Genomic DNA, 57671 nt, shown 5'->3' on the forward strand with positions numbered 1-57671 from the left:
GTGATTGAGTTGTCTTCGTCGACGCTGTACGCCAAGTTACCCGATACTGGTGCATCATTGATTGGTAAGACATCGACTGTGATGTAAGTATCGACCTCTGCACCATCTTCATCGCGAATGGTCACATCCAACTGCACTTGGCCATTGAAGTTTTCATTCGGTGCAAAGCTACAAGTACCATCCCCGTTTACTGAGAAGATGCCATCTGGACCGTCGTAGCTGATGCCTACTAGCTCAACATCTCCTTCAACATCCGAAGCATTCAGTAGCACTTGAGATTCACTGAAGGTTAGAACTTGGTCTTCATCGATAGTGTATGCGGTAGGACCTGCGATTGGTGGGTCATTTACCTCAATCACAGTAATACCAGCAGTGGTAGAGTCCGTTGCACCTTCTTCATCGACAACGACAACATCTAGGCTCACCTCGCCGCTGAAGTTCTCGTTTGGTGAGAAGGTGTAAGTACCATCACCATTGATTTCCAGCACACCATCGTTACCGCTGTAGCTCACGCTATCAATCAACACATCGCCTTCAATATCCGATGAGTTCGCTAATAGCTGTTCGTCACTGATGGTAATCGAATTGTCTTCATGAACGGTGTAAGCCGTGCTGCCCGCAACTGGCGGATCGTTCTCTGGCGTCACACTCACATCAATGCTGGCAGAGGTTGTATCCGTACCGTCTGATACATCAAACGTGAAGTTCACATCGCCATTGAAGTTCTCGTTCGGTGCGAAGCTGTACGTGCCATCACCATTGTCGGTTAGGACACCGTCTGCACCTGTGTAAGTCACGCCTTCAACTGTTAGGTTGTCACCTTCTACATCCGTCGCGCCTGTTAACAAGTCAGCATCGGTGAAGGTAAGAAGACCGTCCTCACCCACGGTGAACGCTTGATCTTGTGGTTCAGGCGCATCGTTAACTGGTGACACCAATAACTCAAGGTTGGTAGAGACAACATCATCGCCGTCAGACACATCGAACGTAAAGGTGATATCACCATTAAAGTCCGCATCTGGCGTTAAGGTGTAAGTACCGTCACCATTGTCTGTGATGGTGATGTTTTCATCATCCGTTGCCAGATTCAGCGCTGTCAGTTGGTCTCCATCCAAGTCACGCGCATTAGCAAGCAAATCTTCTTGCGTAATTAGGATTGAACCATCTTCTTCAACCATCGCTGAAACAGGCAATGCTTCAGGCGCATGTTCAATGTGGGCACCTGTTGCATTGACGTAGATGGTTTGAGAAACGGTTTCAGAATCATTATTTGATAGCTCTGTTGCCGTTGCCGTTACATTGATTTCTAGCTGTTGGTTAAAGTCTTCTGGCAATTGAATCTGTAGCTCTTGTTCAATTGCTGTGGTTGGAAGCGTTACAGAACCATCTGGACCGACTGTCACTTCACCGCTGTAGATCTGGCTGTTCACTTCACCGACATCAATGGTGAAGTTGAAGTCGGTGTAATCGGCATCGCCGCCACCGTAGAGATCTTCAAAGCCGTAAACCAGTTCACCGTCTTCGTTCACAGTAGTTCGGGTATGTTCAATACCATCTTGGTTCAGCTCTGAGCTTGAACCACCATGGAAGACAGCATCACCGAATTGGCTTTGAATCACGGTTTCAGAACCATCAGCGCCAACAAACACGAGTTGTGGGTCAACTGTATCCATGTTCGCAGGAGAGCCATCTGCTGCACGGAACTCGTACTGACCATCTTGCATGGATGCAAAGTCATTGAAGTTATGACCGTTAGGAATCAAGAATAGGTTGAAGCTTTCCCCTTCCGAGATTTGGAAGCTGAACTGATCTTGTCCCGGAACGAGGTCACCGCCTCCGCCAACTTGAGAGGCATTCTCGTACACCACTTCAACGCCAGTGATGTTGCCATCTTCATCGACTTTGTAGTAACCCGCTGTGTTTTGGTAACCAGCGGTTTCACCTTCAAACGTAACCGTGATTTCAGTATCGTTGAAACTGGTGATACCGTTGTCTTGATCGTTAAGTACCCCTTCGTTGTCGTAACTGATCACCGAACCTTCTGGAACACCATCAACGGTCACAGTCAGCGTTTCTGACAAGTCTTGGTCAACCAATGCCGCGGCGATGTTCACTTCAACAATACCGCCTGGCTCAACCAAGATCGCTTGGTCATCCACGTTTCGACCATCGCCATCAGTGATGACTAGGTCTGGCGCATCTGCTACGGCTTCGATGTGAACATTAATGTCTTGCTCAACTTCATCAGTGCCGTCAGAAACCGTAAAGCTGAATTGCAAGTCTCCACTGAAGTGCTCTTCTGGTACGAAGCTAAACGTACCGTCACCATTGTCCGTTACAGTACCTTCATCCCCCGAGTAGTTAATGCTCGTAACAGTGAGGTCATCACCATCAATATCAATCGCACCGCTCAGAAGATCTTCTTGCGTGAACAGGATGCTGCCATCCTCTTCAATGTGGTACATGCCAGGCGCAACAATTGGAATGTCATTGACTGGGTTCACCGTCAATGTCATTTCATTGGCAACACTCAATTCACCGTCGCTCACTTCATAAGTAAACTCGATGTCTCCATTGAAATGTTGTGAAGGCGTAACGGTAAAGGTGCCGTCACCGTTATCCACGATAGAGGCATTCGGATCATTGGTTTCTAGTGCCGTTGCGTATAGGTCATCACCATCTTGATCGCTGGCGTTTTCAAGCAGCATTTCTTGTGTCACGAGGATAGAGCCATCCTCGTCCACGTCTGCCACGATTGGTGCTGCTTCTGGTGCATCGTTGACGAACTCAACTTTCAAGTCGATGTTTGCCGCCACCACATCGGTGCCATCGCTCACATCAAACGTAAGGTCAACATTACCAAAGAAGCCCTGCTCTGGCGTTAACGTGTAAGTGCCATCGCCATTATCTGTCACTTGAACCGTGTCGCTTAAACTCGTCACGTTCACAACAGATAAATCATCGCCTTCGATGTCCGTCGCTTGAGCCAGCAGCTCTGCTTCAGTAATAGTGATGGCTTCGCCGTCTTCTGTGGTGAAGGACAAATCAGGCACATCTGGCAGATCGTTCACTGGGTTAACGGTGAGGTTTAGATCCGCAGCGACGGTTTCAATCGCGTCAGTTACGTCATAAGTAAATTCGATTTCACCAAAGAAGTTTTCGCTCGGTGTAATCGTGAAGCTACCATCAGCGTTCTCAACGATGGTTGCATTCGGATCTTTTGTCGATAGGTTCACCGCTTCAAGGTTGTCACCATCCACGTCCGTCGCGTTCGCTAACAAGTCTTCTTGAGTAATGGTAATTGAGCCATCTTCATCAACGACCGCATCAACAGGACCGCTGACCTCTGGACCTTCGTTGACGATCTCAACATCGATCTTCGCTGTGCTTGGTGCACTTGCTTGACCATCGCTGATGTCAAAGGTCAGGTTCACTTCACCGTAGAAGTTCGAAGTTGGTTCGAAGGTAAAGGTGTTGTCGCCGTTATCTGTCAACGTACCTTGTGACTGGTCGACAAGCAGTAGATTCTCGATATGCAGAATGTCGCCATCCACATCGGTCGCACCTGATAACAGGTCTTTTGCTTCGATGATGATGGTGCCGTTTTCTAGCATTTGAGTATGCAGCGGTGCACCAGGGACTGGCACATCGTTGACCGGAATAACGGTCAGATCTAGATGAGTATCGACTTCATCGGTGCCATCGAAGACTTTGTAATCGATATCGACTTCACCATTGAAGTTTTCATTCGGCATAAAGGTGTAAGTGCCGTCGCCATTATCGACAAGCTCACCGTTATCACCGCTGTAAGAGATATCAGAGATAGACAGCGCATCGCCTTCCACATCACTTGCATTCGCAAGCAGATCGTCCGCGCTAAACGTAATGCCCACATCCTCATCAGTCGACAACACAATCGGACCAGAAACGATTGGCGCATCGTTTACTGCTTCGAAGTTGATGTTGATGATGTTGTCGTCGGTTAGCTCACCATCCGTGACTTGGTAGCCAAGCTCAATCTCACCGTAGAAGTTCTCATCTGGTGTGACTGTCCATGTACCATCGCCGTTGTCGGTTAACGTAGCGTGCTCCGCGTTATCCCCCACCAGCTCTAGATTTTGAATATCAAGAACGTCACTATCGATATCACTCGCTTGTGCGAGAAGCTGTTCTTCTGTGATAACCACAGAGGCAAACTGCGTAGAACCTTCGGTATCGATGGTCACATTTGGCAGATCAGCAGTCAGTTCGATTTCACTGTCACCTTCTCGGATATTCAGTTCTACCGTTTCCGTGATTTCCGTGCCGTCCACGCCAATAGATGTGAACACCGCTTCATCATGACAAGTTTGCGAAACCGTCATGTTTTGAACCACGTATGTACCGTTACCTTGAATCGTACCTAGCTCAAAGTAAGACACCGGCTCGTTCACCGTTAGGGTGTAATCCGTCTCATAGCTACCACGATCTTCTTTGTGGTAAGTCATCGAGTCGATCAAGTCACCATCAGAGTTGAATGCGCGAATTTCGACTTCGGTAAAGTGGCGAGACTCCTCCATAAACCAGCCGCCTAGACCATCTAGGTGGAAGCTGATTTCGTTGATGTCTTGACCTTCAACGCTCACAGTCAGTTTTTCATCACCGCTCAAGCCTTGGCGGTCAGTATCGCCAATACCGTGACCGATGTGTGTTTTACCATTCCACGCACCGAGTGGGTCATCATTACTTTGAACGGTAACTTTCAAATCACCATCAACAAACTCACGTGTGTAAGGGTCAACAGCAGTACCCCAATCATCAAGGCTCGCATTGTCATCAAAGGTACCAATTTGACTCGTATGCGTACCGTTTGCCAATGCATCATCGTTTGGAATGAAGCGCACTTCCGTGTCTGCAGGCACCTCCTGCCCGACTTCTAGCTGTACCCATTCGTCATTTAGATTGGCTTCAATGATGCCGTTTTCAGGGGCTTGGTCGAGACGTAACGCAGGCTCTTCACGCAGAGAAACACCCACTGTTTGGTCTTCTTCCGCTTGAATAAAGATCTCGTCGCCCGCTTCTGGCGCATCGTTGACAGGATTAACGGTCAGATCCAACGTGGTCAGAACATCATTTTCGCCATCGCTGATGTTGTAAGTGAAGTCCAACTCACCGTTAAAGTTTTCGGTGTGCGTAATGGTGAAAGAACCATCGTCGTTGGCTACGATCGTCGCATCTGGGTCATTGGTTTGTAGATTGCTGGCAACAAGGTCATCACCTTCAATGTCTGTCGCATTCGCAAGCAACTGTTCTTGCGTGATGGTGATGGCGTTATCTTCATCCACCTCAGCTTGAATGCCTGACGTTTCTGGTGCGTCGTTCACCGCGATAACATCGATGCCTGCGGTTGTCGTATCCGTTGCACCATCTTGGTCGATAACCGTAACGTCGAGCGAAATGTTACCGTCAAAGTTCTCATTTGGCGTAAAGGTATATGTGCCGTCGCCATTGTCCACGAAGCTACCATCGTTCCCAGAGTAGCTAACATTCGCCAAGGCTACATCGCCTTCCACATCAGAAGAGTTGGCTAACAGCTGCTCATCACTAATGGTGATTTGACCGTCTTCTTGAACCGTGTAAGACGTAGAACCTGCCACCGGTGGATCGTTCACTGGAGTCACGCTGACATCAATGAATGCTGGTGTTGAACCTGTGCCGTCAGACACATCGAATGTGAACTGAACATCACCGTTGAAGTTCTCATTCGGCGCAAAGCTGTAAGTGCCATCACCATTATCGGTAAGCACGCCGTCCGCACCTGTGTAGAGAACGTTTTCGATAGACAGATCATCGCCATCAATATCCGATGCGCCTTCCAATAGGTCTGCATCCGTGAACAGCAAGGTGCCGTCTTCTTCTACCGTGAACTGTTGATCTTGCGCTTGTGGCAAGTCATTCACAGGATTAACCGTAATATCCAGACCAACTTGTACCGAGCCACCATCGTTATCAATGATATCGAAGGTCAGATCTAGGTCGCCGTTGTAGTTTTCATCCGGTGTGATGGTGTAACTGCCATCATCGTTGTATTGAATTGTCGCGTTGTCATCTGTCGATAGATTGATGGCTTCAAGGTTCTCGCTATCAATATCGCCCGCTTTGGCAAGCAACTGCTCTTGGCTTAACGTGATTGAGCTGTCTTCGTTGATGGTGTAAGCCAAATCGCCCGATACTGGTGGATCGTTGATTGGTAAGACATCGACATTGATGTGCGTATCAACGGTTGCCCCATTCTCATCTTGAATGGTCACATCCAACTGAACTTGACCATTGAAGTTCTCGTTTGGCGCAAAGCTACAAGTACCATCGCCATTGACGGTAAAGATACCATCCGAGCCTTCATAGCTGATGCCAACAAGCTCTACATCGCCCTCGATATCAGATGCGTTGGCAAGAATTTGTGACTCACTGAATGTCAGTACTGAATCTTCGTCAATCGTGTAAGACGTTGGACCGGCAACTGGAGGATCATTCACTTCAATGACCGTAATGCCTGCTGTCGTTTCGTCAATCGCACCTTGCTCATCCGCCACAATCACATCAAGGCTAATATCACCGCTGAAGTTCTCATTCGGCATAAAGGTGTAAGTACCGTCACCGTTGTCTTGGAATACGCCATCGCTGCCTGAATAGGTCACGCTATCGATGGACACTGCGCCTTCCACATCCGAAGAGTTAGCCAGAAGCTGCTCGTCGGAAATGGTAATCGCATTATCTTCATCAACCGTGTAAGACGTAGAACCCGCAACCGGAGGATCGTTCACTGGAGTGACGCTCACGTCCACATTGGCAGGTACGGTTTCAGTACCGTCAGAAACACCAAAGCTAAAGCTGACATCACCGTTGAAGTTTTCATTTGGTGCAAAGGTGTAAGTACCATCACCGTGGTCAGTCAGCACACCATCGCTGCCTGTGTAGCTAATGCCGTCAACCGTTAAGTTATCGCCATCGATGTCGGTCGCGCCAGCAAGCAAGTCTGCATCGGTAAACTGAAGCGTGCCGTCTTCTTCAACGCTGAACTGCTGGTCTTGAGGAACAGGAAGATCGTTAACTGGATTAACCGTTAGATCCGCCGTTGCTTGGATAGTGTCTGTGCCATCTGTAATGTTGAATTGGATATCAATGTCACCATTAAAGTCCGCATCTGGTGTAATCGTGAAGCTGCCATCATCGTTCGCAACAACGGTCGCATTGCCGTCAACAGTCAGTTTGGATGCAGTTAGGTCATCACCATCCACGTCGCCAGCTTGAGCAAGAAGCTGCTCTTGGCTGAGAGTGATAGAACCATCTTCATCGACACTGTAAGCCAAGTTGCCCGATACTGGCGCATCGTTGATTGGCAATACATCGATGTTCGCATTGGTTGCTACCGTTGCACCGTCTTCATCAGTCACGACCACATCAAGGCTGACATCACCGTAGAAGTTTTCGTTTGGTGCGAAGCTGAATGTACCGTCACCGTTATCGGTAAAGATACCGTCGGAGCCGCTATAGCTCACGCTATCAATCGCCACCTCGCCTTCAACGTCAGAAGCATTCGCCAATAGCTGCGCAGAACTAATGATGATGACTTCGTCTTCGTTAACTGAGTAGCTGGTCGCGCCTGCAATTGGCGGGTCGTTCACCTCAAGAACAGTAATGCCAGCGGTAGTGGAATCCGTCGCACCTTCTTCATCGACAACGACAACATCTAGGCTCACCTCGCCACTGAAGTTTTCATTTGGAGAGAAGGTGTACGTACCGTCACCATTGATTTGCAACACACCATCGCTGCCAGAGTAGCTCACGCTATCAATCGAGACATCCCCTTCTAAATCCGAAGAATTTGCCAACAGTTGCGCGTCAGAAATGGTAATAGAGTTGTCTTCGTGAACCGTGTAAGACGTTGAACCAGCCACCGGAGGATCATTCACCGGCGTGACGCTCACATCTACATTCGCTGAAACCGTATCTGTGCCATCAGATACATCAAAGCTGAAGTTTACATCACCATTGAAGTTTTCATTTGGCGCAAAAGTGTAAGTCCCATTGCCGTTGTCGGTCAGGATGCCGTCGCCACCGTCGTAGCTTACGCCCTCAACCGTTAGGTTATCGCCTTCAATATCCGTTGCGCCAGCAAGCAGGTCAGCATCAGTGAAGATCAGCGTGCCGTCTTCTTCCACACTGAATTGTTGGTCTTGAGGAACCGGCAGATCGTTGATTGGATTAACCGTTAGGTCAGCGGTTGCTTGAACGGTATTCGTGCCATCTGAGATGTCGAAGCTGATGTCGATATCACCATTGAAATCTGCGTCTGGCGTGATGGTGAAGCTACCATCGTCGTTTTGAGTCACCGTCGCATTGCCATCTACCGAAAGGTTAGACGCCGTCAGTGCATCGCCGTCCACATCGGAAGCTTGCGACAACAACTGTTCTTGGCTCAAACGAATCGAGCCATCTTCGTCCACCGAGTAAGCAAGATTGCCAGATACTGGCGCATCATCGACTGGCGTAACACTGACATCAATGTTGGCAGAAACCGTATCTGTGCCGTCGGACACATCAAAGCTGAAGTTTACATCACCATTGAAGTTTTCATTTGGCGCAAAAGTGTAAGTCCCATTGCCGTTGTCGGTCAGGATGCCGTCGCCACCGTCGTAGCTTACGCCCTCAACCGTTAGGTTATCGCCTTCAATATCCGTTGCGCCAGCAAGCAGGTCAGCATCAGTGAAGATCAGCGTGCCGTCTTCTTCCACCTCAAAGGCTTTATCTTCTGGCACTGGTGCGTCATTGATTGGACGAACAGTTAAATCAATCGAGCTAGAAATGGTTTCTTGACCATCACTGATATCAAACGTTAAGTCGAGTTCACCATTAAAATCAGCTTCAGGTGTGACGGTATAAGTGCCATCACCATTATCCACAACCGATGCATTAGCCCTAGCCCCCACTTGCACGTTGAATGCGGCAAGATCATCGCCATCAACATCACTCGCGTACCCAAGAAGTTGTTCTTGAGTGAAGGTAATAGTGCCATCTTCATCCATGATGTATGCCAGATCTTGCCCTACTTCTGGCGCGTCATTTTCACCTTCGACTTTAATTTGGAACGTTTCGCTCGTAGTTTCGGAGTCGAAATCGTCTTCTACTTGCGTCGTGGTTTCTTCACTGGTGTCTTGTACATCCACCGCGAAGCTCTCTTCAGTGGTTTCTGAATCTAGCTCGTCACCACCTTGAGAACCTTCAGAGTCTGAAGAAGCACTTGGCGCAGATGAAGTTTGTACCGCTTGTCCTTGCGCTTCATTGCCTTCTGCGTCCGAACCACCTTCAGAGCCAGAGGCATCACCACCACCGACCGCTTGGGCACCCGCCCCAGAATCCGAACCACCGCTGCCCAGAGCCTCGTCACCTGATTCTCCGCTAGAAGCTACACTATCAACAACATTGGATTGTGCTGCGTCAGAGTCGCTGCTACTTTCAGTATCCTCTTCTTGAACTGCGCCACCCGAGCTCACTGCTTCTTCTTCCGTACCCGCGCCACTAGGATTTTCTTCCATCGCACGATTGGCTTCATCAACAGCATCTGCACTTTCAGCACCGGTCGCTACAGTCGAAGAGACGGTCGACTGCTGTTTTTCTTCTTTTGTCCCCGTATCCTTCGTTTCTGTTTGCTCTACCGCATCGTTAAGCTTTTCATTGTCTTTTTCTTGATTAGTGTCGCCTGCCATTACAGCCTCCGTTGCTTTTAGCTAACTGATCGTATTTAGAGGCAGTAAAGGACACCATTTTTAGAAACCAACTTTTTATACAACTTTTTTCATATCTTTCAAGTTCCATAAAAACAAAAAAATTTGAAAACCCAGTATAAAGATCCTTACTTGTTGTCATTAAAGCAATTAGTGCGGTGGGATAATGATAAATATGACAAATCTGTTGCGCTCAGTCGACAACAGCCATAAGGGGCTGCAATTGCTATTAGGCGATTTTTACCAAGATTTCAGTGATGCAGGGATTGATATTGAGATGCTGCATAAGCAAAACCGTTTTGAAGCACTCAGATGTTATTCAAAAAGACTAAAGACCATTCTCGTCTTGTTATGTGATGACGACTTACCACCAAAATTGGCAAAGCTTGAACACTTAAACAAACACCATTTCCCTGCTCCTAATGAATTGATTGAGGACGTTAAAACCGAGCTTAACAACGTAAACAAACAAATTAGCCAGCTGTTAAAAATCGAAAATTCAATCGATAGCCGCACAGGTAGTGAATCGTAGAGGTTGCTCATGAGTAATAAGCAAATAGAACATCACCTCAAAAAGGCGCTCGTTTCGAACAACGAAGCTTCGAAGATAACAGCAGACGATACAATCGTGCTAGCCAGTGCAATGACCAGCGTACACAAAACCTTGCTGGTTATCTTTTTGCTTTCCATGGTGGCTATCGCCGTGGCATCTCAGGCTCATATCGACATTGTGGTGTCGGTGCGCGGTGAGCTATTGCTCGAATCTGACATCGAAAAAGTGCAACACCTTGAAGGCGGTATTCTAGAAGAAATGCTAGTGCGCAAAGGCGAAGTGGTTTATGAAGGTCAGCCTATTGCACGCCTTCGCTCTCTGGATAGAAACACTCAACTTGATACGGTAAACACAGAGATCATTCAGCTTGAGCTAGACAAGATTCGTTACGAAAGCCTGCGCGATATGGTGGAACCCGATTTTTCTGCCTACATCGAAAAGTACCCAGAATTAGTGCAAGTCAACATGAATACCTGGCAGCAAGAATTTTCTAAAAACCGTTCCAATGAAGAGTTGATCACTCACGATATCCAACATAAGAATTCGCTTATTGATTCAATGCTCAAGCGCCGTAAAAGCTCCGAGAACCAGCTCTCCTTGATACGCAAGCAGCTCAATATTAAGAACACCTTGTACAAAGAGGAAATGGCGTCTTACGTCGATGTTCTGAATATGCAGGTTCAAGAGTCAAACATGGTGCGTGAGATTGAAAACCTTGATGAGTCGGTCATGAATGAGCGCTTCCAACTCGACAAACTAGAGAAGCAGTACCGAGACTTGGTGGAGAATCGTAATGCCGAGTATCAAGCGCAAATCATTCAAGCAAACAAGGATTTAAAGTTGAAACGTATATTACGTCCTCAACACTCAGATAAAGTAGATCGCCTAGTAGTTTACGCCCCTATTGACGGTGTAGTGGATAAAGTGCATTTCAACTTCCGTTCTGCGGTGATACCGCCGGGGGAAAGCATCGCGGACATTGCACCGATCAATAACGCCCTTCACGGAGAGGCGAAGATCCCGCGCAAAGACATGGGCTTTGTAGAAATCGGGCAAGCGGTCAAAGTGAAGATGGATACCTACAACTTTGCCAAATACGGATTTTTGGAAGGTCGAATTGCGTCGATCAGCCGTTCTTCTTATGAAGAAGAAGACGCTGAATTCTACCTCGCCGAGATCCAAATCAGTCAAAACTATCTAGAGCGCGGAGGCACACAATACAAGCTATCCCCTTATATGGAGTTTACCGCAGACGTGAAAACAGGCTCACGCCGGGTTATCGAATACGCAGCGAAGCCGGTTATGTCGGCTATCGAAGACGCGTTCGATGAGAGGTAATGGGTGAGTAGCAAACCTTCTTACAATATTTCCGTTCCTGTTATGCGCCTAAGCATTGCTTTCAGCTTGATGCTGGCTGCCCTCGCCTTTTATTTGTATGTCTCTTGGGAAAGAGTGGATTCAGTCGAGAAAGTGCAAAACGCGCCTCTGTTGGTTCAAGCTCAACAACTCAACCACACTATCGAGTTTGATATTCAAACGCTTCAACGCTGTTTAACCTCACGTTATTGCAGTACAACAGAGCTTGATTTTGAGGTTCTGAAAGACGAAATTGACCAGTTTAAGTCGCTCGCGTCACTCAACAAAACCGAGTTTAGCTTGGTGGGTGCGACCGAATACACGCAGCTTGAACTGGCAATCAATCGCTTCTCAGACAGCCCAAAAACACGCGACGATGTGTTGGCACTGTACCTCTCGCTCACCAATAACTACCTACAAATGGACGACAACTACCGGACCATATTTAACAACCATGCGAGCGACCTAATGATGGAGAAAAACGAGTTCTTCATTTGGTTGTTTGTGGTCGTTGTCGCACTGGTTGGTATCGCTGTGCTATCGAATTTGGTGGCAATCCTTAAACTGAAAAAATCCAGCTCGAATGAGCGCGACATTGACCAAGAATTCGATGGGCTTTATCAAGAGCTCAAACAACTGGATTTACAAAGGTTGGAAGAATTGCTGAATGAAGTGAGCATCAATCCGAAGCAGCGTCAGATCTACTCTCACCTAAAACTGATTTTCAGCAAACTCGAAGAGCAAAAACGCAATAACGATCTGTACAAACAGCTCTATGCTCTGATTGGTTACGAGATTCGTGGCATCACCAACACCATTAACGGCGGCGTGCAATATCTTGTTCAAGAGACCGATGAGAGCGGCGTGTTGATGGCGCAAGATATAACCTCGGCTGCCAATACCCTGTCTGAATTGGCAGAGAACTACAACCGACTCATTTCACAAGGAACTGAGAGCAAATCGAAAGAGTTTTCACTGCTTAATGTGCTGTCTGAATTGATGATTCACATCAGTTCCAAAGTGCAGCGAAATGAAGGTGAGCTAGACTGCTTTATCTCGGATAACCTACCAAACCGTGTTGAAGGGCAATCCACCAGCTTATTCTGGGTGTTGTTCCTACAGCTATCGAATGCCATCCAACTCAAAGCCGATAAGAAACTGTTTGTCACCATTGAGTCAGGCGCAGCGTCAGACATTGAAAACACCCGCTTGACCATCAATCTAAACTTCTTAACCACACTGGATGTGCCGTTTGCCAAGCTCAATACACTACACTGGAGCGACCATAAACAGCACACCGCAACCAAAGACGATTTGGCGAAAAGCGTACTGAAAGATTATGGCTATTACGAGAGCCATTGGTATCAATCGGGCAATCAGGAACGTTTTCAAATTCAGCTCGATTTAAAAGCCAAGAGCTTCCACACCGAGAAAACTCGCTTCGACAATAAACGTTTGTTGCTGTGTGCCAACTCTCAGCTGCGCATTGATGTGATGAACAAAATGTTAGTCAACTTGGGCTTAGAGATCACGCCAATTCGTACGCCGAACGAGCTCTTCTCTGCTGCAAAAACCTTTGGCGAATACGATGCCATCATGTTGACCGACACGTTCGAGCCAAACAAGCTGCCCTCACTGAGCAAAACGGTGAAGTCGCAACTGCGCAATCACCCGAACACCAAGTTGTTGCTTTCAGTTACTAGCACTCAGCAAGCACAAGAGAGCCATACCTTTGTCGACAAGATTCTGAACTCTCCTGCGATTCCGTATGAGTTCATCCCTAACCTATTGGCAATCATGGAAGCGGAAGCCTCAGAAGATCAGATGGAGAACAGCTCATTCCTGATTGTGGAAGATGACCGTGTTCAACAGATTCTACTCAAACGTATTTTGAGCAAGCAAGAGTACGAAGCTGATACCGTTGGCGATGGCGCAGACGCTGTTCAGCACTTCATGAACCAGCGCTCGGACATCATCTTTATGGACTGCATCATGCCGGGCATGGGCGGGATTGAAGCAACCAAACGCATTCGACAATACGAACAAGAGAGCGGACAACACCCTTGCACCATTATAGGTGCGACAGCATTGACCAGCAGTAATGAACACCAAGCTTGTATCGAAGCTGGAATGGATTACGTGATCAGCAAACCTTATAAAAACGACGAAATCATCAAGGTGATCAACAAGTATGTGGCGGTACAGAAACTTAACTAGCTGCGTATTGGCAGCGCTTACATTGAGCAATGCTCCTTCGGCAATGGCGACTACCTTGCTTGAGGCGGTCAAGCTCGGCTTGGAAAACAATTTATCTCTGCGCGCTAGTGATAAAGGCGTGGAAGAAAACGAATACAACATCGACATTAGCCGTTCTAAGTTTCTGCCCTCTTTAAACGGTGCCGCTGATACCACATGGAATGAAAACGAGACCATATTAACGGGAACACCGAATACGCGTTCAAGCTACAACTCGAACAGCTACAGCGTGTCTTTATCCCAATCGGTGTTTAACCTTGGCGACCTCTTCAAATATGGCACCACGAAGCTTGATTTCAACATTGAAGAAATCAAACATGAGAACAAAATCCAGAGCACCATTTCTGAAATCGCGACGCAATATTTCGAGTACCTCAAAAACAACGCGCAAATCAAAGCCACAAAAGTCGAGCTTAAATCGTCTGAAACACGTGAGCGCCAAATGCGTCGCAACGTGGAACTTGGCAACACTGCGGCGAGCGAGTTGTATGAGGTAATTGCCCAGAAAGAAGGCATTGCCAATCGCTTAAGAACCTTAGAGAAAGACCGACGCGTAATTTTGAACGGTTTAGAGATTCAAGTTCAATACCCAGTCACCCCATCACAGGACATCTACGAAAGCGTGCCCTTAGCAGAAATCAGCGAATCCGAACAACGCGCAATTCTTGAACAAGCGTTGAAGCTCAATAACGACTTATTGGTTGCGAAGAAAACCGTAGAACGCAGCCGAAGAGGCTTGAAAGAAAGCGGTTCAAACTTTGTGCCGACCGTATCGCTCTCTGCCAGTTACCGTTACGACGATGCGAACAACTATGACCGAACCGACCCAACCGCAACAGGAGACAGTAATTCCACCAACGTCGGTTTGAACTTGAATGTGCCGATTTTCTCCGGCGGTTCGGATTACTACGGTTATCAAAAATCGTCGACAGCCATCGAGCGAACCGAGCTACTGTACCAAGATTCGTTGTTCACGACGCGCAATAGCGTTAACACCTCGGTGCTCAACATTAATGACTTCTCCCGCGCTATTAGCAGTTACGAGAACATCATCCGAGCCAACTACGCTTCCTACAAAGGCATTCAACGCGCCTACCAACTTGGTACGCGAACCATTACCGACTTACTGGCAGCGGAAAGTAAACTGTTTAGCGCGCTACGTGATTACGAGAGCGCGCGCTATGACTACATCATTGAATCGATCAATCTTGAGCAAATCAAAGGCATGCTGTCGGTGCAATCCATCGAAAACATTATGCAGTTGATGAGCGATATCGAAGGCAGAAGCAATCAGGACTTAGTTCCGAAACACCTTCTCTCCAAACCATCGATTAAGAAAGGAGGTCGTAATGCAAACTGAGCATTTTTCCCAGAAGATTAACTTTGCTGACAAGTGTTACCTGACTTTCTCCACGGTGATCTCAACGCTGTTTGGTTTGGTGCTGCCCTTTTCGATTCTGATTATCTTTGACCGTGTTTTACCTAACCAAGCCAAAGACACGCTATTTCTTCTGTTTGCCATTATCTTGATCACCATCTTCCTCGACTATCACTTAAAGAATCAGGAAGAGAAGATTTCGTCGGTGATCATGAAGCAGTTCGAAACCAACTTAACCAACAAGGTGTTTCAATCCATCTGTTTGGCTGAGATATCGAAGTTTCGTCGCCTAGAACCCGGTGAATACCTAGAGCGTATTGCCACCATTCCAGAGATTAAATCCTTCTTTGGCGGAGAATCTGTACGGGCATTGATCAACCTTACCGTCAGCATACTGACCATTCTGATTATCGGTCTGATCAACATCTGGGCAGGGGTGACCATCTTGCTCGCCTCCATCATTTTGGCGGTGTTCGCACTCAGCCTTTCCAAGCAAAAAATCAACAGCCTAGAAAACAAATCCGACATCGAAGGCTTAACTACTTCGAAAATCATCGAGATCATCTCTAGCCCACTCGATATCAAAGCGCGCAATATGGAATATCGCGTTGAGAGCTTGATGACACAAATGGTGGAAGAGCGTGAAGTCGAAAACATCAAATACGAGCAGATCGAATCGAACTTCAGCCTTATCCTTTCGCTCATACAACAGCTCTCCATTGCTTGTGTGGTGGTGGTTTTGGCAACGGCAGTTATCAACATGCAATCGAGCCAAGGCATCATGGCAGCCATCATCATGCTTACCAACCGCTACTTCGCGCCATACCAGCAAGTGATGCGCACAGTGAGCCGCTGGGAGTTGAACAAGCTTCATATTCAACGTATCGCCGAGCTGCTTGAGCTTGCTGCATCTGTAGAACAACAAAATGACACGACAGAAGTCGAGCGCATCTCGGTGAAGTATTCGGAAAAGCAACGCATCGAGTTTGAACACGGTCAGGCTTACTTGCTGACGGGGAAAAGCGGCGCAGGCAAAACCCATCTCGCCAATTGCATTACGCGGCAAAACACCGACAGCAAGCTCGATATTCAAATCAACGAGACACCGCTCGATGATGTCAACTACAACGTCTGGCGAAATAGCGTGCTCATGGTCGACAAAACCAGCTCGTTCGTCGAAGGCACCATCATCGACAACTTGACTTGTTTCCGCCCGAGCTTAAACAACACCGCATTTGCGCTTTGCGAAACCATGAACATCAAAGCACAAATCGATTCCCTTCCCGCTGGTTTTTACACCGAGCTAAAAGGACATTTACGCAACCCATTCTCTCGCCAAGTCGCTTATGCCTTGTTGTTGGTGCGAGCCTTACTTGCGAACAAAAGTGTGTTGATCTTCGACGACATCGACTGTGTTTATGATGACGACTTTGCTCGATTGGTTTTGACCAGTACCGCCTATCGCGCCAACGACAAAATCCTCATCATCGTCAGTAATAAGATGGACAAACTCAACCATCGCCTCAAACGCGTCAAACTTACCGGAGGTGACCAATGAGTATTTTGGTTGATTTCAATAATGTCCCTCAGCGCTTGTTAGACTTTGAGGCTCGCAGTTATGACGAGCGATACAATCAGTCACCTTTGATTCGTGGTTTAGCTTACACCCTCATAGCGCTTGAATGGGAAGGCACACCTTCTATCCTCAGCGACGCTTTTATCCCTAAACCAAAAGACAGCGACAGTTTTATTGCCACGATTGAACGCCTTGGTTACCGTTGCGACGTCACCAAACTAAAAACACTGGAGCACATCGAGGGGCACCCTCATCCTTGTTTTATTGAGATAGAAAACCTCACTGCGATTTTCTTGGGCACTAAAGACGGCAAACTGATCCTGTTTGATTACACCAATAACAACACCATTGAATACCCGCTCTGCAAGAAGCCATGTTTGTTGGTCTCGATCAGCGAATACTCCCGCTTGTTCCGAGAGCCACCACCAGAATCTCAAGACCGCAGTAACTGGATTAAATACGCGTTTTATCGCTACAACAATGAACTCAAGAGCCTGATTATCCTCAGCTTCGTGGTCAGTATTCTCGGCGCACTCCAGCCCTTTTTTATTATGAGTGTGTACAACTTCGCCTTGACGTCTAGCTCGCAAGCCACACTTTATTGGCTCACTTTATTTGCTGTTATTGTTGGGTTTTCGGAATACTTTTTCAAGAAAATGCGGGTCAACATCATCGCCACATCAGGGAAGGATTTGGCGGTGCATATTTCTCAAAACGTAATATCCAAACTGTTGTGGCTTCCTTATTCGATGACATCCACCGCAGGTGTCTCTTCTCAGTTAGCGCGTTTGAAAGACATCGACACTTTCCGCCGCTTGGTAACCGCAGAGTCAACATTAAGCTACTTCGACATGCCGTTTGTTATCGTATTCATTATTGCCATTGCTCTTATGTCTGGTACCGCGGCGCTAGTCGTTATGGCTGGGTTGATTCTAATGTTGGTGTTCTGTGTTTATTCTCGTTACATCTACTCGCAAGCCACGTCCAAGAGCTCTCGCGCCAACGCCATGGTTTCTTACCAATGGAATGAGATTCTTCGTGGTATAAAAACCATCCAAGGCTTGCCATTGTTGCGTGTTATCCAGTCCCGCTTTAGCGCATCGCATTTACAAAGCACCAACGATGCAGAACATGTTTCAGTGACTAATAGCAGGGTTCAGGCAGCAGGCGGGAGTTTGATTCAGGTTATTGGTACCGCAAGTATCGTCGCGGCCGTTATCGGCGTGATGGACGGCACCTCCGATGCAGGTGCAATGCTTGCTACCGTAATTTTAGTCTGGAAGGCGTTGGGGCCTATTATGGGCATCTACAACTCTATTTCTAAGTTCCAATCCATTAAGGCGTCTTCTGCGCAAATCAACAACCTTATGGCGATGAATGACGATAAGCTAACGTTAGAGAAAAGCCCCCCTATTCGCCTCTTTCAAGGTAGTATCGTCGGCTCTGGTGTGAGCCATCGTTATAGTGGTGCAGCGACAGGTTTAACTAATCTTGGTTTTAAAATTCCACCGGGCGCAAAAGTCGTGATTTGTGGACCAACAGGTTGCGGTAAAACGACGCTCATTTCTATTATCGCTGGGCTAGAGGAACGCTATCAAGGCTCAGTGTCGGTGGACGGTTATAACATCAAACAGTTCAACAGCTATCGCTACCGAACCTCGATTAACTACATCCCGTTTAACCTGCATATTTTTGAAGGCTCCTTGGAGACTAACTTCATCTTGCATAATGGGTTAATCCCAACAGAAAAAATGCGTGAAATGGTGAGTTTCTTTGAGCTCGATACATGGTTGCCACAAGGCCTGGACACTCAATTGAGCGTTGATATCTGTAAAAGTTTACCAAATGGTATTCAACAAAGACTGCGGCTCGCATTAGGGCTAGGCAACTGCGAACAATCTTTGATTATCATTGACGAGCCATTTAATGGTGCAGAGCAAGAAAACTCCCACTACTTCAAGCGGTTATTCAGCGACAAACTACTCAATAAGACCGTTATTTTCTCAACGAATGATCCGGGTATGATCTCTACATCCAATATGAGCTTAGTCTTGGAGCCAGATGGCAACTTGAAGTATTTCGGGTTAACCGATAAGTACTTAAAAAGTCTAAGTTAAGTTCGGAATGTGGTGTGGTTCATCATTCATAATTGAGCACGGTCATTGACAAAAATGTAAACGATGAGACTATTTACTCTGTAAGCGCGTACACTAAGGAATCCGATGTATACATTTGTTGCAGACAAATTGGATGTGGTTTATTTATCAACAATACCAGAAAACTACCATTTACAAGACTTCGACGTGCCTGAAGAAGAACTCGAAATTCGTGAAATTGTAGAGGTATGGTATGAGTGTGCGTTTCTTCCTGACTTTAACCTTCAACACATCGACATCGAAAACAAAACCGCATTGGTCGAGACACAAGCGCGAGTCGTAAACAACTACACTAGTACGCTCGCTTTTTTACTCAAAAGTCGTGCTTATCGCGCAGCGCTTAACCGATTATTGAGTGTATGGAGATTGGAAGCAGCAGCTAAAGCACAGCTTGAGCTGCTGTTACTTACGGAAGAACAGAGTAGCAAGCCAGTAAATTAATCGGCTAGGATAAGAGGCTAAAAATCTTAAACCCAACCATCGAATCGGAGACGTTTCTGCACGCGTTCAACCGCCTCTATCTGCATCTGACGAACACGCTCGTTAGACACGTTTAATAACAGGCCTATTTCCGACAAGGTTTTCACTCTCTGGTCAAATAATCCGAATCGATGGATCAAGACTTTCTGCAACTTAGCTGGCAAGGTTTTAATAATATTTTCAATAGCTTGAGTAAAGCACTGGTTTTCACAGTCTTGTTGTGGATCTGGCGTATACTCACTTTCACACAGTTCAAGAACAAATGGAACACGATGTAGATCCGCAGTGGTCGATACATCAATAAAACCACTAAGAGCAACAAGTTCATCTATGCGCTCTGCTTTCACCCCTGAGCAGCGTGAGAGTTCAGAAATAGACAACTCCTTGCTCTCACTTTTTGACGCATCGAGCTTTTTTAAAGCCAGGCTATTTATCTCTTTGCACACATGAGCAGGTAAACGTACCGTGCGGCCATTGTTCATTAATGCCGCTTCTATATTCTCGCGAATCCACCATACCGCATAAGTAGAAAAACGGTAGCCTGGCTCAGGATCGAACTTATCGACCGCTTTTATCAAACCAATATTACCTTCTTCTATTAAATCGAGCAGAGTAAAGTTATTGCCTGGCCGTTTGAGGTAGCCTTTTGCGATTTTCACAACAAGTCGAAGATTAGACTCAATCAACATTTCGCGCGCTTCTTCATCACCAGCTCGATTAAGTTTGGCGTAATGCAACTCCTCTTCACGAGACAACAAATCAATCCCCACAATATCTTTGAGATAGTGAGCATAAGGGTCTTTCCCAACTGACAACGATTCTTTCATTGACAGTTCATCCGTGACAGCTCGGAACCTAGCAAAGCATTCGTTGTTCATTCCCCGTCCTTCTCAAGCCAACTTATTTCTTATCTTCTTTAATTATTTTTGTACAACACCGTATGCATCATGCTTTATATGCATTACTTTACACTGAGTGTAGACAGGGGTTCTGATCTTTACCAAGAAATCACTTATCACTTTAAAACAATTACTGCTTCTATGATAAAAACGTGAGCAGGTGGGGGGTTATATATATGAAAGTGCAAGTATTTGTACGCAAATTGGCCTCAAAGAAAACAACGCAACGTGATCGTTAACGCTTACCACGTTACTCTGACTAAAACTTTGAGGCTTGAGGATGATTTGAAGTATAAGTTGAATTAGCGAGACCTAATTCACTTGACGAAGCTCAGGTTGAACCTGGCTGTCTGTTATGACTTGAAACACCGCGCGATTTTTACCTTCAGACTTACCTTGATACATCAGTTGATCAGCGTCTTGTAAATTCACGATGTGAGTAAATTCAGGGTAGTATGCGCAGCCTAAGCTAATGCTCAAATGAATCGCTTGCCCACCAAGGATAATAGGTTGTTCGTACACGGCTTTGCAGAGCATTTGAGCAAAGTTGCGCGCTTCTCGCTCAGAGAGCGATGCCGTCACGAGTGCGAACTCTTCTCCGCCAATTCTCGCCAATGTCATACGTTCATCAGTCATTGATTTTGCTGTTTCAGCCACGGCCACTATCGCTCTATCTCCGACAAGATGACCGTATTGGTCATTAATTGATTTAAAATCATCAATATCAAATACCATTACCGTCAAGCTTCGCTGCAAGTGATTCAAGAGCGCCAATTGTTCAATCAAGTGTCTACGGTTGTAGAGTTTTGTTAGGGAATCCGTTAACGTCATCTCCAGCAATTGCTGGTTAGCAATCGTCAATTGTCTTGTGCGCAGCGCAACCATGCGTTTGAGTGCGAAGATATGATACAGCGTCGCGACCGCCATAACGAAAATCGCAATAGGTAGGAGATAAAGAGGATAGACCGTTTTCACCACACTCCACCGATTGAGGATCCTTTCTCGATCTGTATCGATAACTTTTTCAAACGCTCGAGAGACATCTAAAATGGAAGCAGAACTATGCAACCCTGCTGCAATCCGAAGGTCTTTACTATATAAATTTATTACAGGAACAAACATGCCTGCTCCCGGCATAGTTGCCATATAAAAGTTAGCCACTTGAAGGTCCGCGACAAAATACAGCACCTTCTTATCGACAGCGGCCCGTATCATCGTGTCGTTATTAATGTACTCTGCAATAGGCGCATTAGGATAATTCGTCTTAATAAACTCAGACTCGTAACTTCCTTTAACGACACCAATTGGCAACGTCATTTCACCAGCTAAAACACTTTTGACATCAATCGAAAGCACGTCTTGATTGACATATAATTTAGTTTGAATGGGCATGATAACTGCGCCAAAATCCAAGTAATCAGCTCTTTCCGATGAGTAAACCAATCCCGCGTGAAAGTCAGCACGCCCCTCTTTTACGGCCTGTAAAGAAGCCTCCCAATCAAGAAGCAGAAACTGAACATCAATTTGGTTGTCCGCCGCATACGCTTTCCAGAAGTCGATCAAAATGCCTTTGGGTTCACCGTCTGGGCTAAGGTAAGAGAATGGCTTCCAAGCTTTGGAGTTAGCAACAATTAAAGAATGAGACTCTGACTTGTGCGCATACGTCATCGGGCAAATAGACAGCCATAGTAGTAACAAAGAAGCACACGCTTTTGTACACTTGCAACCATAAGTACCATAACTCGTCGATGACATACCTACTTCTCACCAGTCTTTTTAAACCATAATCTCGGCTGTTTTGTCTGATCTAAAGATATAGCAGAGCGGTGTCGGACAGGAAGTGGCTCCTATTGATATGAATCTAACTTAGTAGGTTTTAGTACTTATTTGGTACTTTTCAGCGTCTAGTTTTAAGAAGAAAGCTAGCCAGTATAAGGTGAGATAAGGGTGATTTAACTAACACTAACCCATTGAATTTGAATAGTTTGATAAAAACCAGCTTCAATAAAAAAAGCCCTATTCAAAATCCACATCGGGGAGAACTTTGAATAGGGCTCTTTGCCTCTATGCTTCATTTTCCGACTGAAGCTGCCTTTACCTTTTTTCGCTTTTACGACTCGTGTTCTGAACAATTGACTGGTGACAACCGCTTTTAACGCATTGTCCTTGATTTCACCTCTGCCGAAGTCGGTCTCATGTTGTGAGCCACTCGGTTGAGGACTGATTTTACGCTTTGCCATAAATCCTCCTTAATGGTCGAACCAGATTGGACAATAATTATATAAATAAGTCAAATTTATAGATTTAGTTGAATTTTATGCTAAAAAACTTCACATCACCGTCATTTATTTGAAATTTAATCAAAAACATGCTGGTTAAATAGTGACTAAATACAAATATTTGTCCATAAAGCACTAATATATGTTGACTCTTCGTGGAATTAACCTAGACTCAAACACGGCTAGAAAGAAAGTTCTTTGTTTTCACATTTCGTTGGATTACTTGTAACCCGTCGTCCTGTGGTACGCAATAGCAATTTATTTTTCCACGCTATAAGCGCCGTTGAGGCGAAAGATTACATTATTTAGATATTTAGGAAATAGACATGTCTAACACAGCTACTGGCACAGTTAAGTGGTTCAACGAAACTAAAGGCTTCGGTTTCATTCAACAAGAAAACGGTCCTGACGTATTTGCTCACTTCTCTGCAATCACTGGTGACGGCTTCCGTACTCTAGTTGAAGGCCAGAAAGTAGAATTTGTTATCTCTCAAGGTCAAAAAGGCCCTCAAGCAGAGCAAATCAAAGTACTTTAATTCTTAAAGAATTTGATACGATAGCCAGCTTTTAAAGCTGGCTATTTTTTTGCCTAAAACTTATTTTGCCAACAAAACGATATAAATCTATGGCTCTTAAACCAACCATTTACAAATTTCGTATCGCCATTTCCGATATGAATAATGACTATTACGATTCTAAAAATCTAACTATCGCCCTTCATCCTTCTGAAAAGCCGCAACGAATGTTGGCTCGCATTCTAGCTTACTGTTTAAATGCTCAAAGCAATCTGGAGTTTACAAAAGGACTCTCTACGATTGAAGAGCCTGATTTATGGCATGTTGGCGATGATCAAAGCATTACTCACTGGATTGAAATTGGCGAACCAGAACCAGACAGAATTAAGAAAGCTTCTCGCCTCGCAAAGCATGTAAAAGTTTACACTTATAACACCAAAGCGGCTGTCTGGTGGGACAAAATGTCAGGAAAGTTCTCAATGCTTCCCGTCAACGTAGAGAGCTTTGACTATGACGCTATCGACTTGATTTGTCAGCATCTTGACCGAGGTACTAGCCTTTCTGTTATGATTACTGGCAGCTCAATTTTTGTTGATATCAATGATCAACATATCGAAGTAACGGTGAAGGAACTAAAAAACCATGACGTCTCTTAGTGAACTGAGTCAAGAGATGGGATTTGAAGGAATCCCCTTTGTTAAAGAACATAAAGCAGCAAAGCGGCGTTGGTTAAAAGAACAGTCACAACTATTTACAAAAGTTTGTGAGAACAAACCCACAACAGCACCTACTCTTCACCTGCTTGGCCTTTTGACCAAATCACATATTGAAGCCAGCGCTAACTATGAGCAACATGCTCACTCTACCCAGCGTATGCAGCAAGTTCTGACTGACTCCTTGGGTAATGAGCTCGCGGATAAGTTTACTAACCAATCTGCTGAAGACCTAATCTTAGTCACCCACCTTTGGTTATACACGCAAGGCTATTTAAATATGGATTTCAGCTTGGCGCACGATCATGCCGAGCAGACTCAAAATACATTGCAGCATGAGCTTGTCATAAAACGCATGGACGTTGATGCATTCAGAACCGAACTCATGCAAAGTTTTTATCAAGGTAAAGAAGCCCGTCCGGCTTCAGCAAGTGGCTTTTGGGGTTGGTTTAAACGTCTATTTTCCGTATAAAATACATGGTTTTATCCATTTCAAACAACTGATAGACTTCACGCTCAGTGCAACAAGCATCATGATTGCATTCTTAAAGGACAGTTACCCAATGAACGTCAAGGGATCATTATGAAGTTTATCCGTTGGATTTTAGGCAAGGTTATCTTATTGCTGAACGCGGTGTTCTCACCTCGTGGTATTAAGCGCACCGCAGAAGAACAGCAACGTATTGATGAAAAAGCGAAACAATACGCACTTTACCAATTTGAAGCCTGCCCTTTTTGCGTAAAGGTCCGCCGTGCAATGAAGCGTCAATCGGTGAACATTGAGCTACGTGATGCAAAAAATAATCCTACTCATCGAGCTGAACTAGAGCAAGGTGGTGGGCGAGTTAAAGTCCCTTGCCTTCGTATCGAAAAAGATGGCGAAACACAGTGGTTATACGAGTCATCTGACATCGTCGCTTACGTTGAAAAAGAATTTGCCTAAGTTCCCCCTATGAACATTGGCGGATGTAAAAGAGGCACCTAACGGTGCCTCTTTTCTATTTTTTCTAGCTAAATGTTGCCGTGCGAGCTTTCCTTATTCAGTCTTCTTGCTCAACTCCGAACTTAAACTCCACTAAGCAAATAACGGGTATGCAAGAACAACACAACGAAGATTACCACCCAACGTCTGCGTTATTCATCCACGATCAATGTTAGCTCTACGCGCCGATTGCAAGCTTTACCACTCGCTGTCGCATTGCTGCACTTCGGTACATACTCTCCGAAGCCTCTAGAAAACACTCGTTGACGTGGAATACTCGTCGCCAATAATTGTTTTTCTACTTCACGAGCTCGCTTTTCAGATAGCGTGTCGTTGAAACTTTCAGCTCCCGTACTATCCGCATGACCATCAATCACGACATCAACATCAGTTCTTCCCGCCAGATAGTGACCAATGTTTCGAATCCAGTCTTGAGATTGAGCAGATAACCGTGCAGAGCCAGTTTGAAAATGCACTTGCTCTTTCAAACGTATCATTAAGTGACCGCCACTGAGTGTCTCATGAGGAATATTGTGCCTGTTCAGAAACATTTCTAGAGAGGTCACATTTTGCGACTTTTTTACTGATGCCCTCTCAGTCTGATACGTACGAGGTGAAGAAGCCACACTGGAGGCGCTCGGATAGCCCCACTCAGGATGTCTCAGCTCGGTGTTTGTTCTAGGAGCTGTATCTAAAATGTTCCCGCCAGGAACCATGTCTTGATCAAGGCTACTGCACCCAGTCAGAATGCCGCAAACAATTAAAAACCACTGCTTCATACCATTACCAACGTAGAAAAACTCTTGTCCATTGTGTCGACAAAACACGCCAAATCTTTAGCGCTTTTATCCACCGATTGGTTTGTATATGCAGCGTTCATGCCACTGGAATCAATATCAAGTATCTCTCAAATAAAAAGCGATGCCAAAATACCTCCCTGCAGCCTACACATCAGGAAAAGTCTGTTACCAATCGTCTCACTTTATTGTTATTTAATGGTTTTAGTCACTATCGTTAACCGATAAACTAACGCAAATTTCTTACTTAGAGCATTATTATGTTAAAAAACATATCGAAAGGCTTTGCTGTGATTGCCGCCATGATGGCCTTGTCGGCATGCGATAGCGGCAACACTCAGCCTCAGCAAGGCAAACAATACGAAGTTTTGCCTGTATCTCTTCAAGAATATGATTTGGCGCCATTGACAGAAGCTTTTGCCCTAACTTGCGGCCACTGCCGTTCAATGGAAGATTTTGTCCCTCAAATCGAATCGCTAACTGAGCAAAGCGTTGAAAAAATGCATGTAACTTTCAATGAGAGTGCACAAGTAAGCGCCATCATCTTCTACACTGCAGTCATGCAACTAGAGTCGACACCTGACAAAGCATTTATGGCGGATCTTTTTGCTGCCGTACAAATGGGTCCTGATGCGACTGCTGAGGAACGTCAAATCGCCGTAGAGAAAGCCTTTGAGTCTCGCAACCTTATCAGCCCTTACCATTTAGATGAAGCACAGCAAAAAACGCTGTTTGAGTACATCACTAAGGCAGAAGCGATCACGACTCGCGGCCAAATTAACTCCGTTCCAGCCTTTATCGTTAATGGAAAATACCAAGTCATTACTGGTGGTCATGACAGCGTCGAAGCCATGGCAGAAACCATTAACTATTTGCTAAAACAACCTAAATAGACAAGGAGCTTACGTGTCTAAATTTTTGTTTCCTCTCATTATTTTCATTCTGGCGGGCTTTTTCATTTACCGTACTTGGACAAACCATAAAGTAGCGGATGAAAACTTTGCGAAAGGCCAAGCATTCTTGCTCGAGAATGCGAAGAAAGAAGGCGTCATTACAACAGAAAGTGGTCTTCAATATATTGTTCTTGAAAAAGGCGAAGGTGAGGTTCACCCAACCGCGACAAGCAAAGTCAAAGTGCACTACCACGGCACGTTGATTGATGGCACTGTGTTTGATAGCTCCGTTAATCGCGGTGAGCCAATTTCGTTTGGTCTTAACCAAGTCATTAAAGGCTGGCAAGAAGGCCTACAATACATGGTCGAAGGTGAAAAAATCCGCCTTTTCGTACCAAGCACGCTCGGTTATGGCAAAAGTGGCTCAGGCCCAATTCCACCAGCAAGTGTTTTGATCTTTGATGTTGAATTGTTAGAGATTCAATAACTCTAGAAACTTTGCATTAAAGCCCAACTATCAAAACCAAAAACGCCGCGAACCACGCGGCGTTTTCTGTTTAAAGAGAGGCTACAAACCAATATAGTGATCCGAAAGCAATGCAATGAACAACGCAAAAAGGTGATAGATAGAAAATTTAAACGTCTCCATCGCGGTATTGGGCTCTGGCGCGTATTTTAGCTTCCATGCATGGTACATAAAGCCAGCGTTAAGTAGTAACGAGGCAAAAAGATAAACTACGCCGACCATTCCAACCAACACCGGCAGCACACAAACCAACGTCAACAACACCGTATACAACAGAATAGAAGTTTTGGTGTACTCGATACCATGTGTCACTGGCAACATTGGAATATCCACCTTACGATAGTCCTCTACGCGATGAATTGCGAGTGCCCAAAAGTGTGGTGGCGTCCAGATAAAAATGATCATCACAAGCAGCCAAGCATTCGCATGCAAGTGCCCTGTTACGGCAGTCCAACCGAGAAGAGGCGGCATCGCCCCCGCAATACCTGCAATTACGATATTTTGCGGAGTAGCGCGTTTGAGGTACATGGTGTACACCATCGCATAGCCGAGTAAACTCATCAAAGTCAGCCATGCCGTCAGTGGGTTGACCAGCGCATATAAAAGAACAAATCCTATGACGCCTAAAGCCGTCGAAAAGGTTATCACCGATAACGGCTTAGCTTCACCCGATGGCAACGGACGTTTGTGTGTGCGAGCCATTCTCGCGTCAATGCGGCGGTCAATCAGGTGATTAAACGCTGCCGCGGAGCCTGCCATCAAACCAATGCCTGTTAGGCCAACCGCCGCCTGCAACCAAGGAAACTCAGTAACAGGCGCTAAACTCATCCCGACAACGGCCGTCACCAGCATTAATGCGACTACTTTAGGCTTCGTTAACTTCAAATAAACGGAACTTAGTCGCTTTCGCTCATTTAACGACAGTGCGATTTCTTTACTCATAGCGAACTCCTTTCGCGGTGTAACTCCAAGCTTTTTTGCCCTGCCACAAATAAAACTGACTCACACAAACAAGACTTAACATAATGGCGGCACCCAAGTTATGTGCCACGGCGACATAAATAGGAAGTTGGAATACGACATTGCTCACGCCCAACATAATTTGACACGCTAAAGTGAGTAGTAACCATCCTCCAATGCGCTGTGAATGATGGGAATCTTGCCTCATGAGCATAATGCTATAAGCCAATACGACTGTGGCGGTGACCATCGCACCGAGGCGATGCGTAACATGTATGGTCATTCTTGCCGGATACTCCAATACACCAAACTCGTAATTCTCGAATCCGGTTTGCCAGAAAGAAAACGCCTCTTTCCATGAGAGATGACTCATCCAATCTCCCTCACAAATCGGCAGTGAGGTGCACATGAGCGCGGCATAGTTTGACGAAGTCCACCCTCCTATCAGCACCTGCATAAAAACAACCAGAAAAACCAATAATGAGAAGCCTCGTAGCGAGCTGGAAGATGGAGAAAAATAGAGATTATTTTGCGCTTTTAACTGGCAGTAAAAAATCGCCTGCAGAACCAGTAAAGTAAATCCACCAAGCAGATGAAGCATTACGATGACTGGCATTAATTTGAGCGTCACGGTCCACATCCCCAAAAGTGCTTGCCCGACCACCAGTACACTGAGAAGCATCGGAATAGTAGGATTCACGCGCTCAGATCTCGTTGATATCACTGTCATAGCAAAAATGACCAAACCCAACGTTCCTGCAAAATAGCGATGAATCATTTCAAGCCATGCTTTCTCATGCTCGACTGCCCGTTCAGGGAAATTAAGATTGGCACGTATTACGTCTTCTTCTTGATGAGGCACACCAAAGTGCCCATAGCAGCCGGGCCAATCAGGGCAACCTAACCCTGCATCAGAAAGGCGAGTATACGCGCCTAACATGATCACCACGAAAGTTAGGAGCAAACTGAATTTAACCAACTGAATTAACTTCATATACGCCCCTTTCTAACCAACTCGTGACAATTTTAAGAGCTTGCGTAAATCCGCCAACATACCTTTGTTGAACGAGACTAAATCTTCATTCGGTTTTGGCGAGTAAGACATCACCAATTGCCCCAGAGGATCAACGATTAACATTTGTCCGGGTTTCACTTTGGCGGTAACCGATTGATTCATTTGCATTGTCGTCATCGATACATCTACGGTATCCGACAACTCTGTCTGCCAAAGCACCGGCACCACACGCTCTTGATATTTTCCTAAAGCGACATAGCTTTGCTGAAGCAGGTAAAGCTGCTGCCTGCATTGTTCTGTGCACTCATTAGGTAAAACATAAGCGAGTTGCCACCTGTGCTCCTTGAGTGGGGACTCTTGACCAAGTAGCTCTAACGTTGTGTATGGTTCAACTAACACACCTCTATTGGTCACACCGCTTTGATACCACCCTTGGGTGAGAATGACCTTAGCGATGACGGCAGGAAGCGCAAACGTACACACCAACGCAATCAACATTAGCCGCCCTTTGGTTACTTTAGATGTCATGCTTCACCTCCATGTGACGCAACTTTCTTTGCCAACGAACAAAAACAATTAAGGTCAATAATAAGAAAACGCCCGCCATCGAAAACCACTGAATCGAATAACCGAAATGCTTGGCGCTGTTGAGCGGCAATGGGTTCCAAGGAAAGTCGTAAGGCCAATTTTTTAGATTGTCTGGCTGCAAGACTGCGGGCATAAGTTCAATATTAAGTAGCTGATTCAGTTGCGCGATATTCAGGTTCTGCACACGAATGGCATCGCCAACTTCTGGCATTAATTCAGAGCTCAGCGGGTTAGCAGATTTTCGGTACAGACGTCCCGAGATAAAGGTCGACACTTCGAGTGTTGTGACGGTTGGTAATATTGAACGATCTGCTATTCCCTCCACAAAACCAAGCTCTAATAATGCATAGGTTCCTGATTCATCACTCATAGAGACAATCTGAAATGCTAAATAGCCCACATTGCCCTGATGCGTTTGGTTATCCAGTAAAATCACGGGAAACGCCTGAGGAACAACATTAGCTTCCACTTTTTTCCCGAGAATGCTGCCTTCTCTCCAATCGTTTTCTTCAAGAACTTCGTCTAATGCTTGGTACGCACTATCCGCTCGCGCAAGAATGGCTTGTTCCAAAGCCTGTTTCTCTTGCCCTCTTTCAAGCTGCCAAAAACCCAGTTTGACCAAAAGAGAAAACACAACCACAGTTAAACCAACTGCAACCCAAAACCGTTTCGATAGCCATAATTGTCTTGATAACAACAACGATGAAACCGGAGGTGCTATGTCCACCGTATTTCTATTCAAACTGACGCTTGTCCTTTTGCTGCTTTTCATTATCTTCAACCTCGCAAAAGCGCTTATCGAAATGGTTCGTGAAGACCCAGATAATCCCGAAAAAAGAGACAAACCTATGAGTCATTACTTAGGCCGTCGAGTCATGTTCTCCGCTTTAGTAGTTATCCTTCTACTTATTGCGCTCAGTTCAGGCTGGCTGGCTCCGAATCCCCGTCCTTACTAATCGCCCAATGCACCTACAGCACGTACACAAACACAAACAGACATAACCAAACTACATCCACAAAGTGCCAATACCAACTACCTGCTTGGAAGGCAAAATGGTTCTTAGACGAAAAATGATCTTTAGCGATTCGGAGCAATAATACGATTAAGAAAATCGTCCCAAGACAAACGTGCAAACCGTGAAAACCCGTCAGCATAAAAAAGGTGTTTCCGTAGATACCAGATTGCAACGTGAGCCCCATTTCTTGATAAGCATGAGCATACTCGACCGCTTGGTAATATAGGAAAAAGCCCGCAAGCACGATGGTGATTTCCAACCAAACAATCAGTGCCGTTCTTTTGTCTTTTTCAAGGTTGATGTGCGCCATATGTAGCGTAATCGACGACAATAGCAGCAAAATAGTATTAGTAAGGGGAATGCCCTGCCACGGCATAGCTTGCGTTGTTTCTCCACCCGGAGTCAGTGTGAGTGGCCACATAGCTTCGAAGGTTGGCCACAACACCTCGTTGGTCATGAAGTTGTTATCTGCCCCACCTAGCCAAGGCACAGAAATCATCCTGGCGTAAAATAACGCACCAAAAAAGGCACCAAAAAACATCACTTCAGAGAAGATGAACCAGCTCATCCCTTGGCGAAAAGAACGAGTAATTTGCGAGCTGTACTTTCCACTCAGTGACTCAGTAATCACATTACTAAACCAGCCCGCCAACATGTAAAGCAAGAACAGAAAACCTACCGCTAGCACAATGCTACCAATGGTTCCCACAGCCCCTTCACTTTGTGTCCCCTGAACGGTCATTCCTGCACCAACGGCAACTAAAAATAGAGCAAACGCACCGATGATCGGCCAGCTACTTTGAGCGGGAACATAATATGTTCCTGGCTTGTTACTCATAATTTCTCTCCTTACTGACCAGCCTTGGTCTGTATCTCTCTCCTTGAGTGGCTAAGAACCTGTAGGAGGGGGAAGTTTATAGAGTGTGTAAGACAGCGTTAACGTGTGTATCGACTCCGGTAAGTCCGGTTCGATATAAAAAATCAACGGCATTTGAGCTTGTTGTTTGCCATCCAAAGGCTGTTGGTTAAAACAAAAACACTCAATCTTATTGAAATAAGCGGCACCATTCCCGGGAGAAACAGAGGGAACGGCTTGCCCTACCAACTTCTGCCCGCTTTCATTAAATGCAAGGTATTCGGTTTGCACGACTTCACCGGGATGAACGTCCATCGAAATCACTTTGGGTTTAAACTCCCAAGGCATATCGGGGCTTACATGCGCCATAAACTCCACGCGAATGGTTCGGCTCATATCTGGCTGCATACCAGTTGGTTGAATGGCGGCCACTTCACTTGTTTTTCCATTGATACCCAGTGCGTCGCACATTACGTCATACAATGGGACAAGTGCGTAGCCAAACCCGAACATCAAAAGGGTCGCTAAAAGCAACTTCACTGTGAGCTTTTTGTTTGATGGATTCGGTTTCATCTCACTCACCCTATTCGTTTCTAATCGACTTTAGGCGGCGTAGTAAACGTATGATGGGGTGCCGGGCTTGGCACTGTCCATTCTAAGCCCTCCGCACGTTCCCACGGTTTTGCAGCGGCCTTTTCACCGCCACGAATACACTTGATCACCACCCATAAAAAGATCAATTGTGACAACCCAAACGCAAATCCACCAATGGAGACGATTTGATTGACATCAGCAAACTGAATAGCGTAGTCCGGGATACGTCTTGGCATACCCGCTAAACCTAGAAAGTGCATCGGGAAAAACAAAACATTAACTGAAATAATCGAGCACCAGAAATGCCACAAACTCAGCTTGTGGTCGTACATATTGCCTGTCCACTTAGGTAGCCAATAGTACGCAGCCGCCATAATCGAGAATACAGCACCAGATACCAACACATAGTGGAAATGCGCAACCACGAAGTAAGTGTCATGATATTGGAAATCCGCCGGCACAATCGCCAGCATCAACCCTGAGAAACCGCCAATCGTAAAGAGCACAATAAAGGCAATGGCAAACAACATTGGCGTTTCAAATGTCAGAGCTCCACGCCACATGGTGGCGACCCAGTTAAAGACTTTCACCCCTGTTGGTACCGCAATCAGCATGGTGCAATACATAAAGAAAAGCTCTGCAAAAACTGGCATCCCCGTTGTAAACATGTGATGCGCCCACACAAGAAAAGACAGCAACGCAATGCTGCACGTCGCGTAAACCATCGAATGATAACCAAACAGCTTCTTGCCACTGAAAGCAGGAAGGATGGCAGAAATGATGCCAAACGACGGTAAAATCATGATGTACACTTCTGGGTGACCAAAGAACCAAAAGATGTGTTGGAACATCACCGGGTCACCGCCACCAGCAGCATCAAAGAAGCTAGTCCCGAAATATTTGTCAGTAAGAACCATCGTCACCGCACCTGCTAATACCGGCATAACCGCGATCAACAAGAAAGCGGTGATTAACCAAGTCCAAACAAACATTGGTAACTTGAACCAAGTCATTCCCGGAGCTCGCATATTTACTATCGTCACGATAACGTTGATCGCGCCCATAATGGAGCTGATCCCCATGATGTGAACAGAGAATACAAACAGCGCGGTGCTATCTGGGCCATAAGTCGTGGACAGCGGAGCATAGAACGTCCAGCCAAAATCGGGGCCGCCGCCAGGTAAAAACAACGAGCTCAATAAAATAAGAAATGCAAAAGGTAGAATCCAAAAGCTCAAGTTGTTCATACGAGGTAGCGCCATATCTGGAGCACCGATCATCATTGGAATCATCCAGTTAGCAAGGCCCGTAAATGCTGGCATCACAGCACCAAACACCATCACCAAACCGTGTACCGTAGTCATTTGATTAAAAAACTGTGGATCAACCAGCTGAAGTCCAGGCTGGAATAGTTCGGCACGGATGACCATCGCCATCGCACCACCAGTCAGAAACATCGCGAAACTAAACCAAAGGTACAGGGTGCCAATGTCTTTATGGTTTGTGGAATACAGCCAACGAGCAATACCTTGGGGAGCATGATGATCATGGCCATCATCAATCGCAATGGTACTGTTTGCACTGGCTTCCGCTGGAGCAGACTTCACTGCCTTATCTATTGGCTTACTCATATTTCCTCCTTAGCACTGCCTTGTGCCTTAAAGGCATTCACATCGGATGCTTGCACCGTATCGCCAGTGTCGTTGCCCCATGCATTTCGCTGATATGTAATGACAGCGGCAATTTCTTTGTCACTTAACTGGTTCGAAAAAGACTGCATTGCAGTGCCCGGACGGCCATTCACAATCACATCAATGTGCTCTGAAATTGGGCCTGTTGCGATGGGGCTGCCCTTAATCGCGGGAAATGCCCCCGGAATCCCCTCACCATTAGCCTGATGGCACACAGCACAACGCGCCGTGTATATAGATTCGCCCTGCGACATCAACTCATCCATGGATAAGTCTTGAGAGAGCGCCTCTTGTGCCGCCGCTTTTTGAAGTGCGATTTCTTCCTTCTTACTCGCTAACCATTCATCAAACTTTTCTTCTTCCATCGCATGCACCACCACCGGCATGAACCCGTGTGCACGACCACATAGCTCCGCACATTGACCGCGATATACGCCTGGCTCATCAATTCTTGTCCATGCTTCATTAATAAAACCAGGGATGGTGTCTTTCTTGACAGCAAAATCCGGCACCCACCATGAGTGAATGACATCATCAGAAGTCATCAAAAAACGTACTTTACGATTCACAGGCAACACCAAAGGGTTGTCTACCTCCAACAGATAATGCGCGCCTTTTGTCTCGATACCATCAATTTGCTTTTGGCTGGTGGCAAGCAAACTGAAGAACTCAACATCTTCACCAAAATAACTGTAATGCCATTTCCATTGCGAGCCTGTGATCTTGACCGTGATATCTGATTGGCTTGTGTCTTCCATTGCGACTAAAGTTTTCGTTGCGGGAATCGCCATGGCGACAAGAATGATGATGGGTATAACCGTCCAAATAATTTCCACTTTTGTACTTTCGTGGAAATGTGCGGCAACTGCTCCTTTTGACTTTCGATGACGAAAGATGGAATAGAACATGACACCAAATACAATCAAAGCAATTACGCAGCAGATATAGAAAATCAGCATATGTAATTCATACACTTGCCCACTTATCGCTGTGACCCCTTTGGTCATGTTGTAGTCACTTTCCTTTGACCAACTGAAAGAGGAGAATGTGATTAAAATCACATTCAGTGATAAGGCTAGAGTAGTCGTTAATCTTTTCAAAAGATCTCTCCTCTGCTCAGCCGCTACGCTTGCGCGAGCTTCCTTGCGTCCCGATGCAAATATCGAACAACTTTACGAAAAATCACAAAAACTACGATTTCGACACGGTTTGTTATATTTATGTTAAAAGGCTAGTTATAGTTCCAAGGTTCTTCAAGAAATTAAATATGATTAAATTTTGTTCGGATAAGAAAAATTAATTCGGTTTATCGATTGCCCTCTTTGAAATGTAATTGAGAACCATTTACATTAATTTAAAAGAAAACATTGAGATACTTACAAAACGAAGTGTCCAAGAAAGTAGGCGCCCCCTACTAAGGAATGATTGATATGACAGCACTAATTACTCAATGGCTAGAACGAGACCCTGATCCTAAGACTCGCGAAGAGCTACAACACCTCGTCGATACAAATAATGAACAAGAGCTTACTGATCGCTTTGGATCGCGCCTTGCCTTTGGTACAGCAGGGTTACGCGGCAAAGTGGGCGCAGGTCCAAACCGAATGAACCGTTTGGTGATCCAAGAGACAGCCACTGGTTTAGGAAACTATTTGCTAGAGCAAGTCAAAGATGCCGCAAGTCGTGGTGTCGTTATTGGCTACGACGGTCGTCCTGATTCAAAACAATTCGCGCATGATACCGCTTCCGTACTGACTGCCCTTGGCATCAAGGTTTACCTAACATACGATGTTGCAGCAACCCCAATTGTTGCGTTTGGTGTCCGTACATTGAATGCTGCGGCCGCTGTTGTTGTTACCGCTAGCCACAATCCACCAGAGTACAATGGCTTTAAAGTATATTGGGAGAATGGCGCACAAATCATTCCTCCACACGACTCTGGAATCGCAGCGAAAATTGATGACGCAACAACGAAGCCATTACCTTTAATGTCTCTCGATGATGCAAAACAGCACGGTTTGTTAGTTTGGTTGGAAGACGACTACTACCAAACTTACCGTAAAACGATGAACGAAAACGCGCTGCTTACTCCTGACAACAACACCGATATTTCTATCGCTTACACTGCGATGCATGGCGTTGGGGCGAATATGGCGGAAACGCTACTTACCGACGCAGACTTCCAAAAAGTGGCAAGTGTTAAGGAACAGCGCGAACCTGATGGCAGCTTCCCAACCGTCAACTTCCCAAACCCTGAAGAAGCGGGAGCAATGGATATGGTGATGGCGTTGGGTAAATCTGTAGATGCTGATATCGCTTGTGCCAACGATCCAGATGCCGACCGTTTTGCAGTGGCGGTAAAACGCCCAGATGGCGAATACCAAATGTTAACCGGTGACCAAGTGGGGTCACTGTTTGGCGATTACTTGCTAGAACAGCAACCTAACGCTCTGGTTGGCAACACCATCGTATCATCAAGAATGCTGAGTAGCATTGCCAAAGCGCATGGCGCCCAATACTACCAAACGTTAACAGGCTTCAAATGGCTCACTAACGTTGCCATGGAGCAAGAGACAGAAGCCAATCCATTCTTGTTTGCTTATGAAGAAGCGCTCGGTTATACCGTGGGTAACAAGGTGTGGGATAAAGATGGTTTATCTGCAATCGTCGCATTTGCCCAGCTAACAGGAAAACTTAAAGCTCAAGGCAAAACACTATGGGATAAATTGGAAGAACTGTACCGCGAGCACGGTTTCTACTTTAACGCGCAGCGCAGTATCGCTCTCGACCCGAACTCTCCACCAATCGGCGACAAACTCCGTGCAAACCCACCAACAGAGATTGCTGGTAAAAAAGTCGCAGTAACTGAAGATCTAAAAACATCGGTTCGCATGTTTGACGACGGCTCTGAAGAATCCATTGACTTACCAGCAAGTGACGTATTGATTTATCACCTAGAAGATCAATCTCGCGTGATTGTTCGTCCATCTGGTACTGAGCCAAAACTAAAATGTTACTACGAAGTCATCAACCTCTTCCCTGCGGATATGAGCTACGCACAAGCACAGCAAGCGGCAGAGGCGAAGATGAACGAACTTATTGACGCGCATCAGACAAGTTTGTAAGTCAAAGAGAAGTAGAGACACCTGATACAATAAGAGGCGCAAATTCGCGCCTCTTTTTTGATTTTTTACTAGAGCAATACAAGTTAAATGCGATTTATCTCTAGCCTACAATTTCTTTTTGCAGAAAGTACTTGTGGATGCCCTCTGCAGGATAGCCTGAGTACTGCCCTACTTTTTCAAAACCTAATTTAATATAAAAATCAAGAGCTTGGAAACTGTAAGTATCCAAATAAACATGGGTAACCCCGTGAGGCTTTACTTTTTCTTCTAACATTGACATTAACTGGCTACCGATACCAGATGTCCGACTTTCAGCATCTACCCACAAAAACTCAACAAACACCGTGTTTTTAAACATTTCGCCAGTCAGACCACCCATGATCTTGCCATTCTCATCTTTAGCAAAACATCCCACAGCATGCACTTCCCCTTCAGGCAAATGCAGTCGGTTATAAGATCGAATACCTTCACGAACAGAATCAAGGTCTGTTTGATCTGGATTTAAACAAAATTCAAGCTTCATACATCCTCTCCTTAGGAAACATCAATATCCTAAAACAAAAAGCCAGCAATTGCTGGCTTTCTGGTGGAATATGATAACTTTACAAGGCGAAACTGCTCAGCATCCACAACGCGAGAATAACGAACACTAAACCCATTAATTTATGTTGATACGTGCGGAATTTTTCGTTCTCGAGCAGCCCCTTACCCAATGTGCCTGCCAGCCCAACAAGTAATAAGTTGAATGATAAGCCAAGAACGTTCAACAGTAACCCTAGTGCCAGCATTTGCTCACCAGAAGACGCTGTGATATTGCTTGAGACAAACTGCGGCAAAAACATCACAAAAAATACCAACGCTTTAGGATTAAGCAAATTACTCATTAAGGCACGTTGATAATAAGTTGATGCCATTTTGTTTTGATTATCAAGTTCTGGAGCCGCTGATGCCTCAGCTCTTAAGCAGTCCCATCCCATTTTTAGCAAGTATGCGCCACCTAATAGATGAAGGACTTTAAGGGCGATTGGGCTCATTGCAATCAGGGTAGATACTCCCATTGCAGCAAGCAAAGTAAGAATAACACCAGACGTCGCATTGCCTAAGCTAGCAAAAAGACCGACCTTCTTACCGTAACTCATACTAGAGCTCGCGATAAGCAACATATCGGGCCCTGGTAACAGCAACAAAGCCACTACTGCGGTGAGATAAACAGGAAGTACAGATAAATCAATCATGATGGAACCGCTTTTTCTACAACAAAGCGGCGAATGTTATACCAACAAAATAACAACAGCCAGCCCAAAATCACCAAGATGATTCAGAAAATAAAAATCATAGTTCGCCAGATTGTAAAATAACAATCAATTCGCCTGTTTATCAAAATCGAATAGCAATTTTGTACAAAAATAAGCACGATGGATCCGTTACACTTCTAAGATGATTTTCTTGAGCAGACCGGATAAAGATGAAAGAAAAGAATAAGGAAATCGCTACCTTCAAGATAGCTCAAGAGCTCGGCGGTTTAGAACTGCTCGATGCAAAGTACGAGAAGCAGAATTTCTCACGCCATAGTCACGAGGGTTACACTATTGGCGTCATCGAGAAGGGAGCACAGCAGTTCTTTCGAACAGGCGGAAATCATATCGCGCCACAGGACAGCATCATCCTTGTTAATGCCGATGAAGTACACAACGGGCATTCGGCCTCAGAAGGCGGTTGGGAATACAAAGCAATGTACCCCGTACCTCAGCAGTTTCAAACTTTAGGACAAGAGCTTGGTTCACCAAATGTAGCTCTGCCCTATTTTCCTCAACCTGTGGTTTACGATCCTGAGCTGGCTAGTCAGTTGCGATTGGTGTTTGAAACGCTAGAAAAATCAGACAACCGACTACTACGAGAAACTTTGATTTACGGCACGTTGATCAAACTAGCCAGCAAACACAGCACCCACCGGGCACCGCTCAAAGAATCAACCAGAGCTCAGCGACAAATACAGTTGGTCAAAGAGTTTTTGGAAGACTTCCCGCAAACGGACGTCTCGCTAGAAGAGCTCGCAAAACTGGCTGGGTTAAGCCCTTTTCATTTGCTAAGAGAGTTTCAAAAACAGTTTGGCTTCCCTCCCCATGCTTATCAAATTCAACAACGTTTACGAATGGCAAAGAAGTTGCTCAAACTCGGACAAAAAATTTCAGATGTAGCGCAAGAGTGTGGCTTCCATGATCAAAGCCACCTGCATCGACACTTTAAAAAAGCCATGGGCGTCACGCCCGGTCAATACATTCGTCACAGCTAAAGAGCAATATTGTACAAGGCGTTATGCCGCTACCACGTTACCTTGATAGCCTGATTTTGGAACAACTAAGAATAAACTATGGACCACACTTTGCCGCTAAAAGAAGAATCAAAAGCTGCGTTATTTTGGCAAGGCACACTTGCTATGATGCCACTGAGTATCGCGGTGTTACCTTGGGGTTTGCTCGCAGGCTCATTCGCGATTGATACTGGGCTTCACCCTTTGGAAGGACAAGCACTATCCGCCATTCTGTTCGCAGGTTCCGCGCAGCTCGTCGCGATGGGGATGATTAAATCGGGGGCAGGCCTAGTAACCATGTTACTAACAACGTTTTTTATCACCTCTCGACACTTCCTCTACAGTGTATCGATGCGCAGTAAAATTGCACCACTTCCTCTTAAATGGCGGTTATCACTCGGATTCTTACTCACTGATGAGCTGTTTGCGATTGTAGGTCATCATTCCGATAAACAATTTAATCGCTGGTATGCGCTTGGGGCTGGTTTGAGTTTTTACCTGTTTTGGAATATCGCGACATTGACGGGCATTATTGCGGGAAGCCTGATCCCTGAACTGAACGAAATGGGATTGGAATTTGCTGTGGCCGCGACTTTTATCGCAATTGTAGTTCCGACTATTAAAAATATGGCGGTGCTAGCGAGTGTTGTCGTGGCATTAGTGAGCTCGGTCGCCCTAACCTATTACCAAGTGGAAGGAAGTTTGATGATTTCGAGCATTTTAGCCATGCTTACAGGCTACTTTGTGGAACAAGTACAGGAGAAACACTAATGATCATGTTGTCTATTTTACTGATGACGGTACTTGTTTTCACCAGCCGCTACTTGTTTTTAGAACCCAAGCTACCACTGCGATTAGGGACACGTACACAAAAAGTGCTCAACTACGCCAGCCCTGCGGTACTCACTGCGATCTGGGCGCCTATCGTTTTCATTCCCGATGGAGCACTCTGCGTGAATGTGCACAACCCATTTTTATTGGCTGCCTTGCTGGCTGCGTTAATCGCGTACTTTACTAAAAATGTTCTTTTAACGACGGTGATCAGCATGGTGGTATTTCTCGTTCTGCGAATTTGGCTTTAATCCGCCACCCACTCAATCTCCAACAAGGTGACATCACCACACTTTAATCGTCCAAGGAAGATGTCACCTTTATGCACCTCACCAACTCCTTTTGGTGTGCCGGTCATTACCACATCGCCATCTTGAAGTGTTGTGTAACTCGTTAATTCATCCAAAATGGTTAGCGGCGGATATAGCATCTGGTTAACGTGACCTTTTTGTACACGAACGCAGTTAATCAAGAGCTCTAGGTTAAGATCATTAATATCAATGTTATCCAAAGAGACAAATCGACTAAACACTGCGGAGCCATCAAACGCTTTAGCACGCTCCCAGGGCAACCCTTGTTGTTTAAGTGAAGACTGCAAACCGCGCTTGGTCAGATCCAATCCCAAACCGACCGCTGAATAACGTCCATCTTTGATCAGAAAACAGATTTCAGCCTCGTAATGAAGAGGCTCTTGATGAAATGAACGCAGAGTCGTCGATACGGAAGTCGCGGGTTTATTAAATACCACCATTTGCTCAGGGATCGCATTATCAAGCTCATGAATATGTTCAACGTAATTTCGCCCAACACAAAGCACTTTACCCACTTCTACTTTCTTTTCTTCAACTTGAATAACGCTCATCGCTCTTCCCTGCAAAACAAAAACCTCATCATAATCTAACCTATTGACTTAACGACACTAAATCCCATCCTCTAGTGTGAAAAATAAGACATTCACCCCGTTTTGAGTTTTGTATCATCTAATTGAAACATCACGGTATTTACAAAACAAATAGACAAAAAAGCCAGCACGAGGCTGGCTTTAAATCAATAAGGGTGAATGATTGTTCTCGCTAAATCCTATTATAGGTAGTAACGAGCACCTATCGCCCATTTGTCATCAGTTTCACGACCATGGTCATCATTTAGGTCAAACTGGTAACCCGCGTAACCAACAAATTTAGGCGTGAAGTTGTACTCTGCCTGCAGTGCCATTTCCTCACGAGCGGTTTCTGTTTTAGAATTTTTGAACTCTTTACCTTCAACCATCTCGTAGTTAACGCTCAAGTTTAAGCTGTTCGCTAGAGCGTATGCGATGATCGCTTCGTACGCATCACTTTCCGCCAAACGGTCGCCATTTACACTGAAGTTCATATTTTCATTTGAACCATATACCGCGGCAAGGAACAGACCTTGGCCGTAAGCGCCGTAAGATGCAGACACAACATGTGATTCTGCGGTGTGTTTACCTGTGTAAGCAGGGTGTTGGAAGTCACCACCGTTGTATGAGTAGCCAATTTTCGCGCCCATGATTGCGTAAGAAAGCGCAACTTGCATGCGGTCATCGTATTTAAGACCACCAGTGATAGTACCTGCGTCGTTACGCGTGTATTCATCATTTGCGCCTTGCCATCCAAGACCAACGTTAATCGCACCTGCTTCGCCTAAATCAAAGCCATTTCGATAAGACAGCATTTTATCCGCACGACCTGTGCCTAGGTTTCCGTGATCGTCGTAAATGAAGTCATTCGCAAACGCAATTGGCATATCCGCGATGCCTGCTACATCATAGTAAGGTGACCATTGCGTACCACCTACTGCACGACCGTAAACCTCATGTGTTAAACCTAAGTAACCTAGACGAGTTTTAAACGACTCTTCACCGCCATCTAAGTAGTTTAGAGCCCATTCACCACGTGCGTCTGCGGTGAAGCCATTGCCTAAATCTTGTGTCGCAGAGATATTGATACGAGGAGAGTTAGTACCAACATCCGTGTCACCTTGCTCTGAACCATTTAGGTTAACAGAAACGTGGCCGCCCATCGAAAATGTTGTGCCATCGTTATTATAAAGTTCCACTGCCACTGCTTGAGTGCCGAAAGTTGCTGCTGCGATTGCCGCTGCTAATAATTTTTTATTCATTTCTAAATCCATTACTTATTAGTTGGTTAGTCAGTTTTAGACCCAGCTCTGATTCACTTTCATAAAACGAAATGATGAACACAGAAAGGAATACAAAGGCCCTCTGGGGCATCTTTTCCGCCAGAATGGATTTACCTTTGTGTAACAACTGCCGACACTTTATTTGATTAGTTCCTGATAACCGAGTGAAAAATTCTCAGCAAAAAACTAAAAAGCAAACGTTTACTTATCCGAAAAAAATCCAGGCGTAAAAACCTTACAAAAAGAAATGCTTTAACGAGATAGTGCTCACAAATACTTGATGAACCCCAACTTTTGAAAATAACTTTCCCGTCAAAATGAAATATTTACTTACATTTTGGAACAAAAATAGGTTCAGGAACTTTTTGAAAAAAGCACGGTCTCCAATAGAAGGCAGAAAAACCTCAAAAAAGATAAAACCTTTCTTTTTATAAGAGATATAAGAAGGGGCACTTATTCTCGCCAGCAATAAAAGTGCAATCAAATCATAACTTAACAGAAATCTATCTTTCATTTTCAGGGTTTACCTTAGCGTCATCAACACATCGGGCAAGAAAGCCCATCGATTACAACTAGGGTAATAAGAAAATGAAAAAGGCAGCACTAACTACTGCAATTCTTACAGCATTGGTATCAGCACCATCATTCGCAGCAACAGTATACAAAAACGACGGTACTGAATTAAAAGTTGGCGGCCGCGTTGAGTTCCGTGGTGACTTCATCGGTTCAGGTGGTGCTGAAGTTGAAGGCTCTATGGAAGATAAAAGCCGCGCTCGTCTTAATCTAAAAGGTAAAACGGACATCGGCAATGGCCTTTCTGCATTTGGTGTTTACGAAGCCGAGCAAAAAACGGGCAAGAGTGAATTCAAAAACCGCTACATGTATGCAGGTGTCGACTCTGATATCGGTGCTTTCTCTGTAGGTCGTCAAGACATGGCTGCAGTCATCATCTCTGACATGACGGATATCACTGAGTTCTCTGGTGTTCAGCAAGTTATCGATTCCTCTTCTGATAAGCAAGACAGCGTTTTCGCATACCGTGGTGCGTTTGATGCGCTACAACTGCAAGCAACCTACCAAGCAAACTCTAGTGATAACGAAGATAAATACGGCATCTCTGGAATGTACTCACTGCCAATGGGCCTAGACCTCGGTCTTGCATATTCTGGTGGCGACGTAGATAAAGACAACTCTGAAGATCAAATTCTAGGTGGTATCGCCTACTCGATGGATAACCTATACCTAGCAGGTACTTACTCTCAAGGTTCATTGACTGACGCTGAAGACTTTACGGCTTACGAGTTAGTAGCAAGCTACAAAGTAGCGAGCAAAGTGACACTTGCTGCTCTATACACAGCTCAAGAAAATGATCCAGACAACGGTTCAAAATACGACACCGTTGAAGGTATCGAGCTTGTTGGTTACTACAAACTAAACAGCAACTTCCGTACTTACCTGTCTTACTACATCAACCAACTTGACGAAGCAAAAGATGCAACAACAGGTCTAGTAACAGAAGGCGAAGATACACTGCGCCTAGGCGTACGTTACGATTTCTAATTCACTCTTGTCCTAAGAGCGAGTCCACTTGGCCAGCACCTTTGCTGGCCATTTTTTGTGTAACCCAAGATAACTCAATAAGTTTTCACACTATCCAAGCATCGCTCAGCAATGAAAAAGGAGCGTAGCGACTCATACTTCTGCCCTCTTTTAATGCGATTTGTCACTAAGTTAGTGCATTTCTCCTAATAGCCAACCGAACTAAAACAAAAATCCCATTAAAATCAAATAAATAAAAATTGGCACGCGTTCTGCAATACTAATTATGCAAATGCATGGCAGCGTTTGTGCTTCTCGTTCTTTGTACCTGTTATAACAGGCACGTCCTTTGAATTGGTAATGTCGCCTCCCTCTGGGAGGCATTTTTTTATTGGCGCGAAAAACAATAGGACGTATGATCCCGCCACCTCTATCAAACTGGAATTTTTCAATTGAATCATCATCCTGTTCAAGGTGCGTCCTGGATGCTAACAGCTGGCTTGGCATTCGCCATAGTGAACAGCTTCGCCCAAATTGCTAGCATCAACTTTGGTGTCTCTTCCACCACATTCGCGTTATTCCAATACGCTATTGCCTTATTTGTCATTCTGCCCTATCTGCGTACACTTGGAATTAGACGCTCACTAAGAACCCAACACTTTGGTTGGCATGCCTTCCGTATTTTTCTCTCTGTTATCGGGATTCAGCTTTGGCTTTGGGCACTCGCTTATCCAGTTCCGATTTGGCAAGGCATTGCGCTGCTGATGACCTCTCCGTTATTTGCAACGGTTGGATCTGGCTTGTTACTCAAAGAGAAAGTAGGTACTGCACGCTGGTTAGCGACATTAACAGGGTTCGTTGGTGCTATGATCATTCTTGAGCCGTGGGCAGATTCATTTACATGGGCGACCCTGCTTCCTGTTGGCGCCGCATTTTTCTGGGCAGCGTATTCTCTGATGGTAAAGAAAATGTCGGTCAACGATCCGCCCTCAACCATGGTTGTCTATTTATTACTGCTGATAACGCCGTTTAATATCTTATTGGCAATACCGACATTTACGATGCCAAATACCTGGACGATATGGGGCGTACTTTTAGCCGCAGGCGCGCTTACAGCACTCGCTCAATGGGCTATCGTTAAAGCATATGCAGTAGCAGACGCCTCGTTTGTGCAACCATTTGATCACGCAAAACTGCCTTTGAATGTCGTTGCTGGCTGGTTGGTGTTTGGCTGGGTACCACCTGGTCGTTTATGGCTAGGCGCCGCGATTATTATTGCCTCCATTGCGTTTATTACGCACTGGGAAGCGAAAAAGACAAAGCTAGTTGAAAGAAAAGTCTAATTTCAAGGTTCTATATTTTCAGGAAAGGAAATGAGGAACACCATATGAGTCAACCAATCAAAATTACACTGTACCGCTGGGCTGGTAGTTGGGGTCCATTCAAAGTCAATATTCCTTGTGGTGAATGTACGTTAACTAAAGATATTTTGACGGATACTTTTAAAAACGAACTCGCTGATGTCCCCGTTGAACTGGAAGTAAAAGATTGGTTATCACATTGGTGGGAACCATTAAAAGCAGGGGCCTGGCATGCACCGATTCTTCTTGTCGAAGGAAAAGTGGTCAGCCAAGGAGAAGCGTTAAACCGGGGCGTGCTTGTGCAATCAGTTATCGCTGAATGGGTCAAACGCGATGAGCTAAAAGGCAACATTGTTTATGGTAAAGCCACCTGCCCTTACTGTGTCAAAGCTAAACAACTACTTGACGATGCTGGTGTTCAATACGAGTATCATGACGTGGTTAAAGACAGCGCAGCTTTGTATCGCATGATCCCCGAAGTAAAGGCCATCATTGGAGAAAAAACGCCGGTAACAGTGCCGCAGATCTGGTTGGATGGAAAGTATGTTGGAGGCGCTGACGATTTAGAAAAGTGGTTAGCAGCAAAGGGGCTAGATAAAGTGCCTAACAATGTCGTGGAGATACCAAGCCAATCCGCTTAGCGTTTGATTCAAATGCCATCCGTCTTTGAGTAGTGGTTTACCAATGTTGTTCAATATGTAGGCTGCCACTAAAAACAAGACAGATAAAAGCAAAAAGCCCTGATTCTTCAATCAGGGCTTTTTAAATTATTTCGCCAGTTTTTTCATAACACGAGCAAAAACAGAAGCTTTTTTCTTCTTCGCTTTACCGTAAAGCGCTTTGTGCATCGCGTCTTTTGCAATCATCTGGCCAATATAAGCACCACCAATTTCGTTACCCATGACCTTCTCCTGAATGTATTGACTTAACTATGTTGTAATTTTACACCACAATTAGATAAAAACAAGACTGACGTCACATTTATTTTGTAATTAACTTTCAGGTTAGTTCTGATTACTTTTTCGAAACGGGCGCCTATCGCTTAGGTTGCTGGTATGTTTTACCCGCTGCGACGTACGTATCTTTCTGTTTGATTTCAAAGAATGTTTCAAAGAACCACGCAGCAAATTTGATCAAGTGATCGCCTTCATTCATGACGTGCTCCACGTATTCTTGCTCTTCTCCGGACTCATCTTCTTGAGTGGTAATATGGTAAATACGTTTCTCGCCATCAACTTCTGCAAGACCAAACTGACCCGTTAGGGATTGTGCCGCTTGTGCAACTTCTTCTTCCTCACACGCCTTCAAGACTTCGAGTGCCTTTGGCATGCTTTCTTGCTGAGTAATTTCTTTTACCAGTGTTTCAAATTCGTTTTGTTGCATTCTTTCACCTAACGATTAGAGATCGGATAGTCAATTTGGGCAGAAAGGTATCCCCAAGCTGAGAGGAGCATCAGGCATTGCCCTCTTCCTCTCAAACTGAGTCATTCAATATACACAATGATCCTGACTTAATTTAGCAGCGCATTTTAGAAAGCTGCCTCTTTCGTTGCAAGTATATTCAGGTGGAAGTTTCTGCTTGAATCGTCCCTTCTGGTACTTTACGAAATTGGCTTAGTACGAGAACAAAGCAAGAAAGTAACGCAATAAACAAATAAAACACCCCAAGCTGGTTTTGATTCGTGACCCAAGAATCTACCAAGTATCCGCCAAACAACCCGGCTAAACACATTTGAATTGATCCAGATAGCGCAGAAACCGCTCCGGCCTGTTGCTTATGTGGCGACAGCAACAAACTAATTGATACCGGAAACGACATGCCTTGGGCAAAACTTAAACACGTAAATGCCACTAGTAATGAAAATACACTGAAGGGTGTAACCAACAATATGAAGCCAGCAATAGCAACAATCGCGAAACTCATCAGCAAGATTTGCTGAGCTTTGTAACGAGCGTTGATCAAATTAAGCACCAAGCTGCCCGTCAGCAAACCAACTGACGGTATGATCATCAAAGAACCGTAATCTGCCGCCGTTAAGCCTAACTCTTGTTGCATTAAAAATGGATACAAGGAAAGCGTTACCAGAGCCGACAAATAACTAAGCCAGTTGTAGCTCGCACTACCAATCACTTGAGTATTCGTTAACAGGCGCAAATAATTTGCACTCACCTGGCCTACTTTAAATTTTCGCTTCGGGTAAGGCAGCGTTTCTGGCAGCACCAATAAACCAAGCGTAAAAATTGCCATTAAGTAAATCAGCACAAACACAAAGACAGCATGCCAGCTCAGGTGAAAAGCAATCCAACCACCAAACAGCGGAGCAATAATTGGCATCACAGATGCCGTGACTGAAATATAAGATAGCGCTTTGGTTAATTGCATACCGTCATAACTGTCACGCAATACGGAGCGACCAAGCACCGAGGCACTGCCCGCTCCCAAACCTTGAAGTAACCGCCCCGCTTCAAGAGCAATAATGTTGTCCGAAAAGGCGATACAAATAACCGTACCAACTAGGTACACACTTTGGCCCAGAATAAATACTGGTCGACGACCAATCGCATCAGACAATGGGCCATAAAAAAGCTGAGAGATACCGAAACCAACGAGAAATAGTGTGACGAGATTCTGAATCGAATGTTGCGGCAAATTCAAGTCATGACCAATCAATGGTAAAGAAGGAAGATAAATACTAACGCCAACTTGGCCTGTGGCAATGATCATCATCGCTAATAACAATGGTGTTTTACGCAAACGTTCCTCCTACTTTGTGACAGATTGATGGCAAACAGTGTATATTTGATACTCAAAGATGATAATCAGCTAAGTTGGAAAGGAATTAATTCCCAAGGAGACACAATGGACTGGATTCAAAGCGTGAAGAGTTATATTCGTGTGGTCGAAGAAGGTAGCTTTAATGCTGCAGCGCGGAAACTCAATACCACCAGCTCAGCTATCAGTAAACGAGTTCAATGGCTAGAAGATAAAATTGGCGTTCAGCTACTTAAACGCACGACCCGCTCTATTAGCCAAACCGAAGCTGGTGCGCTGTTTTATCAACGAGCAAAAAATCAGTTGGATTCATGGCAATCAGTATTAGATGAAACTCGCTCAGTCAATCAATCACCAGCGGGGTTATTGAAAATTGGCGCGACACTGGCGGTTGGTTCTAAGTTTTTGGTGCATTACCTAGATGATTTTCTTGAGAAATATCCAGACATTACGCTTCAATTAACGACAACGCTACCGGGCCAATTGCCAGAGCTAAGCTTAGACCTGTTTATTAGCCGGGAATTAGAGCAACTTAATTCGCTAAGTTTCAAAGCCACCGCACTTTTCGAACATAAAGCCCAGTTTTACGCCGCGCCTAGTTACCTAAAAAAATATGGCACCCCACAATGCGTTGAGGATCTGACAGAGCATAATGTCCTGATTTGGGGTGAAAAGCCCTCACGAGAAATCAAAACCAATCGAGGCAAACGTATCAGCTTGTCCGGTAACTTTGCCACGACCAACCCAGAAGCGCTGTTTCATGGTGCCAAAAGAGGCATGGGTATTCTGATGACGAATAACGTCATGATCAAAGATGATCTCAAATCCGGAGCTTTAGTGCCTATCTTGCCCGATATCACAGCGGATAAAGCCACTGTATATGCCTACTATCCAAAGCTGGATTATCAGCATACCCGAACTAAGCTGTTCCTCGATTATCTCAAATCGCGATTAGAAGAGGAAAAGCGCGCCTAGCTTAGCGTTTTTATACTTGAACCTTTAAAAGGTTCAAGCATAAAAACATGAAAATAATGATTTGTTCGTTCACAAAATTTGAAAAATTCGCCTTAGTAACCGATAGTTTATTTGATGCATATCAAATAATAATTCTTCGTGTCTCACACGATATGGTAATCACAACGCTAGGTGAAATGCTCAATGGGTCAGGTACAAATCAGTTTCCACAAAATTGATGAAATATTGAAGCTAAACGGCACGGCTCAGCTAAACCGAGTCACGTTAGATATTCATCAACAATTGCAGAGCCATTGCACTTGCGTTGTAGAAGTTGCGCATCTTCAGCATTCGGCTCATACCATCTCCTTCGCTAGCAATGGAAAAATTACAGACAATCTAAGCTACCACCTTTCAGGCACCCCCTGTGAAAAAGTGGCAAAAGACATTGGCGAACATATTTTCTATCAGGACCAAGTTTACAAACGCTTTCCTGAAGATCAGATGTTTCAAGAGGATGGCATTCAAGCTTACATTGGCCTGCCATTGAAGACACAAAATGGCGAGGTTCTGGGAGTTTTATTGTCTACCTTTACCCGAAGCATCCACGCTAAGGAAGCGCAAGATATCCTCGACTTCCACCGCTTTTATGCCAATGTCATTATTCACAGCTTACGTGAAAAGTGGGTCAGTGAACGTTCAGATAAGCTTCTTAATCAGCTTAGCTATGAAGTATCGCATGATAACCTAACTGGACTGCTCAACCGTAGCTGCTTAGCTGATACCTTGGAGACATTGACGCAACAGGCCACTCGTCCATTCAGTTTGGCTTATCTAGACATCGATAACTTCAAATCGATCAATGATATCAACGGAAACTACATCGGCGACCAAATCATTAAGTTTACGGCGAACGCCATTCAACAGAGCTTGTCATCGCCAAACAACGCTTTTCGTGTCGCTGGAGATGAATTCGCCTTCATTACTTACGACGAAGATCCTGTCGCCGTGTGTCAGGAAGTACTCGACAAAATTGAAAGCGGCTACAGCGACAAATCTAACCGAATTTCTTTCACTGTTAGTATTGGTATCGCGCGCGCACCAGTACATATGTTGAACAGCGATGAGCTAATTTTGAATGCCAGTCTCGCTCTCAAAGACTGTAAAAAACATCGCGATACACGAATTCAGCATTACGACACACACCTTAGCGCCCTTTATCACCGTAGAACGCAGCTTATTGAAGCTATGCGCATTCAACTTAGCGCTGACATACATGATAGCGAAGAGTTGTATGTCGTTGTTCAGCCAATCGTAGATATCACAAGCGATCGCTGGAATTACTTTGAAATCCTAGCCCGCTGGAACAGCAATGTTTACGGAAACATCTCCCCTGCGGAGTTCATTGAAGCTGCCGAACAATCAGGCCTGATTATCGAGTTGGGTGAACGTATTATTGAACTCGCATGTATCGCGAAACAAGAGCTAGAAGCCAACTTAGGATACAAAGTCAAACTCTCTATCAATTGCTCTGCCTATGAGCTGGTCGACTCTAACCGCTATATTAACCACCTAACTAACATGGTTGAAAAGTATCGGCATGAAGCAAAAGACTTTGTTATAGAGCTCACCGAGACCGTTTTACTCTCGCAAAGTGGCCGTGAACAGATGGTACTTAACTCATTGCGGTACTTAGGTTTTAAGGTCGCGTTGGATGATTTTGGTACGGGATACTCAAGCTTGAACTATATACACAATTATCCGATTGATAGCATTAAAATCGATGCAACCTTCGTTCAAAACATGCTCTCAAATACAACCTCTGAACAAGTGGTGTTTTTGATAGCGCAATTAGCAGAACTGCTTGATGTGGATTTGATTGCCGAAGGCGTAGAAGACGATAGAGCACTACAAAAGTTAATTGAAATGGGCTGCCACTACATTCAAGGCTATTTCTACTCTCGCCCACACAGTGTTGATGAAATCGTACACCTGATAAATGAACGTGAAGTGCGGAGCGCCTAAGAGCTCTAAACAAGCGACGGTCATGGAATGTAAATCTAGTTAATGCACAAAGTAAAAGAGACCAAGCTATGCTTAGTCTCTTTTTATTTTTTGAGCGAAGTACTTTGTTACAGCACTGCTTTCTCTTTATCGCGTAATAGCTTATCCATTTCATCTCTGTTCGCGACAAAGGTTGCCATCTCTTTCTTAGGAACAGAGCTCGCCATTGGGATGTTTGCTCGCATAGCGTTAACTGGACGGCCGTATTCAATCAATTCATAGTGAAGGTGTGGCCCTGTCACTCGACCTGTTTTGCCGGAAAGACCGATACGCTGGCCTCGAGAAACCTTTTGCCCTTTCTTCACCAGAATCTTACTTAGGTGTAAGTAACGGGTTTTGTATTTGCTCCCGTGCTCAACAACCACGTAGTTACCCGCATAAGGGTGTTTACGAGTCATGATTACTGTACCGTCACCAGTAGAAACGACTGGAGTACCGGTTGGTACGGCAAAGTCAGTACCGTTGTGCGGCGCGACACGCCCCGTTACTGGATGTAAACGATTAGGATTGAAGCCAGAACTGATACGCCAACGGCTACTTACAGGATAACGCTGGAATGCGCGCTGCAAGCTCTCGCCTTTAGCATTGTAGAATTGACCATCGGTATGAAGGTAAGCTGTGATTTCACGTCCGCGATTGTAAATCTTAATCGCCTCAATTTCGTTCTTGCCCGTTGGTATACCATTGATGCTTTGCGAACGACGAACGACTTCAAATCGATCACCTGCACGAAGATCACGCCCAAAGTTGAGCTGCTCTTTGAGTAAGCTCACAACTTGACTCACTTCTGCCGACGTTAGACCTAATCGACTTGCAGAAGAAGAGAAACTGCCTTGAATAACACCAACCAATGGTTCTTGGCGCCACACGCCAGGAATCGAGATATCGGTAAAGTCATAGCTACCATCACTATTTAGTTGGTAGACCACTTTATCTGCAATAGAAAATTGCAGTTCCATTTTCTCTAACTCGCCTGTCGCATCATCACGCCAAAAGCGGAGCGTGTTGCCCGGCTTTAGTGTATCAAGTGCAAGGTAGTTCAAATCCGTTTCCATTACTTTCATTAACGAGCTGTAACCAAAACCGAGCTGGCTAAAAATAGTGCTTAGGTTGTCACCTGCTTGGATTTGATATTCGAAGTTCGGGGGAGTGACAACTTCGGCAGTTGTCGCATCAAGAATTTTTTCAACGACCTGAGATTCAGGCAGGTTCAATGCGATGGTTTTGGTTAAAGATGACTCTTTGAGAGAGTGAGAAACACCAATCGCAACTAAAACTGGCAAGGAGTATAACAGCAGCGCTCTACGACTTGTCAGATTCGGCAACCGTCTTGTAATTTCATTTGTAGACACGGGAATTACTATCTCCTTTCAAACAAGGCTCATAGCTTATGCATTCCCGTATAAGAAATCACTATGAAATTTCGAGATCTAGCGCAGAAAACACTGAATTTTTACAGAACTCAAAAAAAATTCATCACTGTTGCATATGTAAGTTATTCCCTACACGCTTTAATGTGGATGAATTTAATTGATTTGGCGTATCTGCCATTGCTTGATCGTCACCATGCGCTAAATATGAAAGCGCGATAATGGCATCACTTTCCCATGTAATTTGGGTAAATTTAACGCGGTCACCGACAAAAATACTGTCTAAAAGGACAACTCGGCTCGGCACGGGGTCAAACTTAAACAAGCCAACATAGTTAAACGAACCGCTACCTTGTGTCGTTACAATCATCGGTGCAGCAATCCATGAAACACTCTCAATCTCACGCTGACTAATAAACGCAGTTGGAACAAGTACCTGACCTTTTGTCGCACCTGCATCATAATCGCCTATCAAATAGCCGTTTTCTTTATCCCACTCATCAAGAAAAGTGACCGCTCCCTGCTCTGGTACTTGAATCGTCCATGGGTTGCGTGAAGTAATGCCCAGCGTCTCTTGCACAATAACATTGGTTTCTGCTTCCGTTTGAGGGAACTTAGCCATGATCTCTTCATCAGACAAACTAAAGCGATAAACACCCGCGATCACAACCACGACCAATAATACGATCGGAATAAGAAGAATAAGTGGTATCGGCAGGATTCTTTTGTGAGCCATGAAGACTTCCTTGTTTAAAGGTATAAATGAAAAGCGAGTATAGCATTGTATACCCAAATGATTTCATCCCTTCAAGTGTTTCAAAATTAAACTAAACTGACTGTATCCAAATGATTTTCAAGCCCAGATTTCATAACTGGCCACTGACACTGCTCTCAGTGTTCCAAATTCATTGGTGTATTGGGAAGAATAGGTAATCACGATGACAACAACCATTCATACATGCGAATGCGCCTGCGGTTTAGTTGAGCTCCGTTGTAAGGGAGAACCCATCCGTACGTCTGTCTGCCATTGTTTTGAATGCCAAAAGCGGACAGGCAGTGTGTTTGGGGTACAGGCTCGCTTTGATAAAGAGCACGTAACTTTAAACGGTGAGGTCACCTGCTATACGCGAATGGGGGATGATGGCAGCGAGGTTCAGTATGAGTTTTGCCCTTCTTGCGGCACGACAATGCGCTTATTGGTCTCTACATTTCCTGAAATCATGATCATTCCCGTCGGTCTTTTTACTGATAAAGAGTTCCACCAACCAACGGTTTCAATCTATGAACAGAGGAAACATGGATGGGTGAGTTTCGAATGTACAATGGAACACATCAGGTAGGGGAAATCCCCCTCTATGTCGTTATCATGGTCAAAGCAAAAGCTCGATAAATGAGATTTTTTTGAGAATGATCAACCGAGTTTTACTGTAAGGGGTTTCGTAACGCGGTGTGAGCGTTATAATCGGCTCCTAACATTTGGTGGGGTTTTATTGTGATTTCCAGACTTCCTCGTTGGGTGGAATATGGCGCGTTTCTACTTGCCCTTCTCGCGGGCTGCGTCAATGCCGTTGGTCTTCTCGGCTTTCAACATCAAGCGATAACACATCTTTCGGGAACCGTAACTCAGCTAGGGAACAGCTTGCTAACAGGTGTGGATAGCTCCATTCACCTGCTCTTCATCGTATTTAGCTTTTTGATCGGTGCTGCCTTTAGCGGTTTTTTTATTGAGAGCAGTGCGTTAAAACTAGGGCGAAGATATGGTGTTGCACTGTGCATAGAAGGGAGCTTGCTCCTACTCAGTTTGGGCTTTTTGGTGCAAGGGGATTTGTACGGCCAATATCTAGCGTCAGCAGCATGTGGATTACAAAACGCAATGATCACTACATTCAGCGGCGCAGTAGTCAGAACCACACATATGACTGGGATCATCACCGACCTGGGGATTATGATTGGAGAAAGCTTAAGAGGTCGCCAATTTGATCGACGTAAAGCAAAGCTATTCCTATTCATTTTCTTCGGATTCTTGCTTGGCGGTGTCGCAGGAGCCGCACTTTTCGTGGTATATGGATTATATACGCTCGTTTTCCCTGCAATATTGGCTTTCGCTACGGCTCTGATCTACTGGAGTTACCTTTACGTGCTTAGTCGCCAACAAAAAGCATAAAATCTCGAACCGATTGAGGCCGAATGCTTCAATCGGTTATAGCTCAACTATCTCACCACTGCACATCATAATAAACGTTTTATCGTGTTGTAACGCAGCTAAAAACCTTATAACAGCTAGGGCTAACAGGGCTTCCGGTAAAAAGTTAGTTAGATCAAAGTCACATTTGTTTACCGTTTTATTATTCCAGTCACAATGCGCCCCATAATTCTCTGCGCTGCCCGCGCTCCGTGCTACAATTTTCTAACACAAGCAACATATTCGTATACACTTATACGTTATTTGACCAATTACCCGACAAATCGGCTGAATAACTAGATGTATTTAATGAATAGTATTGCAATGGATGCAGTTTGCGGGTACCCTCCGCAAAACTGTGATTAAATACGGATGTTTAGTGAATATTTATGTCATGGAAATGGCAAGTATTGACTAGTAGTAACACGAGACAACTATGCATAACACCACTAATGCTACTGAAGCTCCTAAGGGCAACTTTTGGATGTTTTTCATCCCTTCCCTAATCGGTCTTCTACTCTTTATGGCTCCGATCTCATACGATGGCGGCCTAACTATCCCTGTTGCGGTTATGGCAAAAGTCATCCCGGCAGTATTAGGCGATACCTTGATCGCTATCGTCACCAGTATCATCGCTTTCATGGCAGTCGCTTCTGTTCTTTGCAAAATTTTCAAGCCTGCAGCGATTTTACGTAATGGATTTTTAAACGGTCTTTTCAATCCATCGCCACTTTGGCTTATTGTTCGCTTAATCGGTGGTGCAGCCGTATTAATGACATTCTTCCAAGTGGGTCCAAAAGCGATTTGGGAAGAAAATACAGGTGGCCTTGTTCTTACCGGTCTTCTACCAACTTTGTTTGCGGTGTTCATTTTTGCGGGCCTACTCCTTCCGCTTCTTCTGAACTTTGGTCTTCTTGAGCTGTTTGGCGCGTTACTGAGTAAAATAATGCGCCCGGTATTCAACCTGCCTGGACGTAGCGCAATTGACTGTATGGCGTCTTGGTTAGGCGACGGCAGTGTTGGTATCTTGCTAACCAGCAAACAGTACGAAAATAAGTTCTATACTCAGCGTGAAGCCGCTGTTGTCGGGACAACGTTCTCAGCAGTATCGATCACGTTTAGCTTAGTGGTTATCGCTCAGGTACAGTTAGAGCATCTGTTCCTACCTTTCTACGGCGCAATCTGTTTAGCAGGTATTGTCGCTGCGGTTATCATTCCTCGCTTACCGCCGCTAAGCCTGAAGAAAGATCGCTACATTGATGGCAGCAACCCAGATAAAGATGCTGACGCCGTACCAGAAGGCCACACCACATTCTCATGGGGTATGGATCTAGCACTTAAGCGTGCGGGTCAGGTAACATCTGTTCAGTCGGTATTTAAAGAAGGCGTACATAACGCAATCGACATGGTGTTTGGTGTACTGCCTGTGGTTATGGGTCTGGGTACCGTGGCATTAGTGATTGCAGAGTACACTCCTGTATTTGAAATTCTAGGTCAGCCATTCATTCCATACCTAGAGCTACTGCAAATTCCAGAAGCTGTCGCCGCATCACAGACTATTGTTGTTGGCTTTGCGGATATGTTTATCCCGGCAATTTTAGCGGCATCAATTGATAATGAAATGACACGTTTTGTTATTGCAGCAATGTCAGTAACTCAGCTTATCTACATGTCAGAAGTTGGCGCCCTACTACTAGGCAGCAAAATTCCAGTAAACATTGTAGAACTGTTCGTTATTTTCATTCTGCGTACGCTAATCACATTACCTGTGATTGCTGGTGTTGCTCATCTGATTTTCTAAAATCAAAGCATCAATCAACAAAGGCTCCGCATTGTCGGGGCCTTTTTTATGTCTAAAAGTCTATCTACAGCTCTATTCAGATCACTTAATTAGCAAACGCTCATAACTTACAACGAACAGCTCCAATCACGCCCCCTTTTACGACAGTTAAGTCGCTCTCATCTCACCAATAACGCCAACCTGAAACACTATGCTTTACGCAATTCTTTTCATTATGACGCTTTCATTAACAGAGCGCACAAATCTGATCAAACTCACGGTTTTTGTCGTAACTTACCGTTTTGTTTAAATTTGGTTAAAAAAGACAACAAATAGACTCATGTTTTTGACAACGATGTCGATAAAAAAGATAACCAAACACAATAGGTTTCTCTTGATGCCGAATTCGCCCGTTTAAAAAGAGGTGAAAGCATAGTGAAGCCAACCGGGAGAATCAGAGGAAAGCTCATGAAATTTAGACATAAGGTTGTCACAGCCTCGTCATTTTTGCTGCTAATTACCGTGTCACTACTGTCGACGCAACAAGTTATGACGATCCGCTCCCAAACGCAGGAGCACATTGACTCGAGTGTGAACGAGATATTGACCAGTGTTGGCAATACCGTGCAATCAGAAATGAATGCTAAAAAGGATCTCGCTCGTTCTATTACTGAAGTTATCGAACTTAATCCAAGTTCACACAACTACGTTCAGAACATTCTTGAGCGACCAACACCAAAAGCCAGCTTTCTTGCGATTGGCTTTGGTTATGAAAGCAATGGCTTCGTGATTGAAAATGACGACGGCTGGGAAGCAGGACCAGACTACGATCCGCGTCAACGTCCTTGGTTCATCGCAGCTAAAAACAAAGGCGATTTGGTCGTAACAGACCCATACGTCGATGCGTCTTCAAAAAACGTCATCATCTCTGTTGGCACACCAGTAAAAGAAAACGGCCAGTTCTTAGCTGGTATGTTTTATGACCTCGAGCTCACTACCCTTTCAGACCTCGTCAACCAAGTGAATCTGTTTGACGCTGGTTACTTATTTTTGGTCACCGCTGATGGAACAACCATTGCTCACCCTCAAAGCAAATACAACGGTGAAAAAGTTGGTAGCTACCTACCACAGGTCGATCTTACACAATCAACGCAACACATTGAGATCGATGGCGATCGTTATATGATTAAATTGACTCACATCCCGGGCGAGAACTGGTACGTGGGTTCAGTTATTGATGAAGCTATCGCCTACTCTGCCGTAGGAGAGCTTCGTAACAGCGCTATTATTTATTCAATCATTGCTGTGATTGCTTCTGTTATTGCACTGACTCTGCTCATTCGCACACTCATGCGTCCGCTAGACACTTTAAACA

The 57671-nt window shown here is 45.0% G+C and carries 49 protein-coding genes (1 of these 49 running past the window's edge); 27 read left to right on the plus strand and 22 right to left on the minus strand.

What is annotated here, in order from left to right; translation table 11 throughout:
* Nucleotides 1-9746, minus strand: a 9746-nt coding sequence (locus tag NDJ01_RS15610) for a tandem-95 repeat protein (protein ID WP_258586945.1), incomplete at its 3' end; no start/stop codon positions are given.
* A 181-nt stretch (nt 9747-9927) separates the two neighbouring features.
* Between NDJ01_RS15610 and NDJ01_RS15615 the strand changes: the two genes are divergently transcribed.
* From NDJ01_RS15615 to NDJ01_RS15645, 7 genes are all read left to right on the plus strand, one after another.
* Nucleotides 9928-10296, plus strand: a complete 369-nt coding sequence (locus NDJ01_RS15615) for a hypothetical protein (RefSeq protein ID WP_031777210.1) — start codon at nt 9928-9930, stop codon at nt 10294-10296.
* A gap of 9 nt (nt 10297-10305) precedes the next feature.
* Nucleotides 10306-11655 carry an HlyD family type I secretion periplasmic adaptor subunit gene (locus NDJ01_RS15620; protein ID WP_258586946.1) on the plus strand — a complete coding sequence of 450 codons (1350 nt, stop codon included), beginning with the start codon at nt 10306-10308 and terminating at the stop codon, nt 11653-11655.
* A gap of 3 nt (nt 11656-11658) precedes the next feature.
* Nucleotides 11659-13890, plus strand: a complete 2232-nt coding sequence (locus NDJ01_RS15625) for a response regulator (protein ID WP_258586947.1) — start codon at nt 11659-11661, stop codon at nt 13888-13890.
* On the plus strand, nt 13865-15289 hold the full coding sequence (locus NDJ01_RS15630; RefSeq protein WP_258586948.1) for a TolC family protein: 1425 nt from the start codon (nt 13865-13867) through the stop codon (nt 15287-15289). Before NDJ01_RS15625 ends, NDJ01_RS15630 begins: the two co-directional genes overlap by 26 nt.
* Nucleotides 15279-16865, plus strand: coding sequence for an ATP-binding cassette domain-containing protein (locus tag NDJ01_RS15635; protein ID WP_257081682.1), 1587 nt, complete (start codon nt 15279-15281; stop codon nt 16863-16865). The genes NDJ01_RS15630 and NDJ01_RS15635 overlap by 11 nt, the downstream gene beginning before the upstream one ends.
* Nucleotides 16862-19000: an ATP-binding cassette domain-containing protein gene (locus NDJ01_RS15640; RefSeq protein WP_053809549.1), complete on the plus strand. Its 2139-nt coding sequence runs from the start codon at nt 16862-16864 to the stop codon at nt 18998-19000. The genes NDJ01_RS15635 and NDJ01_RS15640 overlap by 4 nt, the downstream gene beginning before the upstream one ends.
* 105 nt (nt 19001-19105) lie before the next feature.
* Nucleotides 19106-19480, plus strand: coding sequence for a hypothetical protein (locus tag NDJ01_RS15645; RefSeq protein ID WP_053809550.1), 375 nt, complete (start codon nt 19106-19108; stop codon nt 19478-19480).
* Between the two features lie 26 nt (nt 19481-19506).
* Here the strand turns inward: NDJ01_RS15645 and NDJ01_RS15650 are convergent, their stop codons facing one another.
* The 3 genes from NDJ01_RS15650 to NDJ01_RS15660 form a co-directional block, all read right to left on the minus strand.
* Nucleotides 19507-20397, minus strand: a complete 891-nt coding sequence (locus NDJ01_RS15650) for an RNA polymerase sigma factor RpoD/SigA (RefSeq protein ID WP_053809551.1) — start codon at nt 20395-20397, stop codon at nt 19507-19509.
* A 333-nt stretch (nt 20398-20730) separates the two neighbouring features.
* Nucleotides 20731-22173: a sensor domain-containing diguanylate cyclase gene (locus NDJ01_RS15655; protein WP_257081688.1), complete on the minus strand. Its 1443-nt coding sequence runs from the start codon at nt 22171-22173 to the stop codon at nt 20731-20733.
* 197 nt (nt 22174-22370) lie between these two features.
* A complete protein-coding gene (locus NDJ01_RS15660; protein WP_258586949.1) occupies nt 22371-22658 on the minus strand; it encodes an alternative ribosome-rescue factor A in 288 nt (95 codons plus the stop codon).
* 365 nt (nt 22659-23023) lie between these two features.
* Here NDJ01_RS15660 and NDJ01_RS15665 point away from each other — a divergent pair, with 365 nt between their 5' ends.
* From NDJ01_RS15665 to NDJ01_RS15680, 4 genes are all read left to right on the plus strand, one after another.
* Nucleotides 23024-23233, plus strand: a complete 210-nt coding sequence (locus NDJ01_RS15665) for a cold-shock protein (RefSeq protein WP_005375625.1) — start codon at nt 23024-23026, stop codon at nt 23231-23233.
* 89 nt (nt 23234-23322) lie between these two features.
* On the plus strand, nt 23323-23868 hold the full coding sequence (locus tag NDJ01_RS15670; RefSeq protein WP_005375627.1) for a YaeQ family protein: 546 nt from the start codon (nt 23323-23325) through the stop codon (nt 23866-23868).
* Nucleotides 23855-24397 (plus strand): hypothetical protein, encoded by a 543-nt coding sequence (locus NDJ01_RS15675; RefSeq protein ID WP_258586950.1) that lies wholly within the window; start codon nt 23855-23857, stop codon nt 24395-24397. The genes NDJ01_RS15670 and NDJ01_RS15675 overlap by 14 nt, the downstream gene beginning before the upstream one ends.
* Nucleotides 24398-24508: 111 nt before the next feature.
* On the plus strand, nt 24509-24868 hold the full coding sequence (locus tag NDJ01_RS15680; protein ID WP_005375631.1) for a glutaredoxin: 360 nt from the start codon (nt 24509-24511) through the stop codon (nt 24866-24868).
* A gap of 191 nt (nt 24869-25059) precedes the next feature.
* Here NDJ01_RS15680 and NDJ01_RS15685 read toward each other — a convergent pair whose 3' ends face one another.
* Entirely contained in the window at nt 25060-25686 is a 627-nt protein-coding gene (locus NDJ01_RS15685) for an OmpA family protein (RefSeq protein WP_258586951.1), read from the minus strand.
* Nucleotides 25687-25964: 278 nt separating this feature from the next.
* Between NDJ01_RS15685 and NDJ01_RS15690 the strand changes: the two genes are divergently transcribed.
* Nucleotides 25965-26597, plus strand: coding sequence for a thiol:disulfide interchange protein DsbA/DsbL (locus NDJ01_RS15690; protein WP_258459392.1), 633 nt, complete (start codon nt 25965-25967; stop codon nt 26595-26597).
* 13 nt (nt 26598-26610) lie between these two features.
* Complete coding sequence (locus tag NDJ01_RS15695) at nt 26611-27084, plus strand: FKBP-type peptidyl-prolyl cis-trans isomerase (protein ID WP_005391162.1); 474 nt, start codon at nt 26611-26613, stop codon at nt 27082-27084.
* 81 nt (nt 27085-27165) lie between these two features.
* On the opposite strand, the gene cyoE is transcribed toward NDJ01_RS15695, so the two are convergent.
* The 4 genes from cyoE to NDJ01_RS15715 are packed head-to-tail and all read right to left on the minus strand — an operon-like array spanning nt 27166 to nt 30413.
* On the minus strand, nt 27166-28065 hold the full coding sequence (gene cyoE / locus NDJ01_RS15700) for a heme o synthase (RefSeq protein ID WP_258586952.1): 900 nt from the start codon (nt 28063-28065) through the stop codon (nt 27166-27168).
* On the minus strand, nt 28058-29077 hold the full coding sequence (locus tag NDJ01_RS15705; protein WP_258586953.1) for a heme A synthase: 1020 nt from the start codon (nt 29075-29077) through the stop codon (nt 28058-28060). The genes cyoE and NDJ01_RS15705 overlap by 8 nt, the downstream gene beginning before the upstream one ends.
* Before the next feature lie 12 nt (nt 29078-29089).
* Nucleotides 29090-29626, minus strand: coding sequence for a cytochrome oxidase biogenesis cluster protein (locus tag NDJ01_RS15710; RefSeq protein WP_258586954.1), 537 nt, complete (start codon nt 29624-29626; stop codon nt 29090-29092).
* On the minus strand, nt 29616-30413 hold the full coding sequence (locus NDJ01_RS15715; protein WP_405054850.1) for an SURF1 family protein: 798 nt from the start codon (nt 30411-30413) through the stop codon (nt 29616-29618). Before NDJ01_RS15715 ends, NDJ01_RS15710 begins: the two co-directional genes overlap by 11 nt.
* Between NDJ01_RS15715 and NDJ01_RS15720 the strand changes: the two genes are divergently transcribed.
* Nucleotides 30406-30642: a DUF2909 family protein gene (locus tag NDJ01_RS15720; RefSeq protein WP_005391169.1), complete on the plus strand. Its 237-nt coding sequence runs from the start codon at nt 30406-30408 to the stop codon at nt 30640-30642. The two genes, NDJ01_RS15715 and NDJ01_RS15720, sit on opposite strands and share 8 nt — an antisense overlap.
* Before the next feature lie 13 nt (nt 30643-30655).
* Here the strand turns inward: NDJ01_RS15720 and NDJ01_RS15725 are convergent, their stop codons facing one another.
* The 4 genes from NDJ01_RS15725 to coxB are packed head-to-tail and all read right to left on the minus strand — an operon-like array spanning nt 30656 to nt 34943.
* On the minus strand, nt 30656-31540 hold the full coding sequence (locus NDJ01_RS15725) for a cytochrome c oxidase subunit 3 (RefSeq protein ID WP_065645780.1): 885 nt from the start codon (nt 31538-31540) through the stop codon (nt 30656-30658).
* A gap of 51 nt (nt 31541-31591) precedes the next feature.
* Nucleotides 31592-32131 (minus strand): cytochrome c oxidase assembly protein, encoded by a 540-nt coding sequence (locus NDJ01_RS15730; protein WP_005391173.1) that lies wholly within the window; start codon nt 32129-32131, stop codon nt 31592-31594.
* Between the two features lie 20 nt (nt 32132-32151).
* Nucleotides 32152-33783 carry a cytochrome c oxidase subunit I gene (gene ctaD, locus NDJ01_RS15735; RefSeq protein ID WP_048625255.1) on the minus strand — a complete coding sequence of 544 codons (1632 nt, stop codon included), beginning with the start codon at nt 33781-33783 and terminating at the stop codon, nt 32152-32154.
* Nucleotides 33780-34943 carry a cytochrome c oxidase subunit II gene (gene coxB, locus NDJ01_RS15740; protein ID WP_053809564.1) on the minus strand — a complete coding sequence of 388 codons (1164 nt, stop codon included), beginning with the start codon at nt 34941-34943 and terminating at the stop codon, nt 33780-33782. The genes ctaD and coxB overlap by 4 nt, the downstream gene beginning before the upstream one ends.
* Before the next feature lie 330 nt (nt 34944-35273).
* Between coxB and NDJ01_RS15745 the strand changes: the two genes are divergently transcribed.
* On the plus strand, nt 35274-36968 hold the full coding sequence (locus NDJ01_RS15745; protein WP_258586956.1) for a phospho-sugar mutase: 1695 nt from the start codon (nt 35274-35276) through the stop codon (nt 36966-36968).
* 100 nt (nt 36969-37068) lie between these two features.
* On the opposite strand, the gene NDJ01_RS15750 is transcribed toward NDJ01_RS15745, so the two are convergent.
* Both NDJ01_RS15750 and NDJ01_RS15755 read right to left on the minus strand, forming a co-directional pair.
* Nucleotides 37069-37491, minus strand: coding sequence for a GNAT family N-acetyltransferase (locus NDJ01_RS15750; protein WP_258586957.1), 423 nt, complete (start codon nt 37489-37491; stop codon nt 37069-37071).
* Between the two features lie 79 nt (nt 37492-37570).
* On the minus strand, nt 37571-38203 hold the full coding sequence (locus tag NDJ01_RS15755) for a LysE family translocator (protein WP_005391182.1): 633 nt from the start codon (nt 38201-38203) through the stop codon (nt 37571-37573).
* A 230-nt stretch (nt 38204-38433) separates the two neighbouring features.
* On the opposite strand from NDJ01_RS15755, the gene NDJ01_RS15760 reads away from it, so the two are divergent.
* The 3 genes from NDJ01_RS15760 (at nt 38434) to NDJ01_RS15770 (ending at nt 40361) form a co-directional block, all read left to right on the plus strand.
* Entirely contained in the window at nt 38434-39261 is an 828-nt protein-coding gene (locus tag NDJ01_RS15760; RefSeq protein WP_150917886.1) for an AraC family transcriptional regulator, read from the plus strand.
* Nucleotides 39262-39339: 78 nt separating this feature from the next.
* On the plus strand, nt 39340-40050 hold the full coding sequence (locus NDJ01_RS15765; protein WP_074189916.1) for an AzlC family ABC transporter permease: 711 nt from the start codon (nt 39340-39342) through the stop codon (nt 40048-40050).
* On the plus strand, nt 40050-40361 hold the full coding sequence (locus tag NDJ01_RS15770) for an AzlD domain-containing protein (RefSeq protein WP_258586958.1): 312 nt from the start codon (nt 40050-40052) through the stop codon (nt 40359-40361). Before NDJ01_RS15765 ends, NDJ01_RS15770 begins: the two co-directional genes overlap by 1 nt.
* Here the strand turns inward: NDJ01_RS15770 and NDJ01_RS15775 are convergent.
* Nucleotides 40358-40972, minus strand: coding sequence for a fumarylacetoacetate hydrolase family protein (locus tag NDJ01_RS15775; protein ID WP_065645772.1), 615 nt, complete (start codon nt 40970-40972; stop codon nt 40358-40360). The two genes, NDJ01_RS15770 and NDJ01_RS15775, sit on opposite strands and share 4 nt — an antisense overlap.
* A 221-nt stretch (nt 40973-41193) precedes the next feature.
* The gene (locus tag NDJ01_RS15780; RefSeq protein ID WP_046873713.1) at nt 41194-42252 is read right to left on the minus strand and encodes a porin; all 1059 of its coding nucleotides are present in this window, start codon (nt 42250-42252) and stop codon (nt 41194-41196) included.
* 609 nt (nt 42253-42861) lie between these two features.
* On the opposite strand from NDJ01_RS15780, the gene NDJ01_RS15785 reads away from it, so the two are divergent.
* The 3 genes from NDJ01_RS15785 (at nt 42862) to NDJ01_RS15795 (ending at nt 45814) form a co-directional block, all read left to right on the plus strand.
* Complete coding sequence (locus NDJ01_RS15785; RefSeq protein WP_048625262.1) at nt 42862-43833, plus strand: porin; 972 nt, start codon at nt 42862-42864, stop codon at nt 43831-43833.
* A gap of 464 nt (nt 43834-44297) precedes the next feature.
* Nucleotides 44298-45155: a DMT family transporter gene (locus tag NDJ01_RS15790; RefSeq protein WP_005391192.1), complete on the plus strand. Its 858-nt coding sequence runs from the start codon at nt 44298-44300 to the stop codon at nt 45153-45155.
* 44 nt (nt 45156-45199) lie between these two features.
* On the plus strand, nt 45200-45814 hold the full coding sequence (locus NDJ01_RS15795; RefSeq protein ID WP_005391194.1) for a glutaredoxin domain-containing protein: 615 nt from the start codon (nt 45200-45202) through the stop codon (nt 45812-45814).
* A gap of 126 nt (nt 45815-45940) precedes the next feature.
* Here NDJ01_RS15795 and NDJ01_RS15800 read toward each other — a convergent pair whose 3' ends face one another.
* The 3 genes from NDJ01_RS15800 to NDJ01_RS15810 all read right to left on the minus strand — a co-directional run bounded on the left by NDJ01_RS15800 (nt 45941) and on the right by NDJ01_RS15810 (nt 47928).
* Entirely contained in the window at nt 45941-46075 is a 135-nt protein-coding gene (locus NDJ01_RS15800) for a hypothetical protein (protein WP_258586959.1), read from the minus strand.
* Nucleotides 46076-46208: 133 nt separating this feature from the next.
* Nucleotides 46209-46556: a hypothetical protein gene (locus NDJ01_RS15805; protein WP_005391198.1), complete on the minus strand. Its 348-nt coding sequence runs from the start codon at nt 46554-46556 to the stop codon at nt 46209-46211.
* A gap of 178 nt (nt 46557-46734) precedes the next feature.
* Nucleotides 46735-47928 (minus strand): multidrug effflux MFS transporter, encoded by a 1194-nt coding sequence (locus NDJ01_RS15810; protein ID WP_085344335.1) that lies wholly within the window; start codon nt 47926-47928, stop codon nt 46735-46737.
* Between the two features lie 105 nt (nt 47929-48033).
* On the opposite strand from NDJ01_RS15810, the gene NDJ01_RS15815 reads away from it, so the two are divergent.
* Together NDJ01_RS15815 and NDJ01_RS15820 are read left to right on the plus strand one after the other, a co-directional pair.
* On the plus strand, nt 48034-48921 hold the full coding sequence (locus tag NDJ01_RS15815) for a LysR family transcriptional regulator (RefSeq protein WP_005391202.1): 888 nt from the start codon (nt 48034-48036) through the stop codon (nt 48919-48921).
* A gap of 183 nt (nt 48922-49104) precedes the next feature.
* The gene (locus NDJ01_RS15820) at nt 49105-50925 is read left to right on the plus strand and encodes a bifunctional diguanylate cyclase/phosphodiesterase (RefSeq protein ID WP_258586960.1); all 1821 of its coding nucleotides are present in this window, start codon (nt 49105-49107) and stop codon (nt 50923-50925) included.
* Between the two features lie 107 nt (nt 50926-51032).
* Here NDJ01_RS15820 and NDJ01_RS15825 read toward each other — a convergent pair whose 3' ends face one another.
* Nucleotides 51033-52316, minus strand: coding sequence for a peptidoglycan DD-metalloendopeptidase family protein (locus NDJ01_RS15825; protein ID WP_145472100.1), 1284 nt, complete (start codon nt 52314-52316; stop codon nt 51033-51035).
* 124 nt (nt 52317-52440) lie between these two features.
* Nucleotides 52441-53070, minus strand: a complete 630-nt coding sequence (locus NDJ01_RS15830; protein WP_150917873.1) for a hypothetical protein — start codon at nt 53068-53070, stop codon at nt 52441-52443.
* Nucleotides 53071-53272: 202 nt separating this feature from the next.
* On the opposite strand from NDJ01_RS15830, the gene NDJ01_RS15835 reads away from it, so the two are divergent.
* The 4 genes from NDJ01_RS15835 to NDJ01_RS15850 all read left to right on the plus strand — a co-directional run.
* The gene (locus NDJ01_RS15835; RefSeq protein ID WP_012842460.1) at nt 53273-53674 is read left to right on the plus strand and encodes a GFA family protein; all 402 of its coding nucleotides are present in this window, start codon (nt 53273-53275) and stop codon (nt 53672-53674) included.
* A 152-nt stretch (nt 53675-53826) separates the two neighbouring features.
* Complete coding sequence (locus tag NDJ01_RS15840) at nt 53827-54498, plus strand: YoaK family protein (protein ID WP_005391213.1); 672 nt, start codon at nt 53827-53829, stop codon at nt 54496-54498.
* 454 nt (nt 54499-54952) lie between these two features.
* Nucleotides 54953-56317 carry a YjiH family protein gene (locus NDJ01_RS15845; RefSeq protein ID WP_031780191.1) on the plus strand — a complete coding sequence of 455 codons (1365 nt, stop codon included), beginning with the start codon at nt 54953-54955 and terminating at the stop codon, nt 56315-56317.
* Nucleotides 56318-56764: 447 nt separating this feature from the next.
* Nucleotides 56765-57671, plus strand: partial view of a methyl-accepting chemotaxis protein gene (locus NDJ01_RS15850; protein WP_258586961.1) — the 5' end (the start) only. The gene runs 965 nt beyond the window's last position; only the first 907 of its 1872 coding nucleotides appear in the window; its start codon is at nt 56765-56767; the stop codon falls past the right edge of the window.

Source organism: Vibrio sp. HS-50-1, from assembly GCF_024747315.1.
Taxonomy (GTDB): Bacteria; Pseudomonadota; Gammaproteobacteria; order Enterobacterales; family Vibrionaceae; genus Vibrio; species Vibrio diabolicus.

Coding starts and splice junctions, on each gene's coding strand:
- NDJ01_RS15620 (WP_258586946.1), top strand. CDS start 10,306: ATGAGTAATAAGCAAATAGAACATCACCTCAAAAAGGCGCTCGTTTCG.
- NDJ01_RS15665 (WP_005375625.1), top strand. CDS start 23,024: ATGTCTAACACAGCTACTGGCACAGTTAAGTGGTTCAACGAAACTAAA.
- NDJ01_RS15770 (WP_258586958.1), top strand. CDS start 40,050: ATGATCATGTTGTCTATTTTACTGATGACGGTACTTGTTTTCACCAGC.
- NDJ01_RS15650 (WP_053809551.1), bottom strand. CDS start 20,397: ATGAACAACGAATGCTTTGCTAGGTTCCGAGCTGTCACGGATGAACTG.
- NDJ01_RS15685 (WP_258586951.1), bottom strand. CDS start 25,686: ATGAAGCAGTGGTTTTTAATTGTTTGCGGCATTCTGACTGGGTGCAGT.
- NDJ01_RS15655 (WP_257081688.1), bottom strand. CDS start 22,173: ATGTCATCGACGAGTTATGGTACTTATGGTTGCAAGTGTACAAAAGCG.
- NDJ01_RS15640 (WP_053809549.1), top strand. CDS start 16,862: ATGAGTATTTTGGTTGATTTCAATAATGTCCCTCAGCGCTTGTTAGAC.
- NDJ01_RS15845 (WP_031780191.1), top strand. CDS start 54,953: ATGCATAACACCACTAATGCTACTGAAGCTCCTAAGGGCAACTTTTGG.
- NDJ01_RS15775 (WP_065645772.1), bottom strand. CDS start 40,972: ATGAGCGTTATTCAAGTTGAAGAAAAGAAAGTAGAAGTGGGTAAAGTG.
- NDJ01_RS15745 (WP_258586956.1), top strand. CDS start 35,274: ATGACAGCACTAATTACTCAATGGCTAGAACGAGACCCTGATCCTAAG.
- NDJ01_RS15630 (WP_258586948.1), top strand. CDS start 13,865: ATGTGGCGGTACAGAAACTTAACTAGCTGCGTATTGGCAGCGCTTACA.
- NDJ01_RS15790 (WP_005391192.1), top strand. CDS start 44,298: ATGCTAACAGCTGGCTTGGCATTCGCCATAGTGAACAGCTTCGCCCAA.
- NDJ01_RS15660 (WP_258586949.1), bottom strand. CDS start 22,658: ATGGCAAAGCGTAAAATCAGTCCTCAACCGAGTGGCTCACAACATGAG.
- NDJ01_RS15760 (WP_150917886.1), top strand. CDS start 38,434: ATGAAAGAAAAGAATAAGGAAATCGCTACCTTCAAGATAGCTCAAGAG.
- NDJ01_RS15805 (WP_005391198.1), bottom strand. CDS start 46,556: ATGCAACAAAACGAATTTGAAACACTGGTAAAAGAAATTACTCAGCAA.
- NDJ01_RS15730 (WP_005391173.1), bottom strand. CDS start 32,131: ATGAAACCGAATCCATCAAACAAAAAGCTCACAGTGAAGTTGCTTTTA.
- NDJ01_RS15750 (WP_258586957.1), bottom strand. CDS start 37,491: ATGAAGCTTGAATTTTGTTTAAATCCAGATCAAACAGACCTTGATTCT.
- NDJ01_RS15725 (WP_065645780.1), bottom strand. CDS start 31,540: ATGAGTAACAAGCCAGGAACATATTATGTTCCCGCTCAAAGTAGCTGG.
- NDJ01_RS15815 (WP_005391202.1), top strand. CDS start 48,034: ATGGACTGGATTCAAAGCGTGAAGAGTTATATTCGTGTGGTCGAAGAA.
- NDJ01_RS15830 (WP_150917873.1), bottom strand. CDS start 53,070: ATGGCTCACAAAAGAATCCTGCCGATACCACTTATTCTTCTTATTCCG.
- ctaD (WP_048625255.1), bottom strand. CDS start 33,783: ATGAGTAAGCCAATAGATAAGGCAGTGAAGTCTGCTCCAGCGGAAGCC.
- NDJ01_RS15670 (WP_005375627.1), top strand. CDS start 23,323: ATGGCTCTTAAACCAACCATTTACAAATTTCGTATCGCCATTTCCGAT.
- NDJ01_RS15765 (WP_074189916.1), top strand. CDS start 39,340: ATGGACCACACTTTGCCGCTAAAAGAAGAATCAAAAGCTGCGTTATTT.
- NDJ01_RS15795 (WP_005391194.1), top strand. CDS start 45,200: ATGAGTCAACCAATCAAAATTACACTGTACCGCTGGGCTGGTAGTTGG.
- NDJ01_RS15780 (WP_046873713.1), bottom strand. CDS start 42,252: ATGAATAAAAAATTATTAGCAGCGGCAATCGCAGCAGCAACTTTCGGC.
- NDJ01_RS15820 (WP_258586960.1), top strand. CDS start 49,105: ATGGGTCAGGTACAAATCAGTTTCCACAAAATTGATGAAATATTGAAG.
- NDJ01_RS15675 (WP_258586950.1), top strand. CDS start 23,855: ATGACGTCTCTTAGTGAACTGAGTCAAGAGATGGGATTTGAAGGAATC.
- NDJ01_RS15635 (WP_257081682.1), top strand. CDS start 15,279: ATGCAAACTGAGCATTTTTCCCAGAAGATTAACTTTGCTGACAAGTGT.
- NDJ01_RS15680 (WP_005375631.1), top strand. CDS start 24,509: ATGAAGTTTATCCGTTGGATTTTAGGCAAGGTTATCTTATTGCTGAAC.
- NDJ01_RS15645 (WP_053809550.1), top strand. CDS start 19,106: ATGTATACATTTGTTGCAGACAAATTGGATGTGGTTTATTTATCAACA.
- NDJ01_RS15710 (WP_258586954.1), bottom strand. CDS start 29,626: ATGACATCTAAAGTAACCAAAGGGCGGCTAATGTTGATTGCGTTGGTG.
- NDJ01_RS15690 (WP_258459392.1), top strand. CDS start 25,965: ATGTTAAAAAACATATCGAAAGGCTTTGCTGTGATTGCCGCCATGATG.
- cyoE (WP_258586952.1), bottom strand. CDS start 28,065: ATGAGTAAAGAAATCGCACTGTCGTTAAATGAGCGAAAGCGACTAAGT.
- NDJ01_RS15800 (WP_258586959.1), bottom strand. CDS start 46,075: ATGGGTAACGAAATTGGTGGTGCTTATATTGGCCAGATGATTGCAAAA.
- NDJ01_RS15705 (WP_258586953.1), bottom strand. CDS start 29,077: ATGAAGTTAATTCAGTTGGTTAAATTCAGTTTGCTCCTAACTTTCGTG.
- NDJ01_RS15785 (WP_048625262.1), top strand. CDS start 42,862: ATGAAAAAGGCAGCACTAACTACTGCAATTCTTACAGCATTGGTATCA.
- NDJ01_RS15720 (WP_005391169.1), top strand. CDS start 30,406: ATGTCCACCGTATTTCTATTCAAACTGACGCTTGTCCTTTTGCTGCTT.
- NDJ01_RS15755 (WP_005391182.1), bottom strand. CDS start 38,203: ATGATTGATTTATCTGTACTTCCTGTTTATCTCACCGCAGTAGTGGCT.
- NDJ01_RS15835 (WP_012842460.1), top strand. CDS start 53,273: ATGACAACAACCATTCATACATGCGAATGCGCCTGCGGTTTAGTTGAG.